At 49.6% G+C, this 57671-nt stretch carries 49 protein-coding genes (2 of these 49 cut by a window edge); 20 read left to right on the forward strand and 29 right to left on the reverse strand.

The window, feature by feature from the left end:
- Positions 1-109 carry the 3' portion of a PEP-CTERM sorting domain-containing protein gene (locus tag KG631_RS16680; protein WP_214000781.1) on the forward strand. Its footprint begins 686 nt before the window's first position, so only the last 109 of its 795 coding nucleotides appear in the window; the start codon falls outside the window, past its left edge; the stop codon is at positions 107-109.
- A 22-nt stretch (positions 110-131) separates the two neighbouring features.
- On the opposite strand, the gene KG631_RS16685 is transcribed toward KG631_RS16680, so the two are convergent.
- Together KG631_RS16685 and pelA are read right to left on the reverse strand one after the other, a co-directional pair.
- Positions 132-2279, reverse strand: coding sequence for a tetratricopeptide repeat protein (locus tag KG631_RS16685; protein WP_214000782.1), 2148 nt, complete (start codon positions 2277-2279; stop codon positions 132-134).
- A 154-nt stretch (positions 2280-2433) separates the two neighbouring features.
- Complete coding sequence (gene pelA / locus KG631_RS16690; RefSeq protein ID WP_214000783.1) at positions 2434-3576, reverse strand: pectate lyase; 1143 nt, start codon at positions 3574-3576, stop codon at positions 2434-2436.
- Positions 3577-3767: 191 nt separating this feature from the next.
- Between pelA and KG631_RS16695 the strand changes: the two genes are divergently transcribed.
- From KG631_RS16695 to KG631_RS16720, 6 genes are all read left to right on the forward strand, one after another.
- Positions 3768-4910 carry an alpha/beta hydrolase family protein gene (locus KG631_RS16695; RefSeq protein ID WP_214000784.1) on the forward strand — a complete coding sequence of 381 codons (1143 nt, stop codon included), beginning with the start codon at positions 3768-3770 and terminating at the stop codon, positions 4908-4910.
- A 127-nt stretch (positions 4911-5037) separates the two neighbouring features.
- Positions 5038-7881 (forward strand): pitrilysin family protein, encoded by a 2844-nt coding sequence (locus KG631_RS16700; RefSeq protein WP_214000785.1) that lies wholly within the window; start codon positions 5038-5040, stop codon positions 7879-7881.
- 140 nt (positions 7882-8021) lie between these two features.
- On the forward strand, positions 8022-9107 hold the full coding sequence (locus KG631_RS16705) for an endonuclease/exonuclease/phosphatase family protein (protein ID WP_214000786.1): 1086 nt from the start codon (positions 8022-8024) through the stop codon (positions 9105-9107).
- Between the two features lie 88 nt (positions 9108-9195).
- Positions 9196-10248, forward strand: a complete 1053-nt coding sequence (locus KG631_RS16710; RefSeq protein ID WP_214000787.1) for an aldo/keto reductase — start codon at positions 9196-9198, stop codon at positions 10246-10248.
- 142 nt (positions 10249-10390) lie between these two features.
- Positions 10391-11206 carry an HDOD domain-containing protein gene (locus KG631_RS16715; protein ID WP_214000788.1) on the forward strand — a complete coding sequence of 272 codons (816 nt, stop codon included), beginning with the start codon at positions 10391-10393 and terminating at the stop codon, positions 11204-11206.
- 20 nt (positions 11207-11226) lie between these two features.
- A complete protein-coding gene (locus KG631_RS16720; RefSeq protein ID WP_214000789.1) occupies positions 11227-11751 on the forward strand; it encodes a hypothetical protein in 525 nt (174 codons plus the stop codon).
- A gap of 66 nt (positions 11752-11817) precedes the next feature.
- On the opposite strand, the gene KG631_RS16725 is transcribed toward KG631_RS16720, so the two are convergent.
- The 4 genes from KG631_RS16725 to KG631_RS16740 form a co-directional block, all read right to left on the reverse strand.
- Complete coding sequence (locus KG631_RS16725; RefSeq protein WP_214000790.1) at positions 11818-12219, reverse strand: hypothetical protein; 402 nt, start codon at positions 12217-12219, stop codon at positions 11818-11820.
- Positions 12220-12375: 156 nt separating this feature from the next.
- Positions 12376-12780 carry a hypothetical protein gene (locus KG631_RS16730; protein WP_214000791.1) on the reverse strand — a complete coding sequence of 135 codons (405 nt, stop codon included), beginning with the start codon at positions 12778-12780 and terminating at the stop codon, positions 12376-12378.
- 459 nt (positions 12781-13239) lie between these two features.
- Complete coding sequence (locus KG631_RS16735) at positions 13240-13677, reverse strand: DUF3429 family protein (RefSeq protein ID WP_214000792.1); 438 nt, start codon at positions 13675-13677, stop codon at positions 13240-13242.
- 75 nt (positions 13678-13752) lie between these two features.
- Positions 13753-14691 carry a sodium-dependent bicarbonate transport family permease gene (locus KG631_RS16740; protein ID WP_214000793.1) on the reverse strand — a complete coding sequence of 313 codons (939 nt, stop codon included), beginning with the start codon at positions 14689-14691 and terminating at the stop codon, positions 13753-13755.
- A 141-nt stretch (positions 14692-14832) separates the two neighbouring features.
- Here KG631_RS16740 and KG631_RS16745 point away from each other — a divergent pair, with 141 nt between their 5' ends.
- The gene (locus KG631_RS16745; RefSeq protein WP_214000794.1) at positions 14833-15765 is read left to right on the forward strand and encodes a LysR family transcriptional regulator; all 933 of its coding nucleotides are present in this window, start codon (positions 14833-14835) and stop codon (positions 15763-15765) included.
- A 24-nt stretch (positions 15766-15789) separates the two neighbouring features.
- Here the strand turns inward: KG631_RS16745 and KG631_RS16750 are convergent, their stop codons facing one another.
- The 3 genes from KG631_RS16750 to KG631_RS16760 all read right to left on the reverse strand — a co-directional run bounded on the left by KG631_RS16750 (position 15790) and on the right by KG631_RS16760 (position 18413).
- The gene (locus tag KG631_RS16750) at positions 15790-16155 is read right to left on the reverse strand and encodes a hypothetical protein (RefSeq protein WP_214000795.1); all 366 of its coding nucleotides are present in this window, start codon (positions 16153-16155) and stop codon (positions 15790-15792) included.
- A complete protein-coding gene (locus tag KG631_RS16755; protein ID WP_214000796.1) occupies positions 16152-16496 on the reverse strand; it encodes a DUF393 domain-containing protein in 345 nt (114 codons plus the stop codon). The genes KG631_RS16750 and KG631_RS16755 overlap by 4 nt, the downstream gene beginning before the upstream one ends.
- Positions 16497-16571: 75 nt before the next feature.
- Positions 16572-18413, reverse strand: coding sequence for a M1 family metallopeptidase (locus tag KG631_RS16760; protein WP_214000797.1), 1842 nt, complete (start codon positions 18411-18413; stop codon positions 16572-16574).
- A 145-nt stretch (positions 18414-18558) separates the two neighbouring features.
- On the opposite strand from KG631_RS16760, the gene KG631_RS16765 reads away from it, so the two are divergent.
- Entirely contained in the window at positions 18559-19800 is a 1242-nt protein-coding gene (locus tag KG631_RS16765) for a DUF2254 domain-containing protein (protein ID WP_214000798.1), read from the forward strand.
- A 1-nt stretch (position 19801) separates the two neighbouring features.
- Here the strand turns inward: KG631_RS16765 and KG631_RS16770 are convergent, their stop codons facing one another.
- Positions 19802-20359: a TetR/AcrR family transcriptional regulator gene (locus KG631_RS16770; protein ID WP_214000799.1), complete on the reverse strand. Its 558-nt coding sequence runs from the start codon at positions 20357-20359 to the stop codon at positions 19802-19804.
- Between the two features lie 137 nt (positions 20360-20496).
- Between KG631_RS16770 and selD the strand changes: the two genes are divergently transcribed.
- The gene (gene selD / locus KG631_RS16775) at positions 20497-21537 is read left to right on the forward strand and encodes a selenide, water dikinase SelD (RefSeq protein WP_214000800.1); all 1041 of its coding nucleotides are present in this window, start codon (positions 20497-20499) and stop codon (positions 21535-21537) included.
- Positions 21537-22649 carry a tRNA 2-selenouridine(34) synthase MnmH gene (gene mnmH / locus KG631_RS16780; RefSeq protein ID WP_301003944.1) on the forward strand — a complete coding sequence of 371 codons (1113 nt, stop codon included), beginning with the start codon at positions 21537-21539 and terminating at the stop codon, positions 22647-22649. Before selD ends, mnmH begins: the two co-directional genes overlap by 1 nt.
- Here mnmH and KG631_RS16785 read toward each other — a convergent pair.
- Positions 22646-23740: a methyl-accepting chemotaxis protein gene (locus KG631_RS16785; RefSeq protein ID WP_301003945.1), complete on the reverse strand. Its 1095-nt coding sequence runs from the start codon at positions 23738-23740 to the stop codon at positions 22646-22648. The genes mnmH and KG631_RS16785 overlap by 4 nt on opposite strands.
- Before the next feature lie 316 nt (positions 23741-24056).
- Here KG631_RS16785 and KG631_RS16790 point away from each other — a divergent pair, with 316 nt between their 5' ends.
- The gene (locus KG631_RS16790; RefSeq protein WP_214000802.1) at positions 24057-24539 is read left to right on the forward strand and encodes a DUF4199 domain-containing protein; all 483 of its coding nucleotides are present in this window, start codon (positions 24057-24059) and stop codon (positions 24537-24539) included.
- Positions 24540-24683: 144 nt separating this feature from the next.
- Here KG631_RS16790 and KG631_RS16795 read toward each other — a convergent pair whose 3' ends face one another.
- Together KG631_RS16795 and KG631_RS16800 are read right to left on the reverse strand one after the other, a co-directional pair.
- Positions 24684-25991, reverse strand: a complete 1308-nt coding sequence (locus KG631_RS16795; protein WP_214000803.1) for a M56 family metallopeptidase — start codon at positions 25989-25991, stop codon at positions 24684-24686.
- Positions 25992-26366, reverse strand: a complete 375-nt coding sequence (locus KG631_RS16800; protein ID WP_301003946.1) for a BlaI/MecI/CopY family transcriptional regulator — start codon at positions 26364-26366, stop codon at positions 25992-25994.
- Between the two features lie 215 nt (positions 26367-26581).
- Here KG631_RS16800 and KG631_RS16805 point away from each other — a divergent pair, with 215 nt between their 5' ends.
- Together KG631_RS16805 and KG631_RS16810 are read left to right on the forward strand one after the other, a co-directional pair.
- Positions 26582-27436 (forward strand): SPFH domain-containing protein, encoded by an 855-nt coding sequence (locus KG631_RS16805; RefSeq protein ID WP_301003947.1) that lies wholly within the window; start codon positions 26582-26584, stop codon positions 27434-27436.
- Positions 27437-27447: 11 nt separating this feature from the next.
- Entirely contained in the window at positions 27448-27648 is a 201-nt protein-coding gene (locus tag KG631_RS16810) for an Arc family DNA-binding protein (RefSeq protein WP_214000805.1), read from the forward strand.
- Positions 27649-27675: 27 nt separating this feature from the next.
- Here the strand turns inward: KG631_RS16810 and KG631_RS16815 are convergent, their stop codons facing one another.
- The gene (locus KG631_RS16815; protein ID WP_214000806.1) at positions 27676-28776 is read right to left on the reverse strand and encodes an acyl-CoA desaturase; all 1101 of its coding nucleotides are present in this window, start codon (positions 28774-28776) and stop codon (positions 27676-27678) included.
- A 10-nt stretch (positions 28777-28786) separates the two neighbouring features.
- Positions 28787-29878 (reverse strand): FAD-binding oxidoreductase, encoded by a 1092-nt coding sequence (locus KG631_RS16820; RefSeq protein ID WP_214000807.1) that lies wholly within the window; start codon positions 29876-29878, stop codon positions 28787-28789.
- A 370-nt stretch (positions 29879-30248) separates the two neighbouring features.
- On the opposite strand from KG631_RS16820, the gene KG631_RS16825 reads away from it, so the two are divergent.
- Entirely contained in the window at positions 30249-32441 is a 2193-nt protein-coding gene (locus KG631_RS16825) for a tetratricopeptide repeat protein (RefSeq protein WP_214000808.1), read from the forward strand.
- 51 nt (positions 32442-32492) lie between these two features.
- Here KG631_RS16825 and KG631_RS16830 read toward each other — a convergent pair whose 3' ends face one another.
- The 3 genes from KG631_RS16830 to KG631_RS16840 all read right to left on the reverse strand — a co-directional run bounded on the left by KG631_RS16830 (position 32493) and on the right by KG631_RS16840 (position 38254).
- Positions 32493-33500, reverse strand: coding sequence for a PEP-CTERM sorting domain-containing protein (locus KG631_RS16830; protein ID WP_214000809.1), 1008 nt, complete (start codon positions 33498-33500; stop codon positions 32493-32495).
- Positions 33501-33824: 324 nt separating this feature from the next.
- Positions 33825-37112 (reverse strand): S41 family peptidase, encoded by a 3288-nt coding sequence (locus tag KG631_RS16835; RefSeq protein ID WP_214000810.1) that lies wholly within the window; start codon positions 37110-37112, stop codon positions 33825-33827.
- Positions 37113-37288: 176 nt separating this feature from the next.
- Positions 37289-38254: a calcium/sodium antiporter gene (locus tag KG631_RS16840; RefSeq protein WP_214000811.1), complete on the reverse strand. Its 966-nt coding sequence runs from the start codon at positions 38252-38254 to the stop codon at positions 37289-37291.
- Positions 38255-38429: 175 nt separating this feature from the next.
- Between KG631_RS16840 and KG631_RS16845 the strand changes: the two genes are divergently transcribed.
- Both KG631_RS16845 and KG631_RS16850 read left to right on the forward strand, forming a co-directional pair.
- On the forward strand, positions 38430-39329 hold the full coding sequence (locus KG631_RS16845; RefSeq protein WP_214000812.1) for a dienelactone hydrolase family protein: 900 nt from the start codon (positions 38430-38432) through the stop codon (positions 39327-39329).
- Between the two features lie 74 nt (positions 39330-39403).
- Complete coding sequence (locus KG631_RS16850) at positions 39404-40312, forward strand: Gfo/Idh/MocA family oxidoreductase (RefSeq protein WP_214000813.1); 909 nt, start codon at positions 39404-39406, stop codon at positions 40310-40312.
- Positions 40313-40357: 45 nt separating this feature from the next.
- Here the strand turns inward: KG631_RS16850 and KG631_RS16855 are convergent, their stop codons facing one another.
- Complete coding sequence (locus KG631_RS16855; protein ID WP_301003948.1) at positions 40358-40681, reverse strand: TraR/DksA family transcriptional regulator; 324 nt, start codon at positions 40679-40681, stop codon at positions 40358-40360.
- Positions 40682-40899: 218 nt separating this feature from the next.
- Here KG631_RS16855 and KG631_RS16860 point away from each other — a divergent pair, with 218 nt between their 5' ends.
- Positions 40900-41724, forward strand: a complete 825-nt coding sequence (locus KG631_RS16860; RefSeq protein WP_214000814.1) for a hypothetical protein — start codon at positions 40900-40902, stop codon at positions 41722-41724.
- A gap of 32 nt (positions 41725-41756) precedes the next feature.
- Here the strand turns inward: KG631_RS16860 and KG631_RS16865 are convergent, their stop codons facing one another.
- Positions 41757-43550: an ABC transporter ATP-binding protein/permease gene (locus KG631_RS16865; RefSeq protein WP_301003950.1), complete on the reverse strand. Its 1794-nt coding sequence runs from the start codon at positions 43548-43550 to the stop codon at positions 41757-41759.
- 41 nt (positions 43551-43591) lie between these two features.
- Positions 43592-43873: a pyrimidine/purine nucleoside phosphorylase gene (locus tag KG631_RS16870; RefSeq protein ID WP_214000816.1), complete on the reverse strand. Its 282-nt coding sequence runs from the start codon at positions 43871-43873 to the stop codon at positions 43592-43594.
- Between the two features lie 308 nt (positions 43874-44181).
- Between KG631_RS16870 and KG631_RS16875 the strand changes: the two genes are divergently transcribed.
- Positions 44182-47361, forward strand: a complete 3180-nt coding sequence (locus KG631_RS16875; protein ID WP_214000817.1) for an ExeM/NucH family extracellular endonuclease — start codon at positions 44182-44184, stop codon at positions 47359-47361.
- A 96-nt stretch (positions 47362-47457) separates the two neighbouring features.
- On the opposite strand, the gene fadE is transcribed toward KG631_RS16875, so the two are convergent.
- The 8 genes from fadE to cmoA form a co-directional block, all read right to left on the reverse strand.
- The gene (gene fadE / locus KG631_RS16880) at positions 47458-49947 is read right to left on the reverse strand and encodes an acyl-CoA dehydrogenase FadE (protein ID WP_214000818.1); all 2490 of its coding nucleotides are present in this window, start codon (positions 49945-49947) and stop codon (positions 47458-47460) included.
- Positions 49948-50203: 256 nt separating this feature from the next.
- Entirely contained in the window at positions 50204-50962 is a 759-nt protein-coding gene (locus KG631_RS16885) for a DUF3108 domain-containing protein (protein ID WP_214000819.1), read from the reverse strand.
- The gene (purN, locus tag KG631_RS16890) at positions 50946-51596 is read right to left on the reverse strand and encodes a phosphoribosylglycinamide formyltransferase (protein ID WP_214000820.1); all 651 of its coding nucleotides are present in this window, start codon (positions 51594-51596) and stop codon (positions 50946-50948) included. Before purN ends, KG631_RS16885 begins: the two co-directional genes overlap by 17 nt.
- A gap of 8 nt (positions 51597-51604) precedes the next feature.
- Complete coding sequence (purM, locus tag KG631_RS16895; protein ID WP_214000821.1) at positions 51605-52648, reverse strand: phosphoribosylformylglycinamidine cyclo-ligase; 1044 nt, start codon at positions 52646-52648, stop codon at positions 51605-51607.
- Positions 52649-52723: 75 nt separating this feature from the next.
- Entirely contained in the window at positions 52724-53131 is a 408-nt protein-coding gene (locus KG631_RS16900; RefSeq protein ID WP_214000822.1) for a hypothetical protein, read from the reverse strand.
- 8 nt (positions 53132-53139) lie between these two features.
- Entirely contained in the window at positions 53140-54027 is an 888-nt protein-coding gene (locus KG631_RS16905; RefSeq protein ID WP_214000823.1) for a LysR family transcriptional regulator, read from the reverse strand.
- 22 nt (positions 54028-54049) lie between these two features.
- Positions 54050-55015: a tRNA 5-methoxyuridine(34)/uridine 5-oxyacetic acid(34) synthase CmoB gene (cmoB, locus tag KG631_RS16910; protein WP_214000824.1), complete on the reverse strand. Its 966-nt coding sequence runs from the start codon at positions 55013-55015 to the stop codon at positions 54050-54052.
- A 27-nt stretch (positions 55016-55042) separates the two neighbouring features.
- Positions 55043-55768, reverse strand: a complete 726-nt coding sequence (gene cmoA, locus KG631_RS16915; RefSeq protein WP_214000825.1) for a carboxy-S-adenosyl-L-methionine synthase CmoA — start codon at positions 55766-55768, stop codon at positions 55043-55045.
- 212 nt (positions 55769-55980) lie between these two features.
- Between cmoA and KG631_RS16920 the strand changes: the two genes are divergently transcribed.
- Positions 55981-57671: the 5' portion of a transporter substrate-binding domain-containing protein gene (locus KG631_RS16920; protein ID WP_214000826.1), read on the forward strand. Its footprint extends 1144 nt past the window's final position; the window shows 1691 of its 2835 coding nt (coding positions 1-1691); the start codon lies at positions 55981-55983; its stop codon lies beyond the right edge, outside the window.

Here is a 57671-nt window from a genome sequence, read left to right on the forward strand (position 1 = left end):
CGATCCGGAGCGCTTCGTGGTGCTGCCGCTGGCAGTGCCTGAACCTGCTACTTTGAGTTTATTTAGCTTGCTGTTATTAATGTTATATCGGCAGAGCCGCCGGGGTTAATTGTTGCAATTAACGCCAGCTGCTAGTTACTCGATTGGGTTTGCAATTGCGCCTTTGCTTTTGCCTGTTGCTGCTTAAGGTCTCGCTCAATTGTGCTGAATAACACTTTGGCTTCAGTGCTATCAGTTATTGGCGCCAGTATCGGGTCATGCTGGGTCCACCACTGGCGCCAGCCCTGGTTTACTGCCGCGCTAAGTTCGGTTAACGCGAGTTCTGGTTTATTTTGCAATGCCGCCAGCCGGGCATTCAGGTAACGGCGGTAAATATCCTGATAACCATTGGGACCAGCGGGTGGCAGGCTATCTTTGCACTGTTGTAGTAATTTGGTGGCGGCTTCAGCTTGCTGGCGCTGCTGATAAGCCCAGGCAATTTCTAAGGCCGGACTGCACATCGGCAAGCTCAGCAAGTCGGCAGCTGCAAAATACTGATGCGCTTGCAGCAGTAGCTCAATACCTTGTGCCTTGTCACCCACTAATAACTGATACCAGCCGGCTTCAAAAGCCACCCAGGGATCGTCCGGATTCGCTGCCAACTGAAAGGCCATTAATTTAAATAATTCTTCATACTGCTGACGCCGCAATAGTATTGTGGCCTGCCAGAAAGGATCGTCAGTTGCTTGCTCTGCTGTTTCTACTAAACCCAGTTCCAGTAAAAGACCAATAGCATTGTGCTGATAATTACTGTTATCCGGCGATAAGCGATAGGCCTGCTGCCAGTAATCCAGGCTGGCGGCCAGCTCGCCAATCTGGGTCAGTAAATCGGCCAGGCCGGCATAGCCCATAGGCGAGTCGGGAAAATCGGCGATTAGCTGTCGGTATTGCTGCTCCGCATTATCTATATCGCCACGTTCGGCCAGTTTAAACGCCAGATTATATTGGTGGGTAATGGCTATCGGGTCGAGTTTATGCGCCTGCTGTAGTGCTTGCCAGGCATCCTGGCTGCGGCCCAGTTGCTCCAGCGCCACAAATCGCCATAAATGGGCGCTGGCTAAACTGGGGTTAAGGTTTAGTGCTTTATTTAGCGCCGATAAAGACGCATCGTAATTATCTTGCAGATAAAACAGCAAAAAGCCGCGTACGGCGTGGGCTTCTGCCAGCTCCGGCGCCCGCACTAAGGCTTTAGCTAAATGTTGCTCGGCCAGGGTGGCGGCAATATCGGCTTTTAATACGCCAAAGCTGGCGCTGCCTTCGGCCAGTAAAATAATGGTGTCGGCCAGCGCAACATAGGCCATGGCATATTCCGGGTCGAGCGCCAGCGCCTGCTCGAATAGACGGCGGGCCTCTTTAATCGATTCGGTCGTTTGCAGCCGGTATTGCTCACGGCCACGCAAATACATTAAATAAGCGTCCGTATCGGCAGTATTGTTCAGGTTCGTCAGGCTGCCGGCTTCTATATAGCGCTGCTGCAGCAGGTTAGCTATAGCCCGGGCTATTTCGGTTTCTATGGCAAAGATATCGGTCAGTTCGCGGGAAAAGCTCTCGGACCACAGCGTCATGCCATCGGCGGCGTTGATCAGTTCCACCCGCAAGCGCAGCCGGTTGCCGCTGGTATGGACACTGCCGGTAAGCAAGGTGTCTACCTGTAAACGTCTGGCAATGTCTAACGGCAGCAGGTTTTGCCGGGCTAAACCAAAGCCGGCACTGGCTGAGGCCACTTGCAAGCCAGCAACCTGACCGAGCAAACCGGTCAGCTCTTCAGTTACCCCGGCGGCCAGATACTGCTGGTCGTTATCGGGGCTTTGATCCCGAAACGGCAGTACGGCAATAGAACTGGCTTTGACGCTGTTTACCAGGCCTTCGCTGCGTTTGGCAAAGTCGGTACGGGCACTATCAAAATAATGCAGACCCAGCATCAGCGAGCCAACTATCACGACGCTTAACCCCAGCCACCATTTTAGCCCCAGCGGTTTAGGGGTTTCGCTGTAGTCAACTGCAGTTACCTTAATGCCTTGCGGCGTAATATCAAAATACCAGGCCAGGTAAAACACTACCGGAAAGCAGGCAAACAGGAAAATCGTCAGGCTGGTAGCAACAAAGGGGCTTAAATTTAACAGCGGGGTAACCACGGCGATAATTTGTAATAGCAGCCAGATAACACCCAGAAAAGGAATAAGGGTTTGAATAACTTTGCGCCGGCGTAATTCTGATAAAAATCGCATTACAACTTTCACGCTTGTCTCCCTGACCCTGAAATGGCGGCACCGATCTGATCCGGCTAAATATATATAAATTAAATATAATTTAGCAGCTTAGCATTCTTTGGCTAAGCTTAGCAGGCAGGCGATATTTTAACCAAGTAAAGCGGGATAAAATTTACGTACTGAGTTACTGCTCAGTTTGCCATTGTAAATAGCGGCGAAGCGCTTGTTCCGGGGTAGCAGTATACCAGGCATAGCCCTGACGCCGCTCCAGCGATACCTGGTGCACGTCGTACACTACAATACCATCGCGGTCGGCAAACAGCGCTTTATTGCTGCCAATCTCGGCAAAGCGGGGCCAGATCCGATGGCTACCGGGCTTATTCAGCAATACCCGCTCCACCGGATGCCAGTAAACATTTTCCAGCTGGTTTTGCAAAAACCAGCTTATCGCCTGCTCTATAGCCCTAACGACGGCAGGCTCGGGGTTATTGATGCGCATTAGCAGGGTGGTAATAGCCGCACTTTCGGCACTGGCCAGCGCCACCATTTCATAGGCGCGGGCAGCGGCAGGCGCCAGCGTGCGATGCTGATACTGACCGGCCCAGATTGTGAAGCCCCCACCAGATTTAACCTGTAACTGAAGCAGCAGAGCAATGCCCCGGTCAAAGTGCTGCTGCGCCTGTTGTTGCAGCTGCTTACTGACAAAGCCGAAATCACCGGTTTGCCTGCTGACATCCAGTAGCAAGTTCAAAATGTCAGCGCTGACACCGTCATTCAGGGTGATGTGATCATGATAACCCCCGCGCAGGGGATAGGTTTGGGGCCAGCCACCATTAGGGTATTGTGCCGCAAATATAAGCTGTAAACCGCGGTAAAACGCTTCAGCATATTCTGAAATACCCGTTGCGGTGTAGGCTCGGGCTAATACTCTCAGCTGAGTGGTGGTTGCGCTGTTATCAAAGGTCGGTACGTAATTTGGCTCTACCCCGAAATGCTGACCCGCCTGGCGCGGTGTGCTCATATCGGTGCGTTTCGACCAGCCGCCCGACGGGGTTTGCAGGGTTAGTATACTATCGGCAACGGCCTTGCCTGCTGCGCTTTGATACCAGCTGGCAGGCGCAGTAATCTCAAAACCAAAACGGCGGGCTGCAGCTGGTAGCCGGGCATCGGTTAACTTCAGGGTTGCCAGCTCTGTGCTGATCATAGCCTGATCAGCGGCCAGCATTGTTGCAGATTGCTGGTAATAAGTTTGCCAGGCGTCGGTAGTTGTATTATCGACAGTAGCCAATAGTAAGAATGACAGCAGCAACGGGCTGAATAACGACATATGACACTCCACAGTTGAGTGGTTAAGCTAAGCGCTCAGTGTTTTTGCTTCAAGTTAATTCAACAATTCTCCGGTGGTTGCTTCAGATATGGAATTAATGGTGAGTTGTGGCTATATCTGTGCTTAAAGCTGGGATACTTTGTAGCTGCAAGCAACAGGGTCGATAGCTCTTACAGGATCAGAATAATATTATGCGCATAATCAAGGTATTTTCGGGCTTGTTTGCACTGTCGCTTAGCATGGTGACACAGGCCGGGTCGGTGATGAAAGACAGCCCGTTGCCGGATTTCTATCAGCAGTTACAGCAACAGCAACATTATCCGGCCAGCTGGGCTGCGGGTAATTTTGCCACGCCAGCGCAGTGGCGGACGAACGGCCGCGAGCTGTTGCGACAGAGTCTGCTCTGGCCGGCAGAGTCGGTCGACTTTGCGCCAGTACTGGAAAAAGCCGAGCTGCGCCAGGGGTATCAGGCAGAGTTATGGTCGGTGCAACTTACCACATATAGCAGGGTAAAGCTGTTACTGCTGCGTCCGGCGCAAAGCGGCCCGTTGCCCGCGGTGTTGCTGCTGCATGACCACGGCGCCCGCTTTGATATTGGCAAAGAAAAGATGATCCGGCCCTTTGCTGATAACCCAAAACTTGCCAGCGCCGCGCAGTGGAGTGAACGCTATTTTTCCGGCAACTTTGTCGGTGATGAGCTGGCAAAACAGGGGTACTTAGTGGTAGCTGCTGATACCCTGGGTTGGAGTGATCGCGGGCCTCTTGAGTTTGAGCAGCAGCAGGCGCTGGCCAGTAACTTTTTCTTGTTGGGTCGCTCGCTGGCTGGCATGGCGGCATATGAAGATCTGCAACTGGTGCGCTTTATCAGACAATTACCTGCCGTTGACAAGACACAGGTGGCGGCACTGGGTTTTTCGATGGGAGCGTTCCGGGCCTGGCAGCTGGCGGCATTAACGGACGATATAAAAGCTGCAGTGGCGGTAGCCTGGTTGAATAGGTATCAGCACCTGCTGGTGCCGGGTAACAATATCTTAAGTGGCCAGTCGGCCTTCTATATGTTGCATCCTGGTCTGGCGGGCCACTTGGATATTCCTGATGTGGCCAGTCTGGCAGCGCCAAAAGCGATGCTGTTTATTAATGGCGGTAAAGACCCACTGATGCCCGCTGCCGGAGTTGCCGACGCTTATCAGCGTATGGCAACAGTATGGCAGGCCTATCATGCCCCAGCGGCGCTTAGTACAAAAATGTGGCCGCAACTTGGCCACGAATTTAATGCCCAGCAGCAGCAACAGGCTTATAGCTGGTTGGCGCAGCAACTTCAGACCGCAAAATAATGTCACTGACCGCAAATTGTCATTAAAGTGTTTCAAAATATTACCAAGCTGATGACTCCGGGAGCTTTAACACTTAACATGAGCTTGTAAATAAAATGACAACAAGAAAAAATCTGGAGAATCTGCTTTGAAATTATCTAAAATAATGTTGGCGATGGGGCTGGTAGCTGGTATCAGTGCCTGTAGCCAACAACCCTCTGCACCGCAACTGCCACAAGGCGTAAAGTTAATAACCGAACACACCCAGCAAAAAAATGGGGTATCGGTTCCTTATAAAAAATATCAGCTGGATAACGGTCTGACAGTAATTGTCCACGAAGATCATTCTGATCCGCTGGTGCATGTCGATGTGACCTATCATGTTGGCTCTGCGCGTGAGGAGCTGGGTAAATCAGGATTTGCCCACTTTTTCGAACATATGATGTTTCAGGGCTCAGAAAACGTCGGTGATGAAGAGCATTTCCGGATTGTTACTGAAGCCGGCGGTACCCTAAATGGCACCACCAATTCTGACCGGACCAATTACTTTCAAACGGTACCCTCGAATCAGCTGGAAAAAATGCTGTGGTTAGAAGCGGACCGGATGGGCTTTTTGCTTGATGCGGTAACGGAAGAAAAGTTTGAAGTACAACGCGAAACGGTGAAAAACGAACGTGGCCAGCGGGTGGACAACCGGCCTTATGGCCGTTTAGGTGAGCGGGTATCACAAGCCTTGTATCCGGTCGGCCACCCTTACTCCTGGCCGGTTATCGGCTATATGGACGATTTAAACCGGGCCAACGTAAATGATGTAAAAGCGTTCTTTTTGCGCTGGTACGGCCCGAATAATGCTACTGTGACCATAGGTGGTGCGGTAACGGCCAATGAAGTACTGCCGCTGGTAGAACAGTATTTCGGTTCTATTCCACGGGGGCCGGAAGTCACCGCGGCGCCAAAACAGCCGGTATCACTGGATAGCGACCGTTATATTTCAATGGAAGATAATGTTCATTTACCGCTGATTTATATGTCTTACCCAACGGTTTATCTGCGCCATGAAGATGAAGCCGCGCTCGATGTGCTGGCCGAAATTCTCGGTGGTGGCAAAAACTCTATTTTCTATAAAAACCTGGTAAAAACCCAGATAGCCGTGCAGGCCAATGTTAATCATCCTTGTGCGGAACTGGCATGTACCTTTAATTTATTAGCGCTGCCACACCCGGCATCCGGCAAAAACCTGGCTGATATTGAAGCGCTGATTAAGGAAAGCCTGGCTGAGTTTGAGCAACGCGGGGTTAATGACGATGACTTGCTTAAAGTGAAAGCGCAAATGGAGGCCAATACCATTTACGGCCTGCAAAGTGTGTCTGGCAAAGTAAGCCAACTGGCAATAAATGAAACCCTGACCGGTAACCCGGATAACCTGCAGAACGATTTAAACCGGGTTAATAAGGTAACCAAAGAAGACGTGATGCGGGTTTACAATACTTACCTGAAAGGTAAAGGCTCAGTGGTGATGTCGGTCGTGCCGCGCGGCAAACTGGATTTAATTGCCGCAGCCGATAATTTCAGCCCGGAAGTGCTGGATTTTGGTGGGCCTTCAACCACCAGCGCCGACGATTTACAGGTGCGTCGTGCCGTTGATGACTTTGACCGTAGCGTTGAGCCGCAAGCCGGTGTTAACCCCGCTGTAACCGTGCCTGCCTACTGGCAAAGCAGCCTGGACAATGGCATTAAGGTATTAGGCGCAGCCAGCGATGAAACGCCAACTACAGCCATGCTGTTAAAGCTCAATAGTGGCCTGTATTACGAAAGCCCGGATAAAACCGGCTTAAGCAGTATGCTAACGGCGATGCTGAATGAAGATACCACTAACTTTACCGGTGAACAAATTGCCCTGGAACTGGAAAAGCTGGGCAGTTATATCAGTATCAGTGCCACCGATGAGCACATTCAGCTGTATGTATTAAGCCTGAGCAAAAATCTGGATAAGACCATTGATTTACTGATGGAGAAGATGTTGCGACCAGCCTTTAATGAAGATGATTTTAATCGTCTGAAGCAGCAACGGTTGCAGGGTATTCAGCAATCAGAGAAAAATGCCGGTTATCTGGCCAGCAATGCGTTTCGCAAATTAATGTATGGCGACAGTATTTTAGGGCAGCCAGGGGGCGGTACCTTAGCCAGTGTGACTAATCTGAGCCTGGAAGATGTTAAAGGGTATTATCAAAGCCACTTTAAGCCAGATGGCGGCCAGTTAATCGTGGTGTCTGATTTAGCCAAAACTGAGCTGCAACAGGCCATTACGCCGCTGACTCAGTTTACCGGTAAAGCCCCGGCGGTGAATGTGCAGGTCCCTGCAGACAGCAGCCGTGGCTCGGTAATTTATCTGGTGCATAAAGATGACTCGCCGCAGTCTGAGATCCGGATTGGTAAACGCAGTCTGACCGAAGACATTACCGGCGAGTACTTCAAAACCGGCCTGGCTAATTTTACCATTGGTGGTAACTTTAATAGCCGGATCAACCTGAACCTGCGGGAAGACAAAGGTTATACCTACGGTGCCCGTACCGGTTTCAATGCTGACGGTTATACCGGGGTGTTTATTGCTTCTGCTGCAGTACGGGCTGATGCGACTGCGGCGTCGGTAAAAGAGTTTATTGACGAGCTTAACCGCTTCAGTAGCGATGGCGTGACCGACCCGGAGCTGGCGTTTATGCGCCGGGCGCTGAATCAGCGTGACGCGTTAAAATATGAAACGCCAAATGCCAAGTTGGGCTTTTTAGCACAGATCCTACAGCATGACCTGGCTCCTACCTTTGTTGATGAGCGCAATGCAATTATTGCCAACATCAGTAAACAGGAGATAAACCAACTGGCGCAACAACACTTTGATCCAAAAGATATGGTGATAGTGGTGGTGGGTGATTCAGCAGTACTGCGACCAGAACTGGAAGCTCTGGGTTATCCGGTAGAAGATTTATCGTTATAAGATAATTGTCTGAGCAAAACGCCACCTTCGGGTGGCGTTTTTGTTAGGTTTTTTTATTCTGATTAGCACCGGGGTATTACTGGTAATTTACCGGCTAAGCCCCTACAGTGGCAAAGTATTAGTTACAGAGGAAAAAATTAATGATAAGCGGACTATGGCTGGCCAGCCTGCTGCTAGCAACATTAACATTATTGCCATTATGGCGGTTTGAAGCCTGGTGGGTGCGAGGTTTGGACTTTCCCCGGCTGCAACTGGCTGTGCTGGCATTAATTATTATGGTTGTACAGCTGCTGCTGATAGATTTCAGCCAGACTGAGCAGTGGACCATGCTACTGATTAGCGGCGGTTGTCTGATTTTCCAGTTGTGGTGGATAGTGCCTTACACCCCATTGTTTCGTAAAGAAGTAATGGCCACCGCGGCTGACAGTGACAGCCCATGCATTGCCATTCTAAATGCCAATGTGCTGGCCCCCAACCGCAATGCCCAGGCGTTAATTAATTTAGTCCGGCAGCATCAGCCAGACATTCTGGTAACGCTGGAATCCGACAGCTGGTGGCAGCAACAGCTTGACCAGCTAAGCAGCGACTATCCTTACAGTGTTAAATGTCCGTTGGATAATTTATACGGTATGCATGTGTATTCGCGGTTGCCACTGCATAATCCGTCGTTACAATTTTTAGTGGAGGAGGGCGTGCCCTCTGTGCATGCTGAAGTTGAATTAAGCGATGGTAGCCGGATTGCCGTGCATTTCTTGCATCCGGCGCCGCCCAGCCCCACTGAAAATGCCAGTTCAGAGGAGCGCGATGCTGAATTGCTGGTGGTGGCAGCCAGTATCAAACAGATTAAAACGCCGGTTATTGTCGCTGGCGATTTAAATGACGTTGCCTGGTCTGAAACAACCCGTTTGTTCAGAAAAGTCAGCGGCTTGCTTGATCCAAGGATCGGTCGGGGCATGTATAACAGCTTCCATGCTGATTACCCGTTTATGCGTTGGCCGCTGGACCATTTGTTTCATAGTAGTCATTTTACCCTGCGCCAGATCCAGCGTTTACCATCAATCGGCTCAGATCATTTTCCGATGCTGATCCGGTTGTGTTACACCGGTCAGCAACTGCCGCAGGATGGGATCAGCCCGGATCAGGATGATAAAGAACTGGCTCAGGAAAAAATGGCAGCGCAGGCAGTGGTTCCTGAGCAAGTACACCGGCCGGAAGCACTTCCTTAACCGCGCTTGTTGCAACGTAACTTTGTTCAGACAGCAGGTTTTGCTGGTGCTGATAACGGAAAGCTGAAGACTTAACAACGGATTACTTATGCAATATTCAATACTTGGCAGCAGCAATGTTGAGGTGTCGCGGGTTTGTCTGGGAACCATGACCTGGGGTACCCAGAACACCCAGCAAGATGCCGATGAACAGCTGGCGTATGCCCTGGCGCAGGGCGTTAATTTTATCGATACCGCTGAGATGTATTCGGTGCCGCCAACCGCTGAGTCTTACGGGGCGACTGAACGGATTATCGGCAACTGGCTAAGCCGCAACCGCAGTAAACGTGAGCAAATTGTTCTGGCCAGCAAAATGGCAGGCAGTGGTTTGTCGTACATTCGTGGTGGCGGTATTATGACGCCAGCCACTTTGCAGCAGGCAGTAGATGACTCTTTACAACGATTACAAACTGACTATCTGGATTTGTATCAGTTGCACTGGCCGAATCGGGTATCACCGCATTTTGGCAGGCATGCTGTTGGGCATATTGGTTTCTCCGAGGTCAACGCGGCTGAGCAGACTGAGCAAATGCTAGGTTTGCTGCAGGCGCTGCAAAACTGTGTCAACGCTGGCAAAATCCGCTTTTGCGGTTTATCCAACGAGACACCCTGGGGCATCAGTCAGTACCTGAAACTCAGTGCTGAACACAACTTACCGAAAATGGTGTCAATCCAGAATGAATTCAGCCTGTTACATAGCAAAGACTGGCCATATCTGATTGAACAGTGCCTGCATGAAAATATTGCTTATTTACCCTGGTCACCACTGGCTGGCGGCGCGTTAAGCGGCAAATACCTGAACGGCGCCCGGCCAGTAGGTAGCCGCTGGAGTATGCTGCAGCGTCACGGCCTGTTTCGTGACACGCCTCAGTCTGCACAGGCTATTGCAGCTTTTACTGAACTGGCGGCAGGTTATCAGCTAAACCCTGCGGCACTGGCGTTAGCCTGGGTAGACCAGGTTGAGGGTGTTACCTCTACTATTATCGGTGCCACCAGCATGGCGCAGTTAGCGCAGAATATTGCCGCTTTTAGTTTAACGCTTGATCAGGCTTTACGTGACGATATCAGGCAATATCTGCGGCAATACCCTATGCCGTTTTAAACAGGCTAACCGGCACGCTCAGCTTTTACCATTGCGTAATCATTTGAAGCCAGGCGTATCGGGGTCTTGTGAACTTGCAGCCAAGCCATTAAGCTCATTGTCCAGCGCAGTGTTATCGGTTAAGCAAGAGGACTACATCGCCATGAGGCAGATGATCGAGCAAGCAACTAATCTACCCAGTATTCCGCAAGTGGTGCAAAGGCTTATTGCCAGTATCGGTGATGACGATGTTACCACCGACAAACTGGCCAATATTATAACCAGTGATCAGGCAATAACCGCAAAAGTTTTACGCCTGGCCAATTCGGCGCGTTTTGGCCGCCAGCGTCAGGTGGGCTCAGTAAAAGATGCGTTGGTGGTATTGGGACGTGACGCGTTGCGCACTCTGGTGTTGTCGATTGGTTTAGTGTCCAGCTTTAAAGCCCCTGCCACCTTTGACTTAAACGCCTACTGGCGCCGTTCATTTATGCTGGCCAATCGGGCAAAATGGCTGGCTAAATTAAATAAAGCCGATCCGGAAATTGCTTATACTTGTGGTTTATTGCATGGCATCGGTGAATACCTGATCCATATTGTTGAACCAGAGTTGGCGAAAACCATCGACCAGCAGGTTGAGGGTGGGGCGCCGCGGCGCAAAACCCAGCTGGAATTGTTCGGGTTCGATTACACCATGGCCGGCAGTGAACTGGCAAAATACTGGAAATTTCCGGACGAAATTGCTGACGCCATTTTGTGGCAGCAACAACCGGCGGGCAGTGGGGCTTTATTGCCTTACGCAACCTTATTATTTCTGGCCCGCTATATGATTGTGTACCGCGAGCAGGTTAGCGCTGGAAACTTTGATGAGTTGCCGGTGAGGTTAATTCATGCTGCTCATATGGATTTGGACGAAACTTATCGCAGAATGCAGGACTTCACCGAAGATGATGCCGATATCATCGCATTGCTGCAGCAATAGACAAAATAACGGAGGGGCATATGAACACAGTAAAATACGCTTTAGCGCTATTAGCTTTAGGGTTGGTAATGATAGGCGCCAATGCTTATGCTCAGCTGCAGGCAGCTATTACTGTTGATTTTAAGCAGCCTGCGGCAAACCTGATAACCGGTGGCCCGCCTTCGCAGGCGCAATTACTGATGTTAAAAGAGGCGGGTGTGACTAAAGTCATTAATCTGCTTGGGCCTGATGAAACAATGGCGTTCGATGAAAAGGCTGAAGTTGAAGCCCTTGGGCTTAAATATAATGCGCTGCCAATTTCAGGGCCAACCGACATAACAGTCGACAACGCTAAAGCGCTCTATCAACTATTACAGGGCAGTGACAAGGTGTTTGTACACTGTGCGTCGGGAAACAGAGTTGGTGCCTTATTGGCGATAGGTGCGCATGAGGTTGAAGGGAAATCCGTTGTTGAGTCCCTGGCGTTTGGCCAGGCTGCTGGCTTAGGCTCGCTGGAGCAGAAAGTGCAGGAAGTACTAAGCGGACAAAATGGTGGGCGAAATTAGATAAAGCCGACCACACACGCGAGCAACGTGTTGCGAGTCGGCGAAGGTGCGTTGTGCTGGCGTTTGTTATGCCTGACTCGGACCATCTTGATATTTAGATTTTTCAATGATCAAAGGGACTTGTGATGCGAACCACTCTTTTTCTTTGGCTCCAAATGTCGTTTTACGTCCATTTAACCTGTAGTGATAAACGATAGAACCTTGGTGTTGTTTTATCGTGAGCTGATGCTTGCCGATATTATCTGCAACAACTAACTCGATCTGAGCATTTTCGGGTAAAAATAATAGTTCTGTTTCTTCTGCGTTAAAACGAATTTCTTCTTTTATAACACGAGAAGGGGCAGTGATATGTAAATAGAAGTTTTCTTCATCTACAGTATGGCGATGTCCTGGCCAAGTAATACATGCCGAAAGAGTAAGGCTTAGGCAAGCTAAAATAACTAGTCGAAATTTAAGAAATACTGACATTTGCTTTCCCTGTTTCACTGTTGTTGTTCCTGAGAGTGCCGATAATCTTTCAGCCGGCATAACGCGAAGCGCACGGGCGACAAAAACGCGCCTGCGGGTTTGGCGTCCCAGCGGCAGTAGGCCGCGAGTGGCGCGTATTGTTAGCTCGTTTGTTAGTTAATCCCACCAAAGTAAAGCCTTGTTATTTCTTACATCTTCTTCTGGGTTAAAGACCATCCCTTGACGCGACGCTTCTCCTTTAAATACATTAAATAAGGCATCTATTTCAGTTTGCGATTTTGGTAGTGTGACCAATAATGCATCAGCGTATGGACCACCTTCTTCTTCAATTCTTTTTTTGTCCGAGTAAATTGCATCTCTTGGGATTTCAACCTTAACTGCGCCAAGCGCATAAAGCGACTCTACGAATTTCGTAGCATCTTCAGTACCGGAAAATCTATTGCCAGCCAAAGCATACGGATTTTTGTTTTTAGCAAGCCACTCACGAGCTTCAGGCGGATGGGGATACAATAAGTAAATGGCCAAAGCAACAGAGAGACAAATTAGCAAAATCTTCAACAATTGGAATCACCTCTTAAGAGCTAACATTTATTCTGCGGAAAGATCCGTATTTAGACTCGGAATTTTCCGCCTTTGTAAATATGATGTGGCTGACATTACATCTTAACCGGATTATTTACAATGATTTATGGGTACATACAATTTTAATAATCGAGACAACTACGGAAACTTCGGTCTAACGCTGAGTGCGGGCTTGCCGCGCGATAACTAGCTTGAGCAATAGAGGATAGAACTTCTGAGAGAGCGTTGTATATGGCATGTTGAGATAACGGCAGCAACACCCGCCTTGGCTCGCCACAGCAACTCTCTCGCTTTCGCTCGCTCAGACACTCTGTGTCGACCAAAACGGGGTTCCAGCCGTTCTCTTTTAGGTATCGACTTAGCGAATCGAGGATAGAACCTCTTATGAAGGCGCTGACGAATGAGAAAGAGCGTTCTATCCGGCATGTTTATAGCTATTTAGCTCACAGATAGGGTAAGCAGTACACACATCACCAAATGACTGACAGTGACTACCAACGTTAAAGCATTGCGCAGGTTTTGATAGGATTTGCTGTAATGTTGATTAATGCCCGAACTGAATTCTGTTATCCGTAGCAGGACAAATAGCAAGGCCTGCAGCAGTAAGAAGTAGCCAGGGGTAAGTGCCAGGCCGATAATACTGACTACCGGAAAGCTTACCGCTAAGAGCGCCATTTTATTGCCAGCTGCAACGGTGTCGGGCCGGTAAAGCACTGGCCACAGCACACCTGCCATAAAGCCTAAAATCAGTGAACTATATAACTGGTACAGCAGCAGTAACGGCGTGCTGCCAACCTGCCACTGCATATGATAAGCCAGTGGCAGTAAGGCAAAAGGCAGCAAGCCGGCGTAGCCCAGGGTGTTGATCAGTTTCATGGTTTGTCCTTCGCTTTTTCGCTTGTACGGCCAAACAGCTGCTGCTGATCAGGTTACGCTGGCCTTCGTTGTTAGCTATACCCCCAGCAAGGCATTAATCCAGCTTAAATACAGTGGCAAGCCAATTAATACATTTAGCGGAAAGGTGACACCAAGCGCGGCCAATAAAGCCAGACCGATATCCGCTTCGGGTATCGCCGCCCGGATGGCGGCTGGTGCCGCTATGTAGGAGGCGCTTGCCATTAAGCCTGCCAGTACCAGAATGCTGCCACTGCTTAACCCCAGCAGTAAACCCAGGCCAATACCAAACCAGGCCAGGACAAAGGGGGTAATTAAAGCAAACAGCATCAACCGCCACTGTTTTATTGGTAGCGGTGAGCATACTTTGGCCGTACACAGGCCCATTTCCAGTAAAAACAGTGCCAGCAGGGTACTGAAGCCGCCCATTAATACCGGGGTAATACCCGATAAACCGTCACTGCCATAGATCCAGCCAATCAGCAAACCACCACCCAACAACAGCACTCCTCGGCTGGTCAGTGCTTCATGTAATATGGCCAGCGAGCCGGTTTTACCGCCGTTAACATAACGATATAACCAGAGCATAGTGACAATGGCGGGCAGTTCCAGCAGTACCAGATATAAAGTGGTTTGTGGTTCCATTGGTAAATTATGCTGCAGCGCCAGCGCCATCACGACTGCAAAGGTACCGGCACTGACCGAGCCATAATGGGCGGCCACGCTGGCAGCATTGGCGCTGCTTAGTTTTACCAGCCGGCGCAGCAACGGATACAACACAAGCGGCAGCGCTACCCCTGTTGCGGCTATCAGGCCAAGCTCGGGTAAAATTGGCATCAGCGGTACACCGTGCAGTGCCATACCGCCCTTTAAGCCCAGGGTCAGCATCAGTAAAATAGACAGGGTTTCATAAATAGGCAGCGGAACTTTTAAATCCGATTTGACTAAGCCGGCCAGCAGGCCGAGGGCAAAAAACGCAATGACAACATCAGGCATAGCAGGGCTCCGGTAACTAATCCCGCGCAGTGTGCCGAAAAAATGCCATACTGCATAATTAATAATATAGGTTTGTTATATAGATATTTATCTATGGGGTGGTATGCTGCGCCCCATTAACAGTGATCAGAAGGCGGCATTATGGATGTAAGGCAACTGAGTTTTCGCTTATTACAGGTGTATATCCGGGTGGTGCAGCTTGGCAGTATATCAGCGGCAGCACGGGCGCTGCATTTAACCCAGCCGACGGTATCGTTGCAATTAAAAAAACTGGCAGAAGTAGTAAATGAGCCGTTACTGCAGCACAGTAACCGCGCTGACAGCGGCAAAGGCCTGACGCCTACAGCGGCCGGCCAGGCGCTGTATCAGGCCGCTTGTGATGTGTTAAGCCGTTTTGACGATTTAAACAGTGAGTTAAGCGAACTGCATAGTGGCCGGCGCGGCAGTCTGAGCATTGCGGTAGTGAATACGGCCCAGTATTTAATGCCACGAATACTGGGACCCTTCGACCGCCAGTATCCGCAACTGGAAGTCACCCTGCATATTGGCAACCGGGCGCAGATTTTAAACCGGTTCAGCCAGCAACTGGACGATATTTACCTGTTCAGCCATCCGCCAAGTGGCGAGCATGTTAGTGCCAGACCGATAGTGAAGAACCCGTTGCAACTGATTGCCCCGCTGGATCACTGGGCGGCTGGCAAGCAGCTTACGTTTAGTCAGCTGAAACAGGAGCGTTTTATCCTGCGTGAACCCGGCAGCGCGACCCGGATGATGTTTGAAGCCTGGCTCAGCAGCCAGGGCATTGAGCTTAGCCACAGTATGCAGATTGAAAGTAACGAGGCTATCCGGCTTAGCGTGGCAGCCGGGCTGGGACTGTCGGTTATTTCCGGCCATACCTTACTGGAAGGGCGGGAAAAACTGGCAGTACTTAACGTTGCCGACTTTCCACTGCACAGTCACTGGTATCTGGTACGCAACGCCGATAAGCGTTTATCCTATGCTACACAATCGCTGATTAGTTTTATTGACAGCCACCTGGCAGAGTGTATTGAAGCTGAATGGCTACCGGATTGAGTGTTTACCCAAAAACGATACAAATTAAGCGGAGGGTACAGTGTCAGAGCTGGCGTGTAACAGTTCCAGGCGCTCCTGCTCGGTTAATATACCGGTAAGAATGGTCCGGCGGCGTAGTTTTCGCATCCGCTCGCCGTCGTCCAGCAGTTCCCGCCGGAACAGTTCTGGCTGGTCAATACAATCAAGAATACTGTGCCAGTGAATATAGCCGCTGTGTCGCAGCTGGCCGGCCTGATAACGTTGCTCTAGTCGCTGGTAAATAGCTGGCAAGTGGCCGGGTTCGGCTAGTAACTTAGCAACCATCGCCTGATGCAGCAGTAAAATGTGTTTATCGGCAGCATCGAGTTGTTTACTGACAGGGCGGTTGCGCCCGGAGCGACGGGGTCTCACAAGGCGCAATTGCCATCAGAGCAGTTTGCCCGGCTGCGCGCCCACAGCCTGTAAGCTTTACCGGCCAGCCAGTAACAGGGGGCGAATCGTAGAAACGCCACCAGTTTGCGATAACCCGCCAGCTGCCAGTAATGCAGGCTGGCATCAATACCGATAATAAAATGATCCTGATCCCACAAATGGATTTGTTGCATCATTGCGCCTTTGCTGACCCCGGCAAAGCCGTTAAAGCCAGCTGCGCTGATATCGACCAGTTGCAGATGTGGGGTAAGTTTAGGTGCCAGGGCGCTGATTTCGCGCTGGCACAGCTTACAGCTGCCATCATAAAACAATTTTTTCATCATCTGTTTTAGTTAAAAAGCGTTATGGCACCTGTTACGGTGCCAGCTGGTTTTAGATCAATGTTTAGATCAATGTTACTTTTCCAGCAGCTCGTCGACGCTGCCCTGAGCCAGCGGGTGATAACCGGGGCGGGCTTTCTGGTAAACCGCCCGGGCAAAAGTCAGTCCTTCCGGCGTTGTCGCCAGTTGTTTATACAGCGGAATAATCAGTTTGCGCCGGCCAATGCTGACTAAGTATTGCTCCAGTTGCGGCATCACTTGCTGATAACCGGTTTTAAGCGCCAGTAAATACCAGGCATGGGCAATTTCGCTGTTGCTGGAGGTGGTCAGGCTGAAGCTGTTGTCGAGTGCTGCCATTTGTTCAGTACTGATACTCAGCGGCAGGTTATTGATAAAATACAGCCACTCGTGCACGGTCCAGCTGGCGGTCGGCAGGCTGCTCAGTTCAGTATTACCGGCCAGCCAGTTGCTGGCATGTTGCTCTACCTGATTAAACGCATCAGATTGTGGCGCAGGCGTGCTTGCTGGTAAACCGGGCTGGTAAATCCAGCTTTTGGCTTGCTCAAGCGATACCACGCCCGGGTGCTGTTGCAGCAGGTTGTTATCTAAGTAGTTAACAAAAGTTTCGGTATCAATGCTTTTAAAGGCGAAATCAGCAAAGTACTGCCGCACGAACCGGTCGAATTTATCGCGGCCGAATTGTTGCTCCAGATACATTAAAAACAGCTGGCCTTTAGTGTAGGGCACACCACTGAACGCATCGTCCGGATCGCGGCCCTGCAGGTCAATATGCAGGATGCTGTCATTGGCACTTAATACTTTAAGTTCGTCCTGCAGCGCCTGCACCGATAATGACTGCTCCATGACTGCGCGATCTTTACCAAATACCTGCTCCATAATCCGGTTTTCAACATAGGAGGTAAAGCCCTCATTTAACCAAAGATCACGCCAGGTAGCGTTGGTTACCAGATTGCCTGACCAGGAATGGGCCAGCTCGTGGGCGATAAGATTCACCAGGCTGCCGTCACCGGCCACCACGGTCGGGGTAATAAAGCTCAGCACCGGGTTTTCCATGCCGCCAAACGGGAAGCTGGGCGGCAGAATCAGTAAATCGTAACGGCCCCAACGGTATTCGCCATACAGCTGTTCGGTAGCGTCAATCATGGCCTGGGTGCTGGCAAACTCTTCGGCCGAGGCGTCAAGGATATAAGGCTCAGCATAAACGCCGGTTTGCTCGCTCATTGCTTTAAACTGCAAATCACCGGCGGCGATGGCAATTAAATATGCCGGTATCGGTTGCGGCATATAAAACTGATAGTCGCCATCACGGGCGGTGGCCGGATCGTTCGGGGCGCTCATTACCACCAGTACGTTGTCCGGGCTGTGAATGCGGGCGCTGTAGCTCATGCGTACGGCAGGCGTATCCTGGATCGGGATCCAGCTGCGGCCGTGAATGGCCTGATTCTGACTGAACATAAAGGGGGTGGTTTTGCCGGCAGTTTGCTCGGGGCTTAACCACTGCAGTCCTGACGCTTCGGGTGCTGAGTTGTAATGAATACGCAGTTTTTGTGGCTGAAACGCCGGGCTGATCGTCAGTTTGCTGCCCAGTACCGGATCGCGCTGCGCCAGTTGAAAAGCGGCCTTGTGCCAGTTGCCTGCGCTATCTTTGGCGTAAATACGGTCTATGTCTAAATCGCGCGTGTCCAGATGAATATTTTTTTCACCGTCAGTAAGCCAGTTTAGTTGCAAATCAGCAAAGCCGGTTAAGGTTTTCTGCTCGAAGTTAACCGTTAAGTCCAGATGCAGGTGGGTAACGGTTACCTGTTGATAATTGGCGTAAGTGTAGCTATCGCTGGCACTGTTAGCGGCCAGGCTGCATAGCAGCAGACTAAAGAGTAGTACAAAACGGCTGAGCATAATTTGTCCTTAAACGGGGTGTAGTTGGCCAGTGTAATACTAAAGATGCGCCAGGCAAAGTTCATCCTGGCGGGGGGCCTGACTTGTAACCTGCTGAGGCTTTCGCTATGTTGAAAGCCATGTCGGCAAGCGAAAGGACTGCAATATGTTATCTAAATGGGGCTGGCAACTGCTGCAGTTAAGCCGCAAGCTGTGGGTGCGTACATCACTTATCACCTTACTGGCACTGATCACACCTGGCCTGGCGGTACTGCTAAAAGACGTTATTCCTGACAGCCTGGGAGGCGCTATTGGCAGCGATGCTGCCGAAAAAATCCTGACCATACTGGCAACCAGTATGCTGACGGTAACCACCTTCTCACTCAGTGTGATGGTCGCCGCGTTTAACGCCGCCTCTACCGGCGTATCGCCGCGGGCAACCCGCTTGTTAATGGACGATAGTACTACCCAGAACGCATTAGCCACTTTTATTGGTTCTTTTTTGTATAGCATTGTTGGCATTGTATTGTTAAGTGCTGATGTATATGGCGAAAGTGGCCGGGTAGTATTGTTTTTTATGACTATCGGCGTGATTTTACTGATCGTGGTGACGATCTTAATCTGGATAGAGCACTTGTCGGGCCTGGGCCGGGTAGGTGAAACTGCCAACCGGGTGGAAGATGAGGCCTATCGTGCCGTAAAGCGCTGCGAGCATCACCCCTGGCTGGATGCTAATCAGTTGAACGATTTGGCCGATATTCCAAACGATGCAAAGGCCGTGTGCACCAGCGAGATAGGCTATATCCAACATATTGATATTAAAGCGCTGGATGAATGGGCGGAACAGCACAAATGTAAGTTATATATCAGCAGCCTGCCGGGGGCTTTTGTTCATAAAGACCGGCCATTAGTGTGGCTGGAAGGTAGCAATACTCAGCCAGACAAGCAGCTACTGGCCGCATTTTCTATCAGCGACTATCGCAGCTATGATCAGGACCCTCGGTTTGGCATGATGGTACTTGCCGAAATTGCCTCTAAAGCTTTATCGCCGGGGATTAATGACCCGGGCACGGCGATTGAAATTATTGGCCGTGGGGTCAGAGTACTGAGCAACTGGCCACCGGAAAATTGTCAGAGCGAGGTAAAATATTCACGGGTGTGGGCACCGGAAGTGAAACTGGATGATCTGTTTGATGACTTTTTTACGTCAATTGCCCGCGATGGCGCGGCCAACATTGAAGTGCAGATAAGGTTACAAAAAGCTTTTCTGGCCCTGGCCGGGTATGGCGCGGCATTTAAACGTTGTGCCAGAGCGCACGCCGCTGCGGCATTGGCCCGGGCGGAGCTGGCAATCAGCTATCAACCGGATATTGATTTGCTGCAGCAGCTGAATAAACAATTAACTTAAGTTAGCGGCAAAGCCCCAGGTGGTTAAAGGTAGTAATGGCAGCTTTTAGCCGCTTCAGGCTGCGGGTTTGCTCTGGCGAGCTGTCGTAAAGCCAGCCGATAAATACCGTGGTAAACAGCGCGCTTAGCGCCAGCTCCTGGGCAATCCGTTTGCCGCCATTGGCCTGCAGACCGGCCAGTTCACGCAACCACTGCACGGTACGGCTTATCCGCAGCAATGCCGCCGCCTGTAAATGAACATGACCCGGCTCCAGCTTGTAATATAGCATTTGCCGGGTAAGTTGCTGGTAAGGCGCTAACGCATTTAACCAGCTGCGAATGGCCAGCTCAAGCTTCTCCGCCGCATCGCTGGCGCCTGACAACTCAGTGTTAAGCATCGCCTGGTCAGCCCGGTCAAACCAGGCATCCGCCAATTCATCTTTTTGTTTAACGACTTTTGCCAGCTCAGCCACACTAATATTTAAACTATTGGCCAGCGTAGTTAGCTGTAACCCTTCCCAGCCGGTATGCTCGGCCAGTAGTAAAGCCTGGTCAACCAGCGATTGTTTATTCACAGGCATTACTATTTGCCTCACTGATTAATTAAATCACTGTTTAAGTATAGTTGCCTGCTCGGCGCGATGTTAAAAGATGGCTTGTTATTGCAAAAGGCTTTGGGTATGTTGACGACATTGCGTAGTTATCCGGTGTTGCTGTCATGTCCGATTTTCCCACTTATAAACTTACTGAATTCAGCCACGGTGCCGGTTGTGGCTGTAAAATTTCACCGCAAATACTGGATACCATCCTTAAAACTAATACTAATTTTACCGACGGTAAACTGCTGGTAGGCAATAGCAACAAAGACGACGCCGCGGCTTATGATCTGGGTGACGGCACTGCTCTGTTAAGTACTACCGACTTTTTTATGCCCATCGTCGATGATGCGTTTGACTTTGGCCGCATTGCCGCAACCAATGCGATTAGTGATATTTATGCTATGGGTGGCCAGCCGCTAATGGCTATTGCTATTTTAGGCTGGCCGGTCAGTAAACTGCCGCCGGAATTAGCGCAACAGGTACTGGAAGGCGCCCGCCATACCTGCAAACAAGCCGGTATTATGTTAGCGGGCGGCCATAGTATTGATGCCCCAGAGCCGATATTTGGTTTGGCGGTTAGTGGCCGGGTGGCGATAAGCCAGTTAAAACGCAATGACACTGCCAAAGCGGGTGACCGGTTGTATCTTACTAAACCGCTGGGGGTGGGCATTTTAACCACGGCCCAAAAGCAGAAGAAACTTAATACAGAACATGTCACGCTGGCACGGGATAGCATGGTGCAGTTAAACCGGATCGGCGCAGAGATAGCCGGGCTGCCCGGCGTGCATGCTATGACTGACGTTACAGGTTTTGGTTTGCTGGGACATCTAATGGAAATGTGTGAAGGCAGTGACGTAGATGCGATACTCGATGGTGCGGCGATACCAACGTTACCTTATGTGGCTGATTATATCGCTCAGGGCTGCATTCCTGGCGGTACGGGCCGCAATTTTGCCAGCTACGGCGCTAAAGTTTCACCACTGACACTACAGCAGCAGGCATTGCTGTGCGATCCGCAAACCAGCGGCGGGTTGTTACTGGCCGTTAGTCCTGATGCGGCAACGGCTTTAAATGATATCGCCTTAGCGTACGATTTAGTGTTGCAGCCAATCGGTAAGCTGACTACGCGGGGCAAAGGCCACCGCATTAATGTGGCTTAATGGCAATATTAATGGCTTTCGACTTACCGCTGGCAGATAATTATCTGCAAATACTGCGGCAGCAGCTGCCACTGCTTGACTTGCGGGCACCGGCAGAATTTAGCCGCGGTGCCTTTACCGGCAGTGTAAACCTGCCATTAATGACGGATGATGAGCGTGCGGCCGTTGGCACCTGTTACAAGCAGCAGGGACAGCAGGCGGCCATTACGCTTGGCCATCAACTGGTGCAAGGTGAAGTAAAGGCAAGCAGGGTAGAGGCCTGGCGCAGTTTTGCACTAAGGCAACCAGATGGTCTGCTGTACTGCGCTCGTGGCGGCCTGCGCTCGCAAATTGCCCAGCAATGGCTGGCTGATGCCGGGGTGATATACCCCAGAGTGAAAGGCGGCTTTAAAGCGTTGCGCCAGGCCGCCATTAGTGTCATTACTGAGGCCGCCAGCCAACCCGTGCTATTGCTGGCCGGGCCAACCGGCAGCGGTAAAACCCGCTTGTTACGCCAGTTACAGGCGGTAGATTTAGAGGCGCTGGCCAATCATCGCGGGTCGGCCTTTGGCCGTAAGTTAGCCGCACAACCCTCACAGATCCGCTTTGAAAACGACCTGGCCAGTTCGCTATTGCACGTGCAGGCTGATCATCCCCCCTATTTACTGCTGGAAGATGAAAGCCTGCTAATTGGCCAGCGTAATATTCCGCATAGCTTGTTTCAGACCATGCAGCGCAGTCCGTTATTGCTGCTTGATGAGCCACTTCAGGACCGGATTGAAGTAATACTTCAGGATTACATTATCGATTTACTGGACGAAGCCATTAGCTTAAATGCTGAGCAGGGCTTCGCTCAGTTCAGCAGCATGTTGCAACAGGCAATGGCCCGTATTCGAAAGCGTTTAGGTGGGGCACTCTACAGCGAGCTAAACACGCTGCTCTGCCAGGCATTAACCAGCCAACAGCGCAGCGGTGAAATCAGTTTACATCGCCAGTGGATAATGCGGTTATTAACCGACTATTATGACCCGATGTACCAGTACCAACTGAACAAGCGCGACTTGCCGGTACTGATGCAGGGAAATGCCAGCGAGCTTAGCCAGTGGTGGCAGCAACAACTTACCGCCAGTTAACTGCGGGCAAATCGGCCCAGTTGCTGCTGAGTGCGGGCGGTGCCGCTTAATAAATCTTTTGCTGCCTGGTCAATAGACGCCATTTGCTGATGGGCATCACTGGTTACTTTTTCAATAGCACTCAAATGCTGGTGAGTCTGCTGGTAGCGCTGCTCCAGTTGCAGCACGGTCTGGCTGATATTATGAATACCACTTTTCGCTTGTTGCAGTTCCTGCTGTAATTTACCAAACTCACCGCTGGTATCGGCAATTTGCTGCTGGGCTTGCTGCGCCTGCTGGTTCAGGCTTTGTGCTTCGGTGCGGGTTTCGCCTACCAGTTGCTCCATTTCATTTAAAAAGCCGGAAATTTGTTTAGTGGCATCGTTTACTTTGGCGGCCAGGGTGCGCACTTCATCGGCGACCACGGCAAAACCGCGGCCGGCATCACCGGCACGGGCGGCTTCAATGGCGGCATTTAATGCCAGCAGGTTGGTCTGATCAGAAAAGGTTTCTACCATCACCAGAATTTGTCGCACGTTTTCGGAATTTTTGTGCAGGCCATTGATGGTGCTACCAAAGGTATCGAGCAACTTAACGATACCTGATAACTGACCACTGAGTTGCTGCATCTGGCCACTGGCCACTTTGGCTTTATCGACCGCATGGCCAGATACCTGGTTAACTTCATCACCATGCTGAACAATTTCAGCCAGGTTATCCAGCACCTGATCGCTGTCGCGGCGAATTTGGCCGCTGCGTTTTTCGGTATCCTGTAAATGCTGCCGGGTGCTTTTTACTGCCGTTGAAACCTGCTCGTTAACCTGATGGGTTTCCCGCGCCTGCTGGTGAATATCGCCTAGTAATATCCCAAGCTGGCCGACAAACTGGTTGTACTCCTCCGATAAGGTGCGAAACTCATCAAAAGTAAACGCCGGCAGGCGCAGGTTTAAATCAGTGCCTTTGCGGTTAGTATCGTGCAGCGCCCCAACCAGGGTTTTAACTGGCCGCACAAATAAATAATGCATATAGCCAATGGTAAAAATAAAGGCACTCAGGCCCAGCAGCAGTAAAGCCCACCAGCGGCCGTTTGCACCGCCCTCAGGGTAAGCCATATATATTGCCAGCAGAAAAAAAACAGCTAAAAAACTGATATTTCCGATGATTTTCCGGCTTAGTGTGCCAAAAAAGGTACGTTCAACAAACAGATAAAGGGAGGTAAAGCCGCTCATAAAATTATAAACCCTGCCAGCTTAAACAAAGTAAAATCAGCTTATCATAGCCTTTCGCTGCTCGCGAGCCTGCTGCAGGCCATAGGGTTGATCTGAAACAACAGCGGTTGGAATTAGCCTTAACCGCCGTTAAGGCATGGTATTTGTTGCAAAAAGCGCTATAGTTCTGCTGTGTCTAATCTAATAAGAACAATACGTTATGCAAAAGCATCTGACAGAAATACGCTGGGGCATTATTTTTACGCTGGTAATGTTGCTATGGCTGTGGCTGGAGCACATAGTCGGGCTGCATGGGGCTTATATTGAGCATCATGCCACCTATACTAACTTGTTTGCCATTCCGGCTATTTTGATTTTTGTACTGGCGCTGCGTCAGAAAAAACGGCGGGATTATAACGGGGTGATGAGCTGGAAACAGGGCATAGTTGCGGGTTTGCTGATAACCCTGGTAGTCGTATTGCTAAGCCCGCTATGCCAGTGGTTATTTCACACTGTAATAAGCCCTGATTATTTTACCAATGTGCAGGCGTATGCCGTTGCACAGCAGATGATGTCAGCAGAAGAGGCGGCAGCGTACTTTAATTTACCCAGCTATATAATCCAGAGCCTGATAGGCGCTGCGGTAATGGGCAGCATCACGTCAGTAATAGTAGCGTTTTTTCTGCGCAGCAAAACGACCTGATATTCCGCTGCCCAGCGGGAGATTGGGCAGCTTAATATCGGGTTGGCGCTTTCACACAGGGCACAAGCAACAAACGTTGTTAGAAAATGACTTAGTGCCCTAATACCACACTATGTTTAACTGCCGAATTAAAAATGCTCGGGATTACTCGGTTGGCCTAACCTTTTTATAAGGAATCGCTTTTATTCGATATGCATTCTGGCTTATACCTGGATTATCGATTTCAATAACAGCCTCCTTACCTACAGCAACCTGAAGAGTGGGAGAGGCCACTGTGACGGATTCGTTATTTATATTTTCTACTAGTTCCAGCTCCAGCAAAATTGCGTCACCAAGATCTGTCGCTTTATAATTGAATGAAAAGCCATCATTAAATTTGAAAGATACTTTTTCTGCAAATTCTGACCAAATCTCTAGTTTAGCTGAATGCCTATCTTCGGTACGGTATTCTCCTGAGGTTTCTCTGTTGTATAAAATATCTATGTCAAACGCTAATAACGAACCTATTTCTTCCGGGTTTGCATGCGCTGGTTTGTTATCTCTGTCTGGAATTGCTGTAGCAAGCGTGTTCCATGAAATAGCGGTGGTCATCGCAAAGATTGATAGTGCAAAAAGCAGTTTGTTGCTGAAGTTCATTTTTCGGTTTTCCTTTAAGAGCTTAATTCTGGAGGTAGTTGATGTGTCAACAGATACAATATTTGAAGCTAACTGACTGGTTTTATGCAAACCAATAAATAAGGTTAAAGATGAAAGATCGTTGATATATTTATCTTTGCCATATTTTTTACTGGCTTCCTCATCACAGAGTGCTTCGATATAAAAGCGATTTAAATCTACCATTTTGCCAACCAGTGGGTTCCACCAGAAAAGGCATGAGCAAAACTCTAAAATTAAAAGCCGTAGGTTGTCGTTCCGTTTCCAGTGCTGCTTTTCGTGCGCAATAATAAGATCAATAAAGCTCTTTTCTTGTATTTTATCTGAGATAACGATGATTGGATTCAGCACTCCCAGTAAATACCCCCCCAAGTGATATTGTGTTGAAAAAACAGGGATCTTGTGCTGGTTAGTAAGGCTATGCAAAGGCATTAGCGCATTGCTTAATAGCAGCTTCCTTTTCCAGTTATGTAATCTAAGCAGTCGATACACAAAAATGAGGAACCCAAGCGAAATCAGGGTTTTAAATGTCATTTTAATTATGAAATCTATATTTACTTGCTTAGAAGAAATGTCGGCGGCAGTACCGGCCAAAGCACTATTTGTAAATGAAACGATAATTGGTTCGGCTAATACTGAGCCAGGGATAATGCCCGAAATAAGGCTATAAGGAATAAACCATACCAGAATAGCGAATAATGACATGAGGTAATTCGCTTTTGCCGATAGCTTTACAAATTTCATTAATGAAATTGCACTGATAAACATTAAAATATTGACTAAAAAGTAGCTCCACATCTACCTGAGTTCCTTCTTTTTTTCTCTTAATACCGACTCCAGGTACTCTATGTCTTTAATGCTTAGTTCTTCTTGCTCAATAATATGCGCAACCAAAGGCCTGCTTTTTCCCAGGAAAACTCTATTAATAAATTCCTTTATAAGTGGAGCACGTACATTTTGCTTTTCCATCACGGGAAGATAAAAAATAATTCTGCCGTCAGAACGACTGCGAGTAACAGCTTCTTTTTTTTCCAATCTATCGATAATTGTCTTTACTGTTGAGTATTTTACCGCTCTTTTATTTTCAATAATTTTATGAATTTCAGGAGCGCTTGCTTCCTTCAATTCCCAGAATATTTGCATTACTTCCAGTTCGAAATCAGACAGAGACATATTAACCATACAGTAAGTCTACACGTGTAGAGATGCTAGTCTACAATTGTAGAGAATGCAATAGTCAAAATCAGATAGCGCTGTCAGAACCGGAACTGATCAGAGAGAGTGGCGTGGCTGTCTGGTAATCGCCGCAATATTGAGCTTTTTTCTTGCCTTTTGCTAAATATCTATTAAAGTGATATCAAAATAATATCATATTAATGGGGTGGGTTATGTTGCAGGAACGAATGATTAACAGCAAAGGTGGCTTTGGCATGATTGGCGTGCTGCTGATATTGCAGGTGTTAATGGTGGCTGCGGCTATTGTCATGCCAGGTGTGATTAAAGCCGTATTTTTACTAGCTGCAGTTGTAGTGCTGGTGTGCTGGTTTGGCTTTTATATGGTGCACCCGAATCAGTCGGCGGTACTGCAGTTGTTTGGCCGCTATGTTGGCACCGATTTAAATAACGGTTTGCGCTGGTCTAACCCGCTATATAGCAAGCAGAAAGTGTCGCTTAGGGTGCGTAACTTTGAAAGCAGCAAAATGAAGGTAAATGACAGCGCCGGTAACCCGGTGGAAATTGCTGCAGTGGTAGTCTGGAAAGTGGTTGATAGCGCCGAAGCGGTATTTGAAGTGGATAATTATGAGAATTTCGTTAGCATTCAAAGCGAGTCGGCGATCCGTCATTTAGCATCCAGCTATGCCTATGATGCCGGAAATGATGATGATATCAGCCTGCGTAGCAGTACCGATGACATTACTGAGCTGCTAAAAAGTGAAATTCAGGCACGGCTGAATAAAGCCGGGGTGCAGGTACTGGAGTCGCGCATCAGCCACCTGGCTTATGCCCAGGAAATTGCCAGCGCCATGCTGCAGCGTCAACAGGCAGCGGCTATTGTTGCGGCGCGGCGGCAAATTGTCGAAGGTGCGGTTGGTATGGTGGAATCGGCGTTGGAGCAGTTATCAGCGCGCAATGTGGTAGAGCTGGACGATGAGCGCAAAGCCGCCATGGTCGGTAATTTACTGGTGGTATTGTGTGGCGATCATCATGTGCAACCGGTGTTAAATACCGGTAGCCTGTATTAGTCGGGGCGCTTGTGGCGAAAAAAGCCTTTGCCTTACGGCTGGACGACAAAATGCTCAGCGCCTTGCAGCGCTGGGCAGAGGATGAGTTTCGCAGCGTTAACGGCCAGATAGAGTATTTGCTGCATGACGCGCTACGTAAAGCCGGGCGCTTGCCCGCAAAACAGTCTGACGATACTAATGCTGCTAACCCGGCTGACGAACAGGCAGAGTGACAGACCACTTCTGCGTTACGAGTCTGCTTATTCTGTCGTTTTCAGCGTCGTTTTCAACGCTTTCTCCCCGCCCGGCAACGAGTAGCGCATAATACGCCAGAATACGCTGCTGTACTGACTGATAAAGCTGCCAGTGTTGTAGCTAATGCCATACTTTTCAGCAATAGCCTGTACCTGCTGTGCCATCGCCGGGTAATGCCTGGCTGGAATATCCGGAAATAAGTGATGCTCAATCTGGCAGCTTAAATGGCCGGTTAAAATATGCAACCAGGTCGGGCCGGTAAAGTTTGATGAGCCCAACATCTGGCGGTAATACCACTGGCCCCGGCTTTCGTTTTCGCATTCTGCAGCACTAAACGTATGCACGTCTTTGGTAAAGTGGCCGCAGAAAATTACGGTTGAGGTCCATAAATTACGGATAAGATTCGCCAGTAAATTCCCCGTTAACACCCATAGCCACATTGGCCCGGCAATTAACGGAAAAAACAGATAATCTTTTAGCAACTGGCGGGCGCCTTTGCTGAAGAATGCATGTTTAAGTTCGCGGTCAGTTACCTGCGAGTGGCGATCTGCTTTCTTCTTACCGGCAAACACCCGTTGTGCTGCCAGTTCGTGGTACGACACGCCCCACTGAAATAACATACTAAGCACAAGGTAAGTACCACCTTGCCACAGGTTACGCAGCCGCCAGCGAAAGTCATTACTTAAGCGCAACAGGCCATAGCCAAAATCGCGGTCCAAACCTATGATATTGGTATAGGTATGATGTTCAAAATTATGGGTGCGCTGCCAGGAGCCGGCATCACAGGCAATATCCCATTCAAACCGTCTGGAGTGCAGTATAGGATCGTTCATCCAGTCATACTGGCCGTGTAATACATTGTGGCCAATTTCCATATTGTCGAGAATTTTGGCCAGCGCCAACAGTAACACGCCGAGCAGCCAAAACCAGGGCGTAATAAAGCCCAGCACCATTAACACCCGGCCACTGATGGCACTGATCCGCTGCACTAACAATACCCGGCGGATATAGCGCGCATCAGCCTCGCCCAACTGCTGTTGCACTTGTTTTTTTACATTGTCGAGTTCTTGCTCGAGGGCATTAAATTGTTCTGTGGAAAGTCTCATGGAAGTCCTGTTACAGCTTAATCACAAGTTCGGTTACTGGCTGGCTGACACACAGCTGAATTTGTTCGGCGCCATGACCACTTAAGTCGCCACTTCGGATATCACGCACCTGGCCTGATACTTTGTCGCAGACGCACTGAAAACAAACACCGACCCGACAGCCAAAGCGCGGGGTAAGGCCATATTGTTCAGCGTTTTGCAGCAGGCTTTGCTGTCGGTTCAGCGATACCGCGATGCGGGTACCGGCCCGGATAAAATGGCCGGATAACGTTGAGGCATCTGCCTCTGGATCAGCTGGCCCTGACATAGCTACGCCAAATTGTTCTTGCCGAATAGCTGTCGAGTTAATGCCGGCATTGACCAGTGCATTGCGTTGCTGTTGCATAAAAGCGGCAGGCCCGCACAGATAAAACTGCTGGTGGCTGATATCGGCTATAAGTTGCTGTTGCCAGGCAGCTGCCGGTTCAACGCGACTATCCGATAACTGCAACTGAAACAGCGGCTGTCTGGTAGCAAGCTGTTGCAGTGCTGTTAGCAACGCGGCGTTTTCTGCACCACGGCAACGATAATGCAACGTGACTGGCGCCAGCCAGTGGCGCTGGCTAAGTAGCATGGCCGCTACAGGCGTAATACCGGAGCCTGCTGCAATAAACATGGCGGGCAAATCGGGTTGCTGCCAGTGAAAATCGCCCTGTGCCAGGCTGATATTCAGCATACTGGCGTTGGCTAGTTGCGCTAACAGCGGGGTAACTTCACCCATAGCGTTTACTTTGCAGCATAGCTGAATTTGCTGCTGGCTTTGCCACAGCTTGAGCGAAGAGCAAATACTAAAAGGCCGGCTTAGGTAACGGCCGTTATTTTTAATGGTTAATACAATATGCTGACCTGGTACAAAACCCGTCCAGCGCTCAGATACCTTAACAGTCAGCAGGAGCATATCCGTTGTTTGCCATTGCTGACTAACTAAACGAGCCCGGTATAACCCAGGTAAAAAGCCGGGCCATAGCCGCTGAATTAATGGCAAAAAGTACAAGGTTAAAGACGGCTGATTTGCCAGCATTAAACAAAACGTGCGCCAAAGGCGGCTTAATAAGGGCTTCACCTGATTCTCTGCTATCCGTTAATATACTACCTGAAATTTCAGCGCACATTTGTACACTAAAATATCTGGTTTGGCCAGTTTGTTTTACAGTATTTCGTTTTGGCTGTTTCAAGCATATGAATTAATTAAAAATAAAAATTTATTTTATAAAAGGAAAAATAAAATTCAGTGAACACTTGTCCATTTTTACATTTAGAAGAATGGTTTTTGCGGCTGTTTTTGCCGGTTAAGCCTTGCTGCTAACATCCGCCCGGGTCCATTGGTTAATTAACATCGGTTAAAGACAGTAGTTAACCACCCGCGCGGTTGAATAAACGCAAGTTGTTGACTAGGCTCTTGTATATTCGATACATCTAAAGTCTAACTCATTTTGAAAACCTTTCTTACAGAGTTAAAACGCCGCGCAGTGGTTAAATCAGTCCTGATTTATCTGGGGCTAAGCTGGTTACTGCTGCAAATTATTTCTGTGTTAACCAGTACCCTGGCGCTGAACCCTTTGTTGGGTTCAGCGCTGCTTGTGTTACTACTGTGCTGCCTGCCGCTGGTTATTTATCTGGCCTGGTATTGTGATATCAGCTTTAGCGGCATTACCCGCACTGCCAGTGCTAATGAGCAGGATAAACCCGCAACCGCGCCGGGTGCCCGCCAGTGGGCCGGTTTAGTATTAGTGATGCTGCTAAGTGGCTATGTTGGCATTGAGTATTATGGCGTGCTCGAGCAGCAACAGCTGGCAAAGCAACAGGAGATTGCGGAAGCAGCGTTAGACAGCAACGCAGTGAGTACCATTGCAGTGCTGCCGTTTAGTGATAACAGCGAGGGGCAGGACCAGGGCTATTTAGCGCTGGGCTTAGCGGAAGAGATGACCAGTTTGCTCGGCAGCGCCGCCAATTTTAAAGTATCGGCCTCGCGATCCAGCCAGTTTTTAACTGAGCAGGGCTTAACCGCACAACAAGTTGGCCAGCGCTTGCAGGTTGATACCGTGCTGACTGGCAGTGTTAACGCCACCGACAATCGGCTGAATGTGCGGGTGCAATTGCTGGATGTGAAAAGCGGCAGCACCCTGTGGAGCAATAGCTATGCCCGTGAATTAGCTGACGTGGCGAAGTTAGAGCAGGATATTGGCCGCTCAGTGGTTAACCAGTTACAGGATAGCTACGCCGCCGCCGGTAGCTTTGAAAACTTAGCCGGTACCCGCAGCGCCGATGCCTATGTACTGTACCTAAAAGGCCGCGAGCAGTACCGTAAACAAACCACTGAAGCGATGCAACAGGCCCGCCAGTTATTTGAGCAGGCGGTGGCACTGGACCCTGAATATGCCAATGGCTATGTCGGACTGGCTGATACTTTAATGTTATTGGCAGAAAATGACACAGGCTTTGGTATAATAAAAACTGATATTGCAGCTAACTTAGCACAGCAAAATATTGATAAAGCACTGGCGCGACAGCCAGAAATGGCCAAGGTGTATGCAGTTCAAGGTTATATTTATTTTATTAAAGACGAATATGCCAATGCACTCACAAACTTTGATCAAGCGACTAAATTAAATCCCAGCTTAGCCATTGCCTATATGTGGAAATTTCTGGCACTAAACTCATTGCAGCGTTTTGATGAGTCACTGTCAGCTCTGCAGCAAGCGCAGGAGCTAGACCCGTTATTCCTGACTAATAGTTATAATTTAGGCGTTACCCTAACCAAATTTGGCCGTTTTAAAGAAGCTGAAGCGATTTTTCAGCAAATACAAATTGACCATCCCGAGTCGACTTTTTCTTATCAGGGGTTGGCAGATCTTTATTTTAGTCAGGGTGATTTAGTAGGGGCAATTCGTGAGGCAAAATTAGCCAACCAACTCTCGCCTGATGATCATTTGCTAGCTACAAAATTGATTAGCCCACTATTGCATCTTGGGCTAACTAACACGGTAAAACAGGTGGCAACAGATCCTAAATGGACGAGTGTAGTCGATCAGTTTCAGTCGATGCTTCTGATTCAGGATGAAAATTTTGACGTGTTATTTAAACAGATAGATTTTAGTGTGGCCGCTAACCCTGACGATTATTGGGTTCAATTTGAAGCCGGTTGGTATCACTCTATGTTTGGTGATAAACAAAAAGCATTGCGGATGTTAACGGAGAACTCCAGCCTTATTGACCAGCTTGATATGTTTGGCATGCCATATTGTTCACCTGCAATTGAAATTGCCTGGGCCCAACAAGAATTGGGTAATAAAGAGGTGGCGCTTGACCTGATCAACCATTGCCGAAGTTTGCTGAACCAGCAGCTGAATTCTTCCATCGCTTATTTCGAACTTCACTATTTGGCTGCACGGATTTATGCGCTGGAGGGCAACCCCGAGCGAGCTATTCAAGCATTCGCAAAAGCGGTAGATATTGGCTGGCGCGAATGGTGGACCAGAAATGATCCACTATTGGCAAGCCTGACAGATGATCCGGAGTTTCAACAGTTAATTCAGTTTATCCATGATGACTTAGCCCGCCAAAAAGTTGAGGCCTTAGCCTTGTTTGCCGATGACTCGTTATCAAACAACAATCGCACTAAATAGAAAGAGGCTGTCGCCTCTTTCTATTTCCGGCAGTGTCTTCCGCAAGGATTATTATTGTGCTGCCGGTTGCCGCCGTCTTACTATCAGTGCAACCAAGCCTAATAACAATAGTGCAATAGAGGCCGGGGCATTTACCTGGGTGACCGGTCCGTTACTGGCGGGCAAAATACGGAGCATTTCACCATCAGAAAAGAACGATAGGGGTGGGTCACTAACTTCCAAGGAATCTCTGTAGACATTGGTATAGCCACATACATCGATAAAGGGATCAATGCCAAGATCCGGGTTGTCCGGGTCAAAGTCAGGATTCGGCTTTTCAATGCATTTTTCTTCAAATACGATTTCGTTACCCGGCTCGCTACTGGTCCAGAAAAACCGGCCCTGGCTGGACGATAAGCCGACAGAAACATAAGCCATATAGTCTCCCGGGGCAAAATCCATGGTGGGTGGCGTATTTAAGGTGACCCAGCCATTATTAATGGTGCCATCCGGAGTCACCAGATCACCTGCGGTATTAATATCGCCTGGCAGGGAAACACCATCAATTAGCCAGTTAACGTTGTAGCTGACATCTGGCGTATCAAAATACAGGCTGAAAAAGCCAAACATATCCAGCGCATCACCCTGGTTAAATTCCCAGACACAGGGCTCGCCGTATATTGCGAATTCTAACGCGGCTACCTCAGCGTCAAACTGGGCGTCGGTAATCCGGCCATAACTTAATTCAGTTCGCCAATAATCAATGTCTAGTTCTAAGTTATCTAAGTCATCCTGGGTATAACCAAAAGTACAATCGTTAGGCACTGAACTTACACCTGGGCCACCACCACCTATTGCTCGTACAATGCTGTTCGCAGCGAAGGGGCTGTCAAATTCAAAGGCGGATTCAATTATGCCTACCTCATTTAAATATTGATTGTCTACAAAATAAAAAGCCTGGGAGTAGTTGCCGCTCAAAGTGCCTCTGCCTGACGACCTGACAAGGGTTGCCTCGGCAAACTGGGCAAAGAAAAACAAGGCTAAAAAGGGCAGGGTAAGTAGTTTTAGTGTTCTGGACATAGCTATTCCTTAATAAACCTGTAAAACATGAGTGTTTTAGATGCCGACGGCTTAAAGGCAGCTACAGATAGGGGGCTTACATACTAACGATAATTTGGAGTTGGCTAAAAAATAAGCAATTTTTAAACCAGAAAAATAATAGGGTTGCTATACAAGTAGTTACTACTTTAGTGTTGTTTGTGGAAAGTGGGTTTGCAAAGAATACTGACAGGTATTTGATGCAGATTGACGCCAGGTGTTGGCGTAGCCTCCAGAATAAGTGTGGTAATACAGTGATAAAAAAACCGCTGCCTGGCAGCGGTTTTTTGGTTTTAGGGCTGAAAATTACAAACCGAGCTTTGTCGGCATGGCCGGTGCCTTACTGTGATCTTTCGGCGGGTTGGCTTTTAGCTCGCTTAGCGTGTGCTCTATGGCACGTTCTAACTGAACATCGACGCCTTTGTTAACGGCGATAGGATCTAGTTCCACTTCAATATCCGGTGCGACGCCTTCGTTCTCAACCCGCCATTCGCCATCGGGGGTATAGAAGCGGAAGAACGGTACCACATGGAAGCCACCATCGATCATCGGTGGGTTAGTGGAAATACCAATTAGCCCACCCCAGGTGCGGGTGCCGATGGTTTTACCCAAACCAAGGCGCTTAAATGACCATGGCAGGAAGTCGCCACCTGAGCCGGCATCCTGATCAATCAGCATGGTTTTCGGGCCGTAAATACCGGCGCCCGGCGTGGTGAAAATCAGGCCATCGCGGTCTTTCCAGCCGGATAAAAACGGCCGGGCCAGAATTTCGGTGATGTAATTGGCAGCCTGGCCGCCACCGTTTTTCCGCTCATCCAGAATAACCGCCGGTTTATCGGTTTGAGCAAAGAACATCCGGTTAAAGAAGTAAAAACCACCGTCTGCAGTATTAGGCAAATACACATAGGCAACCTTGCCATCGGTTTTATCTGCGACCAGTTTGCGGTTTTGCTCCACCCAGTGCCATAAGCGCAGCTGGTTTTCATTGGCTACCGGCTCAACGGTAATATTACGGCGATTTTTGCCACGGGCATCGTCGCTAATGCTTAGCACCACCTGTTTGCCCTGGGTGTTATCCAACAGCGCAAATACATTGTCGCTGGCGCTTAGCTCGCGGCCATTAACAGCCAGTAAATAGTCGCCGGCTTTGGCACTGGCGCCTGGTACATTTAACGGGGCCTTTAAGAACGGGCTCCAGCGATCGCCCTGGTATACCGTTTTAAACTGGTACTTGCCATTGTTGATAGTGAAATCGGCGCCGAGCAAACCGACTTTACTACTGCCTTCCTGATGCACATCGCCACCACCTATCCGGTTATGGCCAACCTGCAGTTCGGCAATCATTTGCACCAGTACGTCGTTTAAATCTTCCCGGCGTTGCACATGTGCCAGCATCGGCTGATATTTATCGTAAACAGCCTGCCAGTTGATGCCATGCATATTGGCATCGTAGAAATATTCCTGCTGCATGCGCCAGGCGTCATCAAATATCTGCTGCCATTCTTGAGCCGGGTCAACAAAGCTGCGAACTTCAGCTAACGACACCGCTTTTGCCTCAGGTTTGGCATTGGCATCACCGACTTCCAGCTTATTGGGCATAGTAATTAGCAGGATTTTTTTGCCATCGTCGCTTAAGGTATAACTGGCGATATTCTGCTTAACGCTTTTTGCCTCTTTTTCTTTAAAATCAAACCGGTGTAACGTGGCGCTGTTGCGGCCATCTGAGCCTGGTGGCTCATTGCTGCTGCCCGGCTGAGTGCGTTCCAGATAAAACAGCGCGCCATCATCAGCCACACTTAAACTCGCGTAATTACGCTCAGCCACCGGCAGGGCAACGATGCGGTTTTGCAGGCCGTTTAACTCAAGCTTGACCGCTTTTACTGCGGGCTTTTCTGCATCTTTGCCTTTTTTATCATCTTTCTTACTATCTTCAGCCGCAGCTGATTTTTTGGGCTCATCGCCGCTTTCTGGCAGTAACGGCGATTTACCATCACTGGCCAGCACATAAGCGTATATGGCTTTGCGCACCGGCCGTTCGCGGGTGGATAAATCAAGGCCCACCTGGGACGGACCGGTATTAACCGAGGCGGTAAAGTATAAGTAATCCTGAGTAAACACCGGGTTATCAGCTTCACTCATGCTATCGGTGATCTGGCTGGTTTTGTTACTTTGAAAATCGAATAATTTAATTTGGCTGAAATAGTTCTCGCCCGATACGGTATAAGCCAGATAACGGCTGTCGGGTGAGAATGACACGTTAAAGTTAGTCCGCCGTAACGAGGTGTCAAGCTTCTGGCTGCGCTTGGTTTTCAGGTTAAACGCATACAGGTTTAAATGATTATCATGATAGGCAATCAGGTTACCATCGGGTGAAAAGCTCAGCAGGTTAAAGTAGCCGTTGTCAGACAATTCAAACACTTCAGGTTTGGTTAACCCGTCCTGATTTTCTAATACTAACTGATGCTTATTGCCGGCATCAGAAATATAAGCCACTTTGCTGCCATCGGGGCTCCATAAGCCATCAAATTCCCGCACACCGCTGCTTTGGGTCAGGTTGCGGCTGCTGCCATCTTTTACCGGCACGGTGAAAATATCACCGCGGGCACTTACCACAACCCGTTGGCCGGTAGTTGACAGCCGGGCGCTGGTTAAGGTCTTGCTGGCATCTTTCCACTGTGGCCGTTTCTGGGCCGACTGGGTAGTGATATTAATGGTAATTGGCTGGCTCTGGCCGCTATTAACATCAAACTGATGCAAAAAGCCACCGGCTTCATACACTATGCTGTTGCCATGGCCGGCGGCACTGCGTAAATCCCAGTCGGTGTTATTGGTCAGTTGTTCAACCTGTTTATCGCTGTAGCGGAACAGATTTACCGCCGTGTTATCACGGTCAGATAAGAAATATACCGTATCACCTAGCCAGAACGGGTTAAATTCATTGGCATTCGGGTGGGGGATTTTCTCCAGTTGCTGCTTTTCCAGATCAATAATCCAGACTGGTGGCGTGCTGCCACCGCGGTGCAGGCGCCAGCCACTGGCGCCGCTGTAGGCCATGTTGTTCGGCCGGTAAGCCAGTTTTTTGCCATCATTAGACAGCTCGCCTTCAAAGGCCACCGCTTCCATCAGTTTGCTGGGGTAACCACCATCGACACTTATCTGAAACAGCTGATTGCTGCGGCTATTGGCAATTTCCCGGTTAGAGGCAAATAAAACGCTTTTGCCATCGGCGCTCCAGCCATTGACGGTATCGGCACCGGGATGGAATGTCAGCCGGGTGGCGGGGCCGCCCGTTGCCGGCATAACATAGACATCGGTATTGTTATCGTAGCTGGCAGAAAAGGCCAACCAGTTGCCGTCGGGCGAGAACTTTGGTGCAAACTCACTGGCCGGATGGCTGGTAAGCTGGCGTGGGTTCTGGCCGTTGCGGTCAGTTAACCAGATATCACCGCCATACACAAAAGCCAGATGATTAGCGGAAATATCGGGTTGTTGTAGTAAACGGGTGCCACTAGCCGCGCTGGCAGCACTGATAACAGTGGCATTAAGCGCAAGACTGAGGCCGCATAATAGTGCTGCTTTTCTGAGTTTAAACATAAGTGTCCCTTGGTTTTTATCAGGATTTTTTATTGATATCATTGTTTAAATATGGCTTTTAGTAATAGCACAGCAGGGCAGCAAGGTTTGCAAAAAACTGTAAGCAGAGTTTTCTGTGCGACTAATGCATGGCATAAGCAAAACAAAAGCCGCACAGAATTTGACGCGGGGTTAAATCAGAAGGCGCTGCTGATTAAATAACCGGTATAGCCAACAAATATTGCCAGTAAAAGGGCGCCTTCCAGCCGGTTAATCCGGCCCGCTTTTTTAATGCCAATACCCAGCACTAACAAGGCGACGGTTAAGCCAAACATTAAGGTCCAGTCGCGACTGAGCACCACGGCATCGACCGCCATCGGCTCAATTAGCGCTGCGATACCGACCACTGCCAGGGTGTTAAACAGGTTAGAACCAATAATATTACCCAGGGCGATGTCGTGCTCGCCCTTTTTAATCGCCATTAATGATGAGGCCAGCTCGGGCAACGACGTACCAACAGCGACCACGGTTAAGCCAATCACTAAGTCACTTACCCCAAGACCCTGCGCGATATACACCGCGCCGTATACCAGAAAGCGGGAGGCGATGATTAACAGTATCAACCCCAGTATCAGCCAGAACAGGGCCTGTTTTAAGGTCATGCTATTGCCGCTTAGCTCGGTATCAACATCAGCTGCCAAGGCATCTTGCGGGTTGCGCATACCCTGCCAGACAGACCAGGCCATCACTGCTGCAAATACACCCAGTAAACACCAGGCATCAAACCGGCTTAACTGATGATCAAACAGCTGCCAGCCGGCAAATAAGGTAATCGCCAGCAGTAAGGGTAACTCTTTCTTAAGGACCTGGGAGTGGACGTTAATCGGGCTAAGCAGGGCAACTAAGCCAATAATCAGTGCAATATTGGTAATATTTGAGCCATAAGCATTGCCAAGAGCTAAAGCCGGGTTGCCGTCTGCTGCAGCCATGGCTGAGACCACCATTTCCGGCGCCGAGGTACCAAACCCCACCACCAGCATACCAATTAATAATGGCGGCATGCCGCCAAAACGTGCTGCCGCCGCGGCGCCATCGACAAAGCGATCGGCACTCCAGACCAGTAACGCCAGACCAGAAATTAACGCTAACACTGCCAGTAACATAAGGTTTTCCCGTTTCCAAATAATGCTGATTAGCATATCAGTTGCAACGCCGTTTGCCAGTGACCAAGCTTGCTTCGGACAACTATTTTTTAGCCGCTATACTAAACTTTGTGCAAATTTGCAGCGTACCGATCGTTACCAGCATCATGGCTGCTTCTAATCAGGAAAAATAATAATGACTAAGCGTAACACATCGTCAACTGTTGCCATTCCCGCTAAAGCGTATGAGCTATATGACAAATATGCTCATGGCTTATTAAACCGGCGGGATTTTCTGACCGCTATTGGTGGTTTGGCATTAAGCACTGCAGCGGCTGCCAGTATTCTGGGTGGTTTAATGCCAAATTATGCGCTGGCTGAGCAGGTATCTTTTAATGACCCGGATATTAGCGCCAACTATGAAACGTTTCCCTCGCCAGAGGGCCATGGCGAGGGGCGTGGCTATCTGGTTACCCCAGCCAAAGCTGAAACTAAGCTGCCAATGGTACTGGTTATTCACGAAAACAGAGGGTTAAACCCTTATATTGAAGATGTGGCCCGTCGCCTGGCTAAAGCGGGCTTTATTGCCTTTGCGCCAGATGCACTGTGGCCGCTCGGTGGCTATCCGGGTAATGATGACGATGGCCGGCAAATGCAAGGGAGTATGGACAGACAGAAAATTGTTGCTGATTTAAAAGCTGCTGCCCGCTGGTTAAAACAGCTGGATGCCGGCTCAGGTAAATTGGGTGTAGTCGGCTTTTGTTTTGGTGGGGCGATGACCGGCTTACTGGCCGCCGAGCTACCTGATATTGTCGATGCCGGCGTACCTTTTTATGGCTCACCGCCAGCGGCCGATAAGATAGCTGATATAAAAGCGCCGCTACTGGTGCAGTTGGGGGAGTTGGATAGCCGGGTTAATGCGATGTGGCCGGAGGCTGAGGCGCTACTGCAAAAGCATAATGTGCAATTTACCGTGCACCGTTACCCCGATTCGCATCATGGTTTTCATAACGATTCTACCTCGCGCTACAATAAAGAAACTGCCGAGCTGGCGTGGCAGCGCACAATCGACTTTTTTAAGCAGCATCTGGGCTGACAGTTGTTTGCGGCTTGTTAGAACAGCACGCTTTCGCGTAATCTGTTTGCAGTTCAATCAAACAAGGTTACGGCATGAGGATTGCGCTGTTAGGGCTTGGCGATATTGCCCAGAAAGCCTATTTACCCTTAATAGCTGCTATGCCGGGTATTACACCACTGCTCTGCACCCGGCAAGCGGCAGTATTGCAGCGGCTAATGCAGCAATACCGTATTAAGGAAGGTTACACAGAGCTTACGCAGTTAATCGCTGCCCGACCCGACGCAGTAATGATCCATAGCAGTACCGACAGTCACTTCAGTATTGCGATACAGCTGCTGAATGCTGGTATTGCGGTATTTATTGATAAACCACTGAGTTATCAGTTATCAGAGTGTGAGCAGTTACTAGCCTTAGCAGAGCGGCAAAACCTGCTATTGTTTGTTGGATTCAACCGCCGTTATGTCCCCTTGTACCAGTCGGCTCTGGCTGTCGTACCGAACCAACTGCATTATCAGAAAAACCGTTATAATCTGCCAGCCGATACGCGTACCTTTGTCTATGACGATTTTATTCATCTGCTTGATTTTGCCCACTATGCCAGCGCGTTACATAACAGTGGCAACTTTACGCCTGCGGTGTATGGCCGCGTTAACGACGGGCAACTGAGTTGTGTGCAGGTAAACTGGCAGTCCGGTAATACGCTGGTGTCAGTATCAATGAACCGGTCGGCAGGCGGTAACTTTGAACGGTTGGAGTATTTCGCCGATAACCAGCACTGGCAGGTAGATAACCTGGTGCAGGGGCATCTGATGGCGGATAACCGGCAACAGCAACTTGCGGTAAACGACTGGCAAAGCACCCTGTACAAACGCGGTTTTGTATCTATGCTGGAGGCTTTTATTAAGCAGCTGGCAACAGGTGGCAGCAACACAGCGCACCATAAAACCTTGCTTAGCAGTCATCAACTTTGTGAGTTTGTGGTGCAACAGTTACAGCTCTGACACCAAAACAACAGCTTGCCAAACAGTCAGTTCAGGTATGTAGTGCTACACAGGCGTATTAGCGCAGCTGATGCACAGGGTAGTAAAGGGCACGGCATTCAGACGCTCAACGCCGATGTCCTCACCACACTGGCTGCAGTGCAGGTATTCGCCTTGCTCCATCCGCTGCAGGGCAATATTAATTTGCTTTAACTCTTCTGCTGCATTGTGCTCCAGCGAATTCAGCACTTGCTCGTTCTCCCGCTCAGCGGCCTGCTCAGCCGCATCGGCACTGCGGCCTTGCTGAAAATCGTGATGAATGGCATTTAACTGCCGTTCTAACTGCACTTTATGAACTAATAATTTATGTTTTAGTTGTTGTAGTGGCATAACGCCCCCTTTTATTTTACCCATTGTATAAAGCATAGTCGGCTTTTACCGGGCGGGGGTTGATCTGGCGCAATGTCAGAGACGCTGCTTATCGGGCTTTGGCATTACCGTAAGATTTTGCTAAGCAATTCATCTGCTAAACATCATGTCGGAACCCTGTTTTTAAGCCCGCCGTTTGCATAACCTTACGCATTATTTCACTATGTTGAGTCAAGAATATGATGCAGCGTCTGAGCCGTTTAAATTATCTGGTGTTGTTAGTTAGCCTGGGTATAGCGGGGTGCAACGCCTCGTCAGAGCAGGCTGTCGAAGTGCCAACAGCTGTTATCCTGCCACCGAAGTCGGCAGTAGAGGGCGCAGGTCAGCCTGTTCCGGATAACCGCACAGTGAATGAGTTCAGAGTGGCATTGCTGGGTAACAGCCATGTCCACGTTAACAACCTGGCAGGGCAGTTGCAGCAATTACTGCAGGTTGGCCGGCCGCAGGCGGCAGTGCATACCTATGTCGCTGGGGGGGCCGGCTTTCTGGATGAGCGATTAACTGATTCCGAAACCGAGTCGCTGCTTGTCACTCAAAGCTGGAGCCATGTTATTGTGCAGGGCCAGAAATATTCGACATCCGGGCTGGTGACCCATCCGACAGATGCGGCTAAATACTGGCTGGCATTAATTAAATCCCGGCAGGCGACGCCAATATTATTCCCGGAGCATGCCAGATATGGTAACAACGAAGAGGGCAACCGGGTGTATATGCTGCATCGCAGTATCGCTGAGGAAGAGGCGACTTGTGTAGCGCCGGTGCCGTTAGCCTGGTATGCCAGTCTGCGGCAACAGCCAGAGTTGCGTTTGCATATGGCTGATGGTAATCATGCAAATTTAGAAGGAACGCTACTAAGCGCTATGATATTTTTCGAGGCAATAACCGGCGATCCGGCAGACCAATTACCTTATGTCTCAGCGATACCAGTCAGTCGTGCTAACCAACAGCATTTACGGCAACTGGCTTCGGCAACATTACAACAGTATCCTGCCTGCCCGTTCTGAGCCAGCCCAGAAGGCTGGCGAATAGGCCAGGCTCAGTCTTGCTTCTGTTGTTGTAACTGCCACATTCTGGCGTATTCGCCCTGGCGGGCAATTAACTGCTGATGGTTGCCCTGTTCTGCCAGCATGCCATCTTTTAACACAATAATGTTATCAGCATCAGTAATGGTAGACAGGCGGTGGGCGATAACCAGGCTGGTATGGTTGCGGGCAACCTCACGCATTGCCTGCAAAATAGCTTGCTCAGAGCTGGAGTCCAACGCTGAGGTTGCCTCATCAAATACCAGAATGGGCGATTTCTTTAAAATGGCTCTGGCAATAGCAATCCGTTGTTTTTCACCGCCAGAAACTTTTAAGCCCCGCTCACCGACAACAGTCGCATCACCTTGCGGCAGGCTATCAATAAAGCCGCGTAAGTGCGCCAGGGCGATGGCCTGATCGACATCAGCAGCGCTGGCGTCCGGGTTACCATACTGAATATTGTCGCGGATACTGCTGTTAAACAGCACGGTGTCTTGCGGCACTATGGCAATAGCCTGACGCAGGCTATCCAACCTCACACTGCTGATATCCTGCCCATCAATGCTGATCTGGCCGCCAGTCAGCGCATAGAAGCGGTATAGCAAACGGGCAAGGGTGCTTTTTCCGGCACCACTGGCCCCGACAATGGCCACTTTGCTGCCGGCAGGTACGCTAAAACTGAGCCCTGTTAAAATAGCGCGGTTAGCCTGATAGCCAAACCGGACATTGTCAAACTGCACCGCACCGTTTTGCACCTTAAGGGCTGTCGCATCCGGGCTGTCAGTGATAGCGGGTTTACGGCCAAGTAAGCCAAGCATATTTTCTAAATCGGTCAGCGCCCGGCGAATTTCCCGGTAGACAAAGCCTAAAAAATTCAGCGGTAAAAACAGCTGGATCATGTAAGCGTTAACCATTACCAGCTCGCCCAGGCTAAGGTTACCGGCCCGCACTTCTGCCGCGGCCAGCCACATCAGGCTGGTGATGGCGGCGGCAATGATTAACGCCTGGCCGGAGTTTAGCGCCAGCAGGCTCAAACGGTTTTTCAGGCGCGCCTGCTCCCAGCTGGCCAGAAAACCATCATAAATTTTCGCCTCATAGGCTTCATTATTAAAGTATTTAACGGTTTCGTAATTCAGCAGGCTGTCCACAGCGCGACTGTTGGTGGTGTTGTCGGCCTGATTTGCTTCACGGATAAATTTATTACGCCATTCAGTAACGAATACGGTAAAAAAGATGTATAACCCGACCGCAATAACGGTAATAACCGCATAGAGTGGCGAAAACAGCAGGCTGAAAATAACTGCTACGGCCAGAATCTCGAATAGCGTTGGCACAATATTAAACATTAAAAAGCGCATTAAGAAGCTCAGGCCATTGCTGCCACGCTCAATATCCCGGCTAATACCGCCGGTTTGCCGGTCAAGGTGAAAAGCCAGTTCCAGGCTATGCAAATGTTTAAAGACTTTTAAGCCAATCTGCCGCATCGCATGTTCGGTGACCCGGCCAAACAGCGCATCCCGCAGCTCACCAAAAAAAACTGAAGCAAAGCGCAAGCCGCCATATAACAGTAGCAGAGCGGCGGGTAATACCACTACCGCGCTGATATTAGCGTCGAGCGCATCAATAATTTCTTTTAATGCCCAGGGCATTATCAGGGTGGCAGCTTTGGCGGCAATCAGCGCACCAACTGCCAGCAACACCCGGCCTTTAAACGCCATTAAATAAGGCCAGAGCGTCGCAATGGTCTGGCCCAGTTTCAATGCTTCAGGGCGCTTTTGCGGTTCGGGTTGTTTGGCTGTACTTCGCATACCGCGCATAGGCTGCTCTTATTCGGGGGTATTCATCGCTATTATGCATAAGTACACAGGTAAGCGGTATCCTGGTTTACCTTTACCTGGAATTTAACATTGGCGGCAACCTCAAAATACTGGCCTTTGTTATAAGTTTGCCAGTTGGTGGCACCGGGCAATAACACCGTAAGCGCACCGCTGATCACGCTCATTACTTCATGCTGACTGGTCGCAAATTCATATTCGCCGGGGGACATAACACCCACTGTGGCCGGTAATGTCTCGCCGGCGAAAGCGATAGAGGCGACCTTGCCATCAAAATACTGATTAACGTTAAACATAAAAACTCCTTTAATTTAGGCTCTCCAGTAAACCTGAAAGCACGGCAAATGTAAAATCAGATGTTTAGATGGCTGGCTGTTTAGGTGTTTGGGGCTGTTAATTTTGTAATGTATTTAGACAGCGTAATGTAAGCAAATTAATTGTTTCATCGAAATTAATTTAATGAAACTGCCATAAATTGATCCTATAGTATCCGCTTCGGTTTTTACCGGAAAATGCCGGTTACCGGCACTTTATTGATACCAGGCAAGCTGGAACGGACGGTGGAGCAGTACGTCATTTTATAAACCAACATGGATTGCTAACGATGAGAATAATAATATCCCTGCTCATGCTACTGGTGCTGCTGCCAGCATGGGCCCAACAACCTATTGCGTATTGGTCGCAGAATTTTAATACCTTACCGTCGGGGAGTAACGGTTTCGCACCGGCGTCATTCCCGCAGGCAGCTGATGTCGGCAGCGGTGCACTTAGTCTGCAAAACTTTGATCAAACACTTAACAGCGATGGTGCTTACACTACCATCCAGGCGTTTGCCGGTACTACGGTTAATGCGTTAAGTGGTTTTGCCTCTGGCCAGACATTATCGGTTCAGGGCGGCACTGCTAACAGCAATAACGGCGCCGAAATCATTATTAAGGTCGATACGACCGATTATCAGGACATTATCCTGAGCTGGGCGCAGCGCGGTACCGCTACCGGTTTTAATTCCCGCCAGCTCAGCTGGTCAACTGATGGTGTTAACTATCAGTTTTTTGCCGAGGACAGCGGCGCGCTTGGCAGTTCATTTCAGCTGCGCAGCTTTGACTTTTCTGCGGTTACCGAGCTGAATGATCAGGCACAGGTTTATTTCAAAATAACCGTAGACGGTGCCAGCTCAGCGTCAGGCAATAACCGTTTCGATAACCTGTTAGTTGAAGGTACCGCAGCAGCCGATGTTGGCCGGGTAACGGTTTATAACCGTGATTTTACCACTGATCCGTTCAACGCCGGCTGGACTGAAGTCAGTGTCAGTGGCACCGAGCACTGGGATTGGAATGGCTCTTTTGGCAATATAAGCTTTGCACCCTTTATTGATGGCGCCTGCCGGGCAAATGATAACTGGCTTATTTCACCGGCCTTTAATGTTGATGTGCAGAGCGATGAGCGCTTAGCCTTTGATATTGCGCGCGGTTTTGCCGGCACCAATCCGTTGGAAGTGTATTACTCAACATCGTATAACGGTAGCGGCGAGATCAACCCTGCTGACTGGGTGTTGCTAACGACGATTTCCAGTGACGATTTCACTACCAATAACGTACCAGTGCGGTTTGATGGCTTTGAGCAGCTGGCCAATGCCAGCGGCCAGGCTTACATCGCATTTCGTTATAACTTTGACAGTGGCAATTGCAGTACCTGGCGCCTGGCAAATATAGAGATCACCGCTGAGGGTAATAACAATCTGGCAGAATTTGCCTGTGGCAACCCGGTTAACCGGATCCATACCATTCAGGGAACGGGTTTCCAGAGCCCGGTGCAGGGCGCTTACGTGCAGGTCGAGGCCGTGGTTACTGCCAGCTTCCAGGACACCAGCAACGGTGGCCTGGCTGGTTTCTACCTGCAGGAGCTGAATGCCAATGCAGATATGAACCCGCAAACCTCTGAAGGTATTTTTGTCTACGACAATGGTTTTGGTGTTAGCCTGACCCCCGGTGATTTAGTGCGGGTAGGCGGAACTGTCGCTGAGTACTTTGAAGAAACCCAGTTAACAGATGTGACTGACGTCGCTATCTGTGCCACCTTCCAGCTGGGTGGTGTTACACCACAAAGCCTGAACTTGCCGGTAAGCAACTTTGCTCAGTTTGAAAGTACTGAAGGCATGTGGCTGAATACCGCAGCAGATTTTACCGTAAGTGATGTATTTAATGCGGCCCGCTTTGGCGAGTATACGGTGTCAAATGGCCGCTTGTTTACGCCAACACAGGTGGTAAGCCCTGGCGAGCAGGTTGCTGAACTGATGGCAGCGAACAGCAAAAACCGGATCATTATTGATAACGGCCGTACCGGTACCTATCAGCTTCCGTTTATTGCCGGTGCTGATGGCGTTAATGAACTGTCAGCGGCCAATCCATTGCGTAATGGTTATCTGCTAAATGCCGGCTTTAACGGTATTATGGGCTACTCATTCGGTGCCTATCGTTTGCGCTCGTTGCAGGCAGGTGAATTTACCAGTGCGGCTAACCCGCGGCTGGCGCAACCGGCTACCACACCGGGCAATCTGCGTCTGGCAACCTACAATGTTGAAAACCTGTTTAACACCCTGCAGGTTTCAGGCAATGTCTGTGGCCCGAATGCGTTGTCGTGTCGTGGTGCTACCACGGTGTCGGAGCGGGATCGGCAACTGGCGAAAATCAGCGAGACCTTACTGGGCCTGAACGCCGATGTGGTGGCGTTAATTGAAGTTGAAAACGATGCTGACGATGCCACCCTGGCATTACTGACTTCTACCCTGAACAATCAGGATCCGAACGCTGACTGGGCTTACATTGCTACCGGCTTCTTAGGCACTGATGCGATTAAACCGGCGTTTCTTTATCGTAGCAGTAAAGTCAGCCCAGAAGGCGCATTCGCAGTACTGGACTCCAGTGTTGATCCGGATTTTGACACGTCCCGGCAGCGTCCGGCGTTGGCTCAGACGTTTGTTGACGCCAATATGAGCAAATTTACTGCGGTAGCGGTGCATCTGCGTGCTAAGGGATCATGCCCGGCGTCTTCGGACCCCAACGCTGATCAGGATGATGGCCAGGGTTGCTGGAATTTATGGCGTACCCTGTCGGCCAATGCGCTGGCAAACTGGCTGGCGACCGATCCTACCGCATCGGGAGATGAAGACTACCTGATTTTGGGCGACTTCAATGCCTATGCGATGGAAGATCCGCTGACGATGTTAATGGCGCAGGGTTATCAGAACCTGGCTGTCGCTGCCAATGATGGTGATCCGGCCGTGTACAGTTACACCTTTATGGGTGAAGCTGGCAGCCTGGATCATGCCTTTGCCAGCCCGGCGATGCAGCAGCAGGTGTTAACTGCCGCGGCCTGGCATACTAATGCCGATGAAGTACGTGAGTTTAATTACAGCGAAGCGCCGCTGCGCAGCGGGCTGGATAAACCAGCGAGCTTTTACAATGCCGACCCGTTCCGTTCATCAGACCATGATCCACTGGTGGTTGAGCTGAACTTAACCCCGGCTGTGCCACCAGTGATGATTAACCTTGAACTGATCCGGGTTAATCGCGGCCGTTCAGGCGCAACTCTGGTGCAGTTGCGCTGGAGCAGTGATGCCGAGCAAGCGTTAACGCTGTATCGGGATGATGCGCCGGTTGCAACATTAAGCCGGCCAGGTCGTTACAATGACCGCTTTAAAGACCCGGCGGCGAACAGTGCAACTTACCGCCTGTGTCTGGATAGTACAGCGCAGTGCTCCGAACCGCTGGTTATTAACTTCTGATGGTAACGGCACTAACCCGGTGCTTAGCAACCGGGTTAGTTAACCGATAAAAAAACCTGCCGGCTGGCAGGTTTTTTATTGGCGGGCCTGAATTAATTACGCCGCTTTGGTCTTTTTGCTTTGTTGTTCATTTAGCGCATCAGCGCCATTGGGTTGCTGGGTCAGACTGTTATCAGCCGCCAGATACTCCGGCTCAAAGTCATCGACATTAATCACAAATAAACGGCCTTCTTCGGCAATGCGCAATTTAGCCGCTTCTTCCTGACTAATTACCCCAAGTTCCAGGCCTAAATCAGCAACTTCGTGTAACCGGTAGAACGGCAGACGCTTGTTTGCTGCTTTGCTGACTTTATCAAACAGCGGTTCGGCAGCCAGAATGTCCAGCAGAACCTGTTCTACCCGGCCTAACTGGTTGCCTGGCTCATTAGTCAGGTATAAATGCAGGCCTAAACGCGAACGCGCTTCACAGGGTGTTTGCATAATGCGGGCAACCTGATGCTCTACTTTATCAGACGCTTTACGCAGGGTCCGGCCCCATGGGAATACGATCTGTTTCAGTACAACACCCACTACGCGGTTAGGGAAGTTATCAAATAACTCGTCCAGCGCCAGCTGTGCTTTAGCCAGGTTGTCTTCACAGGCCCACTGTACCAGCGGTAGATCCTGAACCTGACGGCCTTCATCGTTAAAACGTTTTAACACTGCCGAGGTTAAGTACAGCATACTTAAAATATCACCCAGGCGGGCTGAAATCCGCTCGCGGCGTTTTAAATCACCACCCAGCGTCGCCATCGCCACGTCAGACATTAATGCCATGGCAGCACTGAAACGGTTCATTTGTTTATAATATTTCGCGGTAGCATCGTTATAGGGCGCATGGCTGAACATACCGCCGGTTAACGACAACCAGAACGTGCGGAAGAAGTTACTGATAGCAAACCCGATATGGCCAAATACCGCTTTATCAAAGGCCGTTACTGCTGCACCTTCATCTTCCAGCTGCGCGGCTTGTAATTCAGCCAGCACATAAGGATGACAGCGGATTGCACCCTGACCATAAATAATCATATTACGGGTTAAGATATTAGCGCCTTCAACGGTAATGGCTACCGGTGCACCCTGATAGCCGCGGGCCAGATAGTTATTCGGGCCCATACAAATGCCCTTACCACCGTGCACATCCATCGCATCGTTGATGGCAATCCGCATCCGCTCAGTCATATGATATTTGGTAATGGCCGAGATAACTGACGGCTTTTCACCTAAATCGATAGCGCCAACTGACATCGTGGTGGAGGCATCAGCCATATAGGCGTAACCACCAATCCGGGCCATGGCCTCTTCCACACCTTCCATTTTACCAATAGGCAGTTTGAACTGGCGGCGAATGCGGGCATAAGCGCCGGTTGCCATCGCCGCAGCTTTAATACCACCGGTGCTGTTAGAGGGCAGGGTAATGGCCCGGCCTACTGATAAACATTCAACCAGCATTTTCCAGCCCTGGCCAACCATCGGTGCACCACCGATGATGTAGTCCAGCGGGACAAATATATCGTCGCCCTGGGTCGGACCATTCTGGAATGGCACATTTAGCGGGAAATGCCGACGGCCAATTTTCACCCCCGGGGTATTGGCGGGAATTAACGCACAGGTAATACCCAGCTCTTCTTTATCACCCAGCAATTTTTCTGGGTCGTACAATTTAAAGGCTAAGCCTAAAACAGTCGCAATAGGTGCCAGCGTAATATAACGTTTGTTCCAGGTCAGGCGCATACCCAACACTTCTTTACCCTGCCACTCGCCTTTGCAGACAATACCAAAGTCGGGAATGGCACCGGCATCAGAGCCGGCTTCCGGGCTGGTTAAGGCAAAACAAGGCACGTCCAGGCCTTTGGCCAACCGCGGTAAATAATGGTTTTTCTGCTCGTCAGTGCCGTAGTGCTGCAGCAGCTCGCCCGGGCCTAGCGAATTAGGCACACCAACAATACTGGATAGCATCATGCTCTTACTGGTCAGTTTTTGCAGTACACATGACTGGGCATACGCTGAGAATTCCAGACCACCATATTTCTTGGCGATGATCATGGCAAAAAAGCCTTTGCTCTTCAGATAGTCATACACCTCTGGCGGCAAATCAGCACGCTCATGGGTACTGTGCCAGTCGTCGACCATGGCCAGCAGCTCTTCCACCGGGCCATCAAGGAAAGCCTGCTCTTCTGCGCTTAGCCGCGGCTTGGGAAAGTTATGCATTTTATGCCAGTCCGGGTTGCCGCGGAACAGATCTGCTTCCCACCAGGTGGTGCCGGCATCAATGGCTTCCTTTTCAGTGGTCGACATCTCCGGCATGATTTTGCGATAAATTGCTAAAACCGGTTTGGTAATGTATTGCTGGCGAACACTGGCAATATTTAAAGGTAACGCCACCGCTAAAAACACCAGCCAGGCAAAAAAGCCGGCGGTATCGGTAATACTGCCGACAACTAATAAGCCGGCAATGGCAGCGGTAAACATGGTTAAACTAGCGCGATAATACGCTAACACACCAATTGCCACGACGATGGCAAGCACTAAAAAAAACACATTCATTGTTAACTCCCAATAAGAGGTCAGACCACTAGTGGTTAAGCTTAGTTTGCTTTGATGAAACTTGCAAGCGATATCCGGCTTTTCTCTGCGCAATTCATTGCAAACTTTTGGCAACGATAATGTATACGCAGCAGCACCGCTGGCTGGCTCAGTCAGGTGTAATTACAATGGCTGGAAAAAAGACTAGCTAACAACGATTAACAGCGCCCCTGTTGAAACCATAAAAAGGGGGCGCTGTCTGGGTCAGAAAGGTTATTTACTGGGGGGAGAATTCAAGTTTATGTAATTGCACATCAAATTGCTCGACGTTATCTTCACCACGCCATAGACGTACCAACATATAGTCTAGCTCGGGCGCTACCCAGGCGTAAACTTGCTTTTCCGGATCGTCCATTCTGGCAATCCGTAACGTGCGCACTGTGCCATAGGGCAGGGCCAGTGGTTCTTCCATTACCACTTTGTAATGATAAGTTTTACTGTTGCCGTTACGGTTTAACACTTCGTAAAAAAACTCTGTTTTTCCGGCGCGTAAATCCAGCACCAGTTGCTGATGGTAACTAAGCGGATCCAGCCAGTCATCCTGCCAGCTGTCAGCTTTAAGTGCTCTTTCTTTGCCAACCGTCAGTTGTTTTTCGGTCGGATCTAAATGCAATTCATAGTGGCGACTGGGACCGGTACCCCGCCGTTTCATAATGTAGTCAAGCGGTTGGATCTGGTTATTATTTACAACAAATTCACTGGTTTCCTGCCGTTTATCACTGAAAATAAGCCAGCTGATGTCACTGCTGTAGCCCATTTGATAACGATCATCGCTGAATTTGAGGTAACGATTAGCTTCACCATGTTTCTTGCCGGCCCGGTATACCAGGTAATCAGCAGAGAATTGCCGAAACTGTGTTGCCGGATCAGTTGTTGGAGTATCAGAGGTAGTTTGAGCGTGAGTTAATCCGGATTGAGTAAGCAGGCTAGTGAAAAGCAATGACGCCAGCAGGCGCCATTTAAGATTCGTCCTCATCGTTCGCATATCCTTGTTCCGACAATAAATTATTATCTAACCATGCCTTATCGCCGCGCTGTTGTAAACGGTTTTGGCAGAACCAGCGGATAACCAGCGGATAAAGCTGATGTTCCTGCTCGTGTACTCTGGCCGCAACGGTTTTGGCATCGTCCCCGGGGAAAACCGGTACTTTTGCTTGTAAAATGACCGGCCCACCATCCAGTTGTTCTGTCACAAAATGCACGCTACAGCCATGTTCACTGTCGCCGGCATCAATTGCGCGCTGGTGAGTGTTTAATCCCTGATACTTCGGCAGCAAAGAAGGATGAATGTTCAATAATTTTCCGCTGTAGTGGCTGACAAAACCCGCGGTAAGGATCCGCATAAAGCCGGCAAGCACCACCAGATCGGGTTGGTAACTGTCAATCAGCTTTATTAACTCTTTATCGTAGGCATCGCGGCTGGCAAAATTTTTGTGGCTCAGCGCATGATTGGCGATACCGGCTTCAGCCGCCCGTTGTAAACCATAAACGGCTGTTTTATTGGAGATAACCGCCGTAACCCGACCAGCGATAAAACCGCTGGCACAGGCGTCAATTACAGCTTGCAGATTAGAACCGTTTCCTGAAATCAGTACAACTATAGATTTCATCGATAGTCCTATTCGTTAATAATTACAAGGTCTTCATCAGTAGCGGCACTCTGGATCTCGCCCAGATGCCAGGCCGTTTCACCTGCTGCCTGTAAGCTGGCTAATGCCGGCGCTAACTGCGCTGCGGGTACCACTAACAACATGCCCACGCCGCAGTTAAATGTACGGTACATTTCGTGTCGGCTGATATTGCCCTGTTGTTGTAACCAGTTAAAAATAGCCGGCCACTGCCAGCTGTTACCGTCGATTACGGCTTTGGTATCTGCAGGCAGCACCCGTGGGATATTTTCCCAGAAACCGCCACCGGTAATATGACATAAAGCATGTACCGGCATTTGTTTAATTAATGCCAGCAGATTTTTGACATAAATCCGGGTGGGTTCCAATAGATGGTCTGCCAGGCTTTTGCCTTCCAGCAACGTATCAGGTGACTGGCCACTGACTTCCAGCACTTTGCGGACCAGCGAAAAGCCGTTGGAATGCGGGCCTGATGATGCCAGCGCAATTAACTGATCGCCGGCTGCTACCTTACTGCCATCAATAATGTCAGCTTTTTCCACCACGCCTACGCAAAAACCGGCGATATCATAGTCGTCACCATGATACATACCCGGCATTTCAGCGGTTTCACCACCGACCAGGGCACAACCTGACTGCACACAGCCCTCTGCAATGCCCGCCACCACGGCTGAAGCCGTATCGACGTCAAGTTTGCCAGTGGCATAGTAATCAAGGAAAAACAGCGGTTCTGCGCCTTGCACTACTAAATCGTTAACACACATAGCCACTAAATCGATACCGACGCCATCATGACGTTTTAAATCCATTGCCAGCCGTAACTTGGTGCCTACACCGTCAGTGCCTGAAACCAGTACCGGCTCTTTGTAACCTGCCGGAATTTGACATAAGGCGCCAAAACCCCCTAAGCCTCCCATGACTTCCGGACGGGTGGTGCGTTTAACCGCGCCTTTAATCCGTTCTACCAGGGCGTTGCCGGCATCTATATCAACTCCGGCGTCTTTGTAGCTTAAAGATGTGTTGTGCTCGCTCACGGCTTTCCTCGATTGGCTTAGTTGGTTGGCAGAATCGGCGCGTATTTTACCTGCATAATGGCGCCGACAAAAGCTTTACTGCATGACATTTGCTGCAGCTTGTTTGACATAGTCAGCGACACTAATGGTATCGTCCTGGGTTATCTTATGGTAACACACTGATGCAAATGGAAATTCTTTGTCAGATAGCTGCACGGAAATATAGGGTGCTGCATTATCTGCGGTATTGCTGTGCCAGTTGCCACCATAATTATTAATGAAAACCTCACCGATGTAAGCGCCGATAATATTGCTCAGGGTAAAAATCAGCTCGGGCGAATGGCTTTGCTGTTGCTGACGCTGATGCAATGTTGCCAGCACGGTGTCCACATCCTGCAAGCTGGCCAGGCTGAAATCGAGCTGCAGCTGGTGCTGCTCGGCCATATAACCGACAGCATCTCTGGCGGACTCCTCCATCAATTTACTTATTTCATTCGTTTGCATAGCAATCCCTATTTAAGATGTTCAGCCAGAATCAGCTGGCGTAATTGTTTACTACCAGGCCCAAGTGTTTCTTCCTGCGGGGTTAATAGTGACATAGGTACCAGCCGCTCTGAGCTGTTATTAAGCTGGATTTGCACCAGATCACCCCTGGTCAGCGCCTCGGCGGCGGCAAAATCCGGTAACCAGCAAAAGCCGAGTCCAAGCTGCAGGATTTCAATAGCTTCATTAAAGTTATCTACGGTCCAGCGTTGCTCTGCTTTTAACCAACCGACATTTTCCATCGGTTTTTGCGCAGTATCCCGGATGACAATTTGCAAATACTGGCTAAGCTGGTTCTGCTCAAGCGTCGCCAGGCTCGCCAGCTCATGGGTCGCGCCTACAACCGGAATAAAACGGCTGACGTACAGAGGTTCGCCCAGATAGCCTTTTGGCATTACACCGGCAATAACCAGATCCGCCTTTTTCTGGACAATAACTTCACTGGTGCCGGTTAAAACGGTATCGATAATCTGCACCCGGCTACCGCGGCTTTGCGGATAAAACTTTTGTAAAGCACGATACAAATACTGTTTGGGGTAGGCGAGCTCTACTGCAATCCGGATTTCCGGCTCCCAGCCCTGTTCGATGTTATCGGCTAATAACTCGAGATCTTCAATTTGCTGGGTCAGCACCCGTGAGCGGCGCAGCATTACTTCACCGGCATCGGTAAGCTGGGCCTTACGGCCAATTACTTCCAGCAGTTCCACCCCTAACTGCGATTGCAGTTTTGCCACTGCATGATTCAGTGATGACTGGCTTTTATTCAGCAAATCGGCAGCCTGCGCGTAGCCACCGGCATCGACCACTGCCTGCAAAATGCGCCATTGTTCCAGAGTTGAGCGGGGGCGGTAGGGCATAGCGGGCAGGATCCTGTATCAATTAAACCGTGGCAGTGATCACCGTACGCAGCGGCGCGGGGTAACCTTCAATGGTTTTACTATGGTCAGTCGGGTCGAGAAAATCAATTAAACTTTCATTTTCCATCCACAGTGTTGCCCGTTGTTCTTTTAAACTTGTGGTATTTAAATCAACCACTTTCGGGTTTTTAAAGCCCAGCCTGCTTAACCAGTGGCACAATGCTTTGCTGCTTGGAATAAACCAGACATTCCGCATTTTGGCATAGCGTTCACCCGGCACTAAAACCTGGTGTTCGTCTCCTTCCACCACCAGCGTTTCCAGCACAAGTTCACCACCCGGCCGTAATTGGTGTTTTAACTGCTGCAGAAAATCAATGGGCGAACGCCGGTGATACAACACGCCCATCGAGAACACAGTATCAAACTGCGCCAGTGGCGGCATATCGTCAATTCCCAGCGGGATCAGGTGAACATCCGGGTCAGGGTTAAAATGTTTAATTGCCTGAAACTGGCTGTAAAACAGCTGCGACGGGTCAATGCCAACCACAAATTGGGCACCGGCACCCCGCATTCGCCATAAATGATAGCCACTGCCACAACCGACATCCAGCACAGTGCGCCCTGATAACGGGCTGATATGCGGCAATACCCGATCCCATTTGAAATCTGAGCGCCACTCAGTATCAATCTCGATGCCGTGAATGTTAAAAGGGCCTTTGCGCCAGGGTTTAAGTTGCTGTAGTAAATAGCGGATCCGTGCTGCTTCGCCGTCGCTGATATCTGCTGCGTCTCCGAATTGCACTGCGTTGCTAAGTTCAACCGTGCTGACACGGGTTGCAGGCAAGTTAGCAATCACTTTTTGCCATTGCTTAAAGTCACCGTGTAACGCATGTTTCTGCCAGTCAGCTAACTGGGCTGGCAGGGTTTGTAACCAGTTATGTAGCTTGTTGGTTGCTAATCTGGCATAAAAAGGGTTGAAATCGAGCATCATTTGTCCCTGTTCAAAGCGGCCGCCTTACTTAATCGCGAGCATTGAGCAAAAGTTAAAACACTGAAACCATAAGCTTTGCTCACCAAAACCAGCCTGTTGCAACCGTTGCTGGTGCTGCGCCAACGTATCGGGTTTCATTACATTTTCCAGCGCTGAACGTTTCTGGCTTATCTCCAGCTCGCTGTAACCATTGGCCCGTTTAAAATCAAGGTGTAAATCCACCAGCAATTGATTGGTGGTATCACTGTGGGCAATAAACTTTTCTGACAATATCAGTACGCCGCCGGGTTTTAAACCCTGATAAATAGTGCTGATCAGGGTATCCCGATGTTCCGGTGCCAGAAACTGTAAGGTAAAGTTGATCACCACCACCGCGGCATTTTCGATAGTAATATCCCGGATGTCTGCCAGCTCCAGACTGACCGGCACCTCAGAGCGAAACGCCAGTAAGTGGCGCTCACACCGTTCCAGCATGGCTTTACTGTTATCAACGGCTATCAGTTGTGCGCCATTGACACTGATATTACGGCGCATGGCTAAACTGGCGGTGCCAAGCGAGCACCCTAAGTCATAAAAATTACTGTTGGCTTGCTGATATCGCGCCGTTAACTTGCCAATCGTCTGAATAATTGTCTGATAGCCAGGGATTGAGCGCTCAATCATGTCAGGGAAGACTTCAGCTACCTGATCGTCAAACCGGAAATCCTGGATCTGAGCTAACGGCTCGGCATAAATATGGTCTTTGTGCATAAATTAAAACACCGGTGCTGCGCGGGAAGGGGTTAACAGCGCTGTAAAAATAAGGATAGTAGTTTACCTGATTTGTTGCGGTCAGCCAAAAACAAACTGCATGGTCGGGAATGGTATGAAAATAATGCGTTGGCAATGCACAACTGTGCTTAACTTGACCAATGCGAACAGTAAGGGTACAACAATATGATATTAACTATTAGTCTGAACACATGATCAGAAGATTCTTTTGTACTGCTGTATTGCTGTTGTGTTTTGTCATCTCTGAACGGGCAGTGTCCGCAGCTGCGTCGGCAACCCCTGAGACCTTAAAAGTAGCGCTTAGCAGCGATACCTACCCTTATATGTTTGTCGATGAACAAGGCCAGCCAAGCGGGCTGCTTGTCGATTACTGGCGCGAAATAGCCCGCCAGCACCAGTTTAATATTGAATTTGTGATGGCGCAGTGGCCAGAGACTGTGGCCCTGCTCGATGCTGGCCGTGTTGATCTGCATGGCGGGATGGCCTACACCGAACAGCGCGCAAAAGATTACAAGTTGCACCGCATCAATATCACGATTTACAGCAACGTGTTTGTCCACCGTGATTTGTTGCGGGTAGCGTCGCTGAAAGACTTGACGCCCTATGCCATAGGGGTGGTAGAAAACTCCAGTCATATTGCGACCCTTAACCAGCTACTACCCAATGCACTGTTGCGCCATTACCCAAATGTGAGTCGAATGTATGATGCGGCGTTAGCCGGCGAGCTGCGGGCGTTTGCTGCGCTGGACCGTTTACCCCCGCGCTATCCTGCTTTTCAGGATCTGAATAATCAGTTTCCGCTTTACAAAAAACTGCCGTTGCAAGCTATCGATCTGGTATTCGGTGTGCCGTTAAACTCACCACTCAATGAGTGGCTGGAGCAATCTACTGCCGCAGTGTCAGCCTCGACATTAAATGCCCTTGAGCGCAAATGGCTGGGGTTTAAAGTAGACAATGAGGATACATTGCTGCTGGGGTTATCAGTGCTTAATCAACCTTTTATGGACGTCACATCGCAGGGCGAAGCCAGTGGCTTGCTGGTTGACTTATGGCGGTTATGGTCTGACAAGACCGGCATCAGTATTGCCTTTGTGCCTGATAATTCTGAAGACAGCCTGGCCAGTTTGGCGAATCAGCGGATTGACGCTCATATTGGTTTTCCAGCTGCTGAGAATATGAGCCCGCAACTGGCTAAGGCTTACCATTTATATAGCCTTAGTGCCGCCTACTACAGGTTAAAAAACAGTGAGTTGCCACTGTTAGACCGCAATTATACTGGCAACATTGGTATTTATAATAATGCCAGCTATCTGGCTGAATTGCAGCAGCAATATCCCGCAGTCAGTTTTAAGCGTTATCCGTCACTGGAGTCATTAACCGAGGCAACAACCCAGGGAGAAATAGACGGGTTTTTCGGGGCGGAGGTGGTAGTTGAGAGCCGCCTTCCCCAGCTTAATCTGGCAAGTGATTTTGAGGTATTACCCGCCAGCCGCCTATTTGCGCCGCTGTATGCCCTGACACATGTTGACAATACCGTGCTGGCGGACACTATCAGGGCAGGCTTTAATCAGCTTTCATTGGCGGAACTGGTTAAAATTGAGAAGAAATGGATAAATTTACCTGAGCATAGCTATTACGCTGATTATATTAATAAAATACCGCTGACGCCTGACGAGCGAGACTGGTTGGCACAACATAAGCCATTACGGGTGGGAATTATCAGTAACTGGCCGCCGATGGAGTTTGTCGATGAAGCGGGCAATGTCGCCGGAGTAAGCCAGGAAATTCTGCAAATTTTAGCGAAGCGGCTGAATATTGAGTTTGAGCTTAAGCCCTACGAGCAATTTGAAGATATTCTTCAGGACTTAGAGCAGCGTAATTT

Source organism: Arsukibacterium sp., assembly GCF_018402695.1.
Lineage (GTDB): Bacteria > Pseudomonadota > Gammaproteobacteria > Enterobacterales > Alteromonadaceae > Alishewanella.

Coding starts and splice junctions, on each gene's coding strand:
- pelA (WP_214000783.1), bottom strand. CDS start 3,576: ATGTCGTTATTCAGCCCGTTGCTGCTGTCATTCTTACTATTGGCTACT.
- KG631_RS16695 (WP_214000784.1), top strand. CDS start 3,768: ATGCGCATAATCAAGGTATTTTCGGGCTTGTTTGCACTGTCGCTTAGC.
- KG631_RS16705 (WP_214000786.1), top strand. CDS start 8,022: ATGATAAGCGGACTATGGCTGGCCAGCCTGCTGCTAGCAACATTAACA.
- KG631_RS16710 (WP_214000787.1), top strand. CDS start 9,196: ATGCAATATTCAATACTTGGCAGCAGCAATGTTGAGGTGTCGCGGGTT.
- KG631_RS16715 (WP_214000788.1), top strand. CDS start 10,391: ATGAGGCAGATGATCGAGCAAGCAACTAATCTACCCAGTATTCCGCAA.
- KG631_RS16720 (WP_214000789.1), top strand. CDS start 11,227: ATGAACACAGTAAAATACGCTTTAGCGCTATTAGCTTTAGGGTTGGTA.
- KG631_RS16725 (WP_214000790.1), bottom strand. CDS start 12,219: ATGTCAGTATTTCTTAAATTTCGACTAGTTATTTTAGCTTGCCTAAGC.
- KG631_RS16735 (WP_214000792.1), bottom strand. CDS start 13,677: ATGAAACTGATCAACACCCTGGGCTACGCCGGCTTGCTGCCTTTTGCC.
- KG631_RS16740 (WP_214000793.1), bottom strand. CDS start 14,691: ATGCCTGATGTTGTCATTGCGTTTTTTGCCCTCGGCCTGCTGGCCGGC.
- KG631_RS16745 (WP_214000794.1), top strand. CDS start 14,833: ATGGATGTAAGGCAACTGAGTTTTCGCTTATTACAGGTGTATATCCGG.
- KG631_RS16755 (WP_214000796.1), bottom strand. CDS start 16,496: ATGAAAAAATTGTTTTATGATGGCAGCTGTAAGCTGTGCCAGCGCGAA.
- KG631_RS16760 (WP_214000797.1), bottom strand. CDS start 18,413: ATGCTCAGCCGTTTTGTACTACTCTTTAGTCTGCTGCTATGCAGCCTG.
- KG631_RS16765 (WP_214000798.1), top strand. CDS start 18,559: ATGTTATCTAAATGGGGCTGGCAACTGCTGCAGTTAAGCCGCAAGCTG.
- KG631_RS16770 (WP_214000799.1), bottom strand. CDS start 20,359: ATGCCTGTGAATAAACAATCGCTGGTTGACCAGGCTTTACTACTGGCC.
- selD (WP_214000800.1), top strand. CDS start 20,497: ATGTCCGATTTTCCCACTTATAAACTTACTGAATTCAGCCACGGTGCC.
- mnmH (WP_301003944.1), top strand. CDS start 21,537: ATGGCAATATTAATGGCTTTCGACTTACCGCTGGCAGATAATTATCTG.
- KG631_RS16785 (WP_301003945.1), bottom strand. CDS start 23,740: ATGGCTTACCCTGAGGGCGGTGCAAACGGCCGCTGGTGGGCTTTACTG.
- KG631_RS16790 (WP_214000802.1), top strand. CDS start 24,057: ATGCAAAAGCATCTGACAGAAATACGCTGGGGCATTATTTTTACGCTG.
- KG631_RS16795 (WP_214000803.1), bottom strand. CDS start 25,991: ATGTGGAGCTACTTTTTAGTCAATATTTTAATGTTTATCAGTGCAATT.
- KG631_RS16800 (WP_301003946.1), bottom strand. CDS start 26,366: ATGTCTCTGTCTGATTTCGAACTGGAAGTAATGCAAATATTCTGGGAA.
- KG631_RS16805 (WP_301003947.1), top strand. CDS start 26,582: ATGTTGCAGGAACGAATGATTAACAGCAAAGGTGGCTTTGGCATGATT.
- KG631_RS16815 (WP_214000806.1), bottom strand. CDS start 28,776: ATGAGACTTTCCACAGAACAATTTAATGCCCTCGAGCAAGAACTCGAC.
- KG631_RS16830 (WP_214000809.1), bottom strand. CDS start 33,500: ATGTCCAGAACACTAAAACTACTTACCCTGCCCTTTTTAGCCTTGTTT.
- KG631_RS16835 (WP_214000810.1), bottom strand. CDS start 37,112: ATGTTTAAACTCAGAAAAGCAGCACTATTATGCGGCCTCAGTCTTGCG.
- KG631_RS16840 (WP_214000811.1), bottom strand. CDS start 38,254: ATGTTACTGGCAGTGTTAGCGTTAATTTCTGGTCTGGCGTTACTGGTC.
- KG631_RS16845 (WP_214000812.1), top strand. CDS start 38,430: ATGACTAAGCGTAACACATCGTCAACTGTTGCCATTCCCGCTAAAGCG.
- KG631_RS16850 (WP_214000813.1), top strand. CDS start 39,404: ATGAGGATTGCGCTGTTAGGGCTTGGCGATATTGCCCAGAAAGCCTAT.
- KG631_RS16855 (WP_301003948.1), bottom strand. CDS start 40,681: ATGCCACTACAACAACTAAAACATAAATTATTAGTTCATAAAGTGCAG.
- KG631_RS16860 (WP_214000814.1), top strand. CDS start 40,900: ATGATGCAGCGTCTGAGCCGTTTAAATTATCTGGTGTTGTTAGTTAGC.
- KG631_RS16865 (WP_301003950.1), bottom strand. CDS start 43,550: ATGCGAAGTACAGCCAAACAACCCGAACCGCAAAAGCGCCCTGAAGCA.
- KG631_RS16870 (WP_214000816.1), bottom strand. CDS start 43,873: ATGTTTAACGTTAATCAGTATTTTGATGGCAAGGTCGCCTCTATCGCT.
- KG631_RS16875 (WP_214000817.1), top strand. CDS start 44,182: ATGAGAATAATAATATCCCTGCTCATGCTACTGGTGCTGCTGCCAGCA.
- fadE (WP_214000818.1), bottom strand. CDS start 49,947: ATGAATGTGTTTTTTTTAGTGCTTGCCATCGTCGTGGCAATTGGTGTG.
- KG631_RS16885 (WP_214000819.1), bottom strand. CDS start 50,962: ATGAGGACGAATCTTAAATGGCGCCTGCTGGCGTCATTGCTTTTCACT.
- purN (WP_214000820.1), bottom strand. CDS start 51,596: ATGAAATCTATAGTTGTACTGATTTCAGGAAACGGTTCTAATCTGCAA.
- KG631_RS16900 (WP_214000822.1), bottom strand. CDS start 53,131: ATGCAAACGAATGAAATAAGTAAATTGATGGAGGAGTCCGCCAGAGAT.
- KG631_RS16905 (WP_214000823.1), bottom strand. CDS start 54,027: ATGCCCTACCGCCCCCGCTCAACTCTGGAACAATGGCGCATTTTGCAG.
- cmoB (WP_214000824.1), bottom strand. CDS start 55,015: ATGCTCGATTTCAACCCTTTTTATGCCAGATTAGCAACCAACAAGCTA.
- cmoA (WP_214000825.1), bottom strand. CDS start 55,768: ATGCACAAAGACCATATTTATGCCGAGCCGTTAGCTCAGATCCAGGAT.